This is a genomic window from Kitasatospora sp. NPDC057223 (assembly GCF_042669755.1).
Taxonomy (GTDB): Bacteria; Actinomycetota; Actinomycetes; order Streptomycetales; family Streptomycetaceae; genus Kitasatospora.
In genome coordinates this window covers 53,990-100,220 of sequence record NZ_JBHUWW010000013.1, presented here as the reverse complement: position 1 = coordinate 100,220, position 46,231 = coordinate 53,990, and the positions used below count along the sequence as shown (strand labels likewise).

Sequence of the window (46,231 nt, the reverse complement as noted above, 5' to 3'; positions counted from 1 at the left end):
CTCCCGCCCGGCGCCAGGCGCGCTTCAGCTCGGCACGCGTCGGCGGCAGCGCGCGGAGGTCGTCCCGCAGGTCGTTCGTCACAGCGGTGATCGTAAGGGTCGCCGCGGCGACCGAGCCCCGACGCGCCCGCCGGGCATCGGCATGGCCCGCGGGGCCGCGGGCGATGGCCCGCGCGAGTGGTCCCCGGGCGAGGGGGCAGACCGGGTTCCGTGGGGGCGGACGGGTTGGTTTCTCTCCGGGGGCGTTGTGCACAGGGCGGAGCCCTGCCTGGTCCGTGCCGGAACCCCGCTGAGAAGCCGTGCCCCAACAGCGCCTGCCGGCACGGGGCCCGGTTCCGCTCCGTTGCTTCCGCAGGCAGTACGGCATCCGTCCCCTGCCGGGGCGGTGCCACGGCGAAGGCATGGCGGCCGACCTGCTGGACGGGGATCCCGAGGGCGCGGGCACGGCTGAGGCGGCGGAGCAGCGGTGGCGGCCGGACGACTGCGCCGCTGTGCGGGCCCGGGTCACGGGGCCGATCCGGTGCAGGAGGGGCCGGATACCGGTCCCTGTGAACGTGGCGAGGGCGGGCACCGGACCGGCCGTCATGGTGAGCCCGTCCGGCGACCACGTCACCGTCCAGCCGTGGGCCTCGGCCGTGACCGACAGCTAGCGGGAGTCGGGGCCGACCGGATCTTCGGGAGCGCTCATACCGGCATCGTCGGCCACGAGCGACACCCGCTGCCCACGGCACGCCGAACCGCCGGACGAGCCCGCGTCCCCGGACGGCACCCCACGCCCACCTCCTTCGGACTCGGCCTCGCCGACTACCGTCCCAGAAGGCTGCGCGGTCAGCGCCGGCGGCTGCCGATGCGGCGGTCGTCGGCCAGTGCGGTCAGCGGGCCGAACTCGCAGGCAAGCTGGTTCCATGTCAGAACCTCGCCACAGCGGGCCGGGAACTCCTTCGGGTTGAACTCGGGCATGGTCCAGGTGCCAGTGCCCCGGTCCCGCAGCCACAGGTCCCCGTCACCGTCGACCACAGTCGGCGGGACCGGTACGGGCTCGGCCTGATCGGTGGGCTCCCAGGTGACCCGGCCCGGGTGGGAAACGCGGCGCAGCTCGGTGGTGGCCAGCCGCGCGGCCAAGTCACGGGTGGACTCTTCGGCATCCTTGACCGACGCGAGTCGGAATGCGTCGTCAAGTACGGGCAGGGCTGGATTCTTGCTGCGCTTTGAACTCATACGCTGACTTACCTCCGGTGAGGGGCGTCACATCCGTTGTGGCACCCCGTAGAGGAACACGGTATCCGAGGCGGGAGCCGGGCCTGCTACGACCACTGTCCAGGTGGAGGCGCTGGAACACCGGGAGGTGGGGCCAGGTGGTGAGCTGGTCCCGGACGTGGCGCAACCCGTGGTGGTACCGCTCAGACATGGCGGTCCGGGGCTGAGAAGGCGAGGCTGCCGGGGGCGAGCGGAGTCGGGCCGGGGCGGCTGCGGGCGCGGTCTCGCCGGGCGGCTGGCGTATGTCGGCGCCCTGCTCGACCGGATCGCCGAGATCCGCGAGGCAGCCCGGCTGATGGCCGAGGACGACGAGGCGTTCCTCGCCGCGGCGTCGGAGCTACCGATCCTCCGGGCCCGGCTGCTGCACGGCGAAAACGAGACCCTGATCACCTCCGGCCCGCCCGGCTGCGCCCCGGTGAGCAGGGTGCGACCTGGGCGGATACCCGCTCCCCGCCCCAAGGCGCCGGCGGCGGCCAGGTCGAGGTCGAGGTCGAGGTCGAGGTCGAGGTCGAGGTTGAGGTTGAGAAGGTGAGCGCTTCGAGGGAGGCGAAGGAGTCGGCGGATCCCGGACGGCCGCGTTCGCCTTCGGCCGGGCAGCTGGTGGGAGCCAGGATTCGGCGGTGGGGTGGCTGGTGGGTGGTGTCGTAGACGTGGGAGAGGAAGCGGTTGCCGGTCGCGAGGGCGTGTGGTCCACGATCAGCGACCCGCCCCGGGGGGCGGGCCGCCAGGCGGGCGTCAGCGCTTCCAGACGGTCGCGCGCCAGGTGGTCGGGTTGCCGGCGCCGTCGGTGCCGACGGCGAAGCCGGCGATCAGGCCTGCATCGTTGACCGAGAAGGCGGCGGCGTAGGGGCCGAGCGGCCCCGCCGGGAGGGGGACGGCCGTGCCGTCGGGCTTCCAGAGCAGGGCCTTGTCCAGGGCGGGGTTGCCGGCCGGTGGCCAGGCGTAGCCGACTGCCGTCCCACGGTTGTTGACCCCGAGTACCTCGCCGGCGGCCTCGGCCGGATTGGCGAGCACGGTGCGGGTGCCGTTCGCGTTCCAGCGGGCCGTCTCGCCGTTCGGGTCGTCGTCCAGCGAGGCTCCCACGGCGGTGGCAGACCGGTTCACGTCGTACCCCCGCCCGCGCCCGGCGTCGCGGACGGTGCCGTCCGCCGCCCACACCAGCACGTGGTCGTACTCCGTGCTCCCGGCCGGCCGTCCCTGTCCGAGGATCACGCCGTTGTCGGTGATGCGGCTGGTCCGGGCCCCGACGATCCCCGTCGGGAGGGGTAGGGCGCTCACCGCGCCCGCCGCGTTCCACCGCACCGGACGCGCGGGGCGGTCGGCGGCGGCGTCCTGTTCGGACCAGCCGACGGCCGTGCCGAGGTTGTTGATTGCCGTCGCGGTGCCGCTGGTGTCGCCGGGCAGCAGCGGTAGGTGCGTCCTACGGCCGTCGGGCTGCCAGCGCAGCGGGCGGGGGCGGGAGTCCTCACCGTAGGTGTCGCCGACCGTGACCCCGTGGTCGTTGACGGCCGATGTGTGGCCGCCCTGCGAGCCATCCGGCAGCGCCAATCGGGTCGGGGCGGTTCCACCCGGGGTCCAGCGGACGGGGTGGAGGCTGGGCGTGCTGTCGTAGGAGAGGCCGGCCACCCAACCGGCGTCGCTCAGCGCGGTCGCGGTGCTGAATCGTTCACCGGGCAGCGGCGCCAGCCGGGCGTAATTGGACAGGCCGGGGCGGCCGGGGTGACCGACGTTCCAGCGGATCGCCAACGGCCCGGTTGAGCCCTCCAGGTAGTACTCGCCGACGACCGTGCCGCCGCTGTTCAGCCCCTTGGTGAAGCTGTGGAGAGCGCCCGGCGGGATCGGGAGCAGCCGTGAGGTCAGTGGGGCCTCGGTGGGTGCGGCCGTCGCCACGGGCACCGAGCCCAGGAGGAGCAGGGCAGTTGCCGCTGCGGTGGCAAGGGTGGCAGGACGGGGAACGCGCAAGCGGGTCATCCGAAGGCTCCTGTCTCGTCAGGGACATCGACTTGCGTGTCGACTGTCCGAAGCCGGGAGGGAGCCCGTGATGAAGCTCAAGTCTCCACTTCCCCGGGCCCGTCGGCAGGCAGATCGTCGGAACGGCTGAATTCGTACGCTCGTTCACTTCCCGCACCCCACTGTGTGGCAGGTCCTCCGGCCGACGGAGCGCCACCCGACGACTCTCGGCCACGGGCCCGCCGTCAGGTGTCCGAGGCGGTCCACAGCAGGGTGGCCCGGAGGTCGAGTCGGTGCTCCGGCCCGGGTGCCGTTGGTGGGTGCGATGAACCGGAACGGCGGACTGCTCGCCGCCCGGCACTTGCTGGAGCCGGGCCACCGCTGGATCGCGGTCGTCGACGGCCCGGCCGAGCTGTTCTGCTGCCGGGCCCGCCTCGACGGCTTCCGGGCGGCGGCGATGGACGCCGCCGGGGGGCGTCCACAGCCGGCTCATTCGGCATGCGCCGCTCCGTGTCGAGGGCGGCCGGGCGGAGGGGCGCCACCTGCTGGGACTGTCCGAACCGCCGACGGCTGTGTTCGCCGCCAACGACCTGTAGGCCTTGAGGGTGTACGAGGCCGCGCGTGAGGCCGCGATGCGGATTCCGCAGGACCTGAGCGTGGTGGGCTTCGACGACCTGCTGGTCGCGCAGTGGTCGGTTCTCGCGCTGACGACGGTGCGTCAGCCACTGTCGCAGATGGGTGCAGTGTCGGCAGAGATGGTGCTGGAGCCGGCGGCCGGCCGGCGCCCGCCGCAGGACCGGATCGAGCTTCCGACGACCCTGACTGTCCGTCGAGTACGCCGTGAGGGCCTCGTGGATGTCGGGCGGCAGGTTGTTCAGCCGGCGCTTGCTGCCGAGGCCGCCGCAGTGGTGCGCCTGATGCTCCTGACGTGTTGCTAGCCGATCAGGCGGCGGCGCCAGTCCAGGGGGGTGATGGTGATGGCCTGTCCGGGGTTGTGGTCCCAGTCGGTGCGCAGGCCGGCTGCTTCGAGGGCGGTCACGATCTCGTGGCCAATGGCGACGGTGGTGGTGGGCGAGTCGTCGAAGCCGCCGTAGAGGAGTGTCAGTCCGTGACCGGCGGCGGCGGAGTCCGTGCACTGGGAGTGGAAGTAGACGAAGCCGCGGGCGTCGGGTCCGCCTTCGCCGCCGATGTCGGACTGGCCGCAGGTGCGGCAACAGGTGAAGTTCTCGCGGGCGGTGATCCCCGACTCCTGGAGGGCGGTGAACGCGCGGGTGAGCCGCTCGGGGTCCGTCTCGCCCCGCCAGTGGGCCTGCTCCGCGACGCGCTCCAGCCACATCCGGTCGGCCAGGGCCTGTGCCTGCCCGCGCGAAACGGGCCGGCGCTCCGCGGTGACCAGGTACTCCTCGGCGAGTTCCGCCAGTTCGGCGCGGGTGGCGTAGCCGCCGGCCAGCACCTCGCGGACACGCTGCTCCAGCTCGTCGCGCTCGCCTTCGTCGAGGTCGAGCGGCGGCACCTCGCGGACGGGGCCCATGTCCAGCAGGGACCAGGCCAGGCCGCTGTCCCAGCCGGGCTCCTGCGCGGCCCAGCCGGCCATCGCCGCGATCACGGCCTCGGCGCCGTCGACGGTCACCTCGAAGTGCCGGTCGGCGGCGCCGTCGCGGTGCTCCAGCGTGTAGTGGCCGCCGGCCTTGTGCAGGACCTGGGCGTAGACGTCGGGCAGGTCGGGTATCCGCTGGGCCACCAGGAACTGGTCACCGTCACCGCCGATCCGCCGGACCAGCCCGGCCAGTTCCTCGGCGGACACACCTTCGTGCCGCTCCCGGTTCTCCGTCTGCACCACGATCTTCAGCATCCGCAGACTCTGGCACATCCCCCTGACGGGCGTGCGAGCGGCGTGTGCCGGTCCTGGTGCGGGCTCGGCTTCGCCGGCGCCCCGTTGCGGTTGTTTCGGAGTGGGCGGGGCTCAGTCGACGTTCGGGACCGGCAGGCCGAGTTCGCCGCAGGTCGACAGGGCGTAGTCGTAGTCCTCCGATTCCAGTCCGAGGTGCCCCGGCCACCCGATGCCGTCGACGTTCCGGGTGATGTCTCCCAGCCTGCCGCCGTCCTCCCGCCCTGCGCGGTGGATCTGTTCCATCACCGCCGGCTGGTAGGTCCGGCCGTCCAGGCCCTGCAGGGCCCGGCACACCACCCGGTCCTCGGCCTGCCGGTTCAGGTGCCACGCCGTCCCGCCGGCCGATGCCAGCGCGAGCACCGCCGCCATCACCCCGAACTTCTTCCCCCACGTCACAGCAGGGATCATGGCACAGCGCGGTGGTACGGGTCTCTGCGAATGCCCGGCGGCCGCCGTCAGGGCAGGGGCCCCGTTGTTCCCCCCGGGCACGTAGTCCGCGGCCGCCGCCGTCCGCCAGGCCTGCCCCGCCGCCGGCACCCGACGGACCGTCATCAGGGGCGCACCGGCGGTAGAGTCCGGACGGCCGCCCACGGCGACCAACAGGCAGGGGAACCCGGCATGCTCGGACGACACAGGATGCGCAGCCGGACGGTCGCGACCCTGCTGGCCGTCTCGACCGCCGGCGCCGGGATCTTCGCGTTGCGCCCCGGCTCGCTCTCGCACCACATCGTCAGCGGAACCGTCTTCGCGATGATGCTCCTGAACCTGCTCTCGGTGTACCTGGGCCCCTACCTGGTGCGGCGCGCGGCGAAGACGGGCCGCTTGAAGGGCCGGCACTCCACGATCACGAGCACAGCCCCCACCGATGAGACCGCCACCCCCTGCCCCCCACCGAGCCGGGAAAGTAGAGTGCGGTCATGGCCCAGCAGCACCGGCTCACGTGGTGGTATGTCCTGACCTTCGGGGCACTTCCCGCCCTGGCAGTCCTCGACGTCGCAGTGATCGCCCTGGTCGGCGGGCTGCTGCTCCCGGAGCTCTTCGGGGCCCTCGCGATGGTCGGCGTCGCCCTCCTGATCCTGCTCAGGGTCCGTCCCCGTGGGGACCGCGAGCCGCCCTCCGAGGGCGCCGGCTGACGGGGCGGGCCGGGACTTGCGTGACCCCGGCAGGTTGTCCCAGGCCTGTGTCCTGGGTCATCGGCCTCCCGTTTCCCTGGTGGGGAGGTCGCGCGGCGGCCCTGGGTGGCCCGCGTGGAGATAGTCCTTGGCGGATCCTTCCTGGTTGAGCACGCGCCGTGGGCCGCGGAGCGCAGGGTGCCGGCCGTGGCTCGCTCGGCACCCTGCAAGCGTGGGCCGGGCCGGTCAGCCGGGCCGGTCGGCGGCGAAGTCCGGAGTGGTCAGGTCAATGATGATCGAGTTGCCCAGGTTGTTGGTGAAGGCCGCTGTCGGCCAGTCGACGGAGATCCGGACGAACTCGTTCGAATCGGAGAGGTGCAGTAGCCAGACCAGTCTCCGGTCCGCGTCGAACCGGGCGAGGAGGCCTTCCGACCCGAGTGACCCGCCACCGCCGCACAGGTGTCCCGAGCCGTCTGGCAGTGCGGCCTCGGCGAAGACGCTGACCGAGGTCACCATCTCGGGGTCGTCCGCCATGAGCTCGTCCAGGTCGACCGGCTCACCGAGCGTGAAGTCCTCCACGGCCGGTCCTCCGACGTCGGCGTCCCGGGACCGGCCGTCCGCCCGGAACAGTCCATCCCAGGCCGGCGCCCAGCCTTCGGCCCACATCTCGTCGAGTTGGCTCACCACTTCGCCCCCCACTTCCGCTTCCGACGGAACGCGGTATCCGTTCTCGTCCCGGTTCTCCTTGCTCGTCATCCGCAACTCGGAAACGTCGAGGTGGCCGTCGGCGTCGGGGGAGGGGGATCTCACGGCTCAGGCACCCGCAGCACCGTCTTCGCGGCCGTCTCCAGCACTCGCTGGTCGTGCTCGTCGTCCCGGTCGGCGAGGGCGCGCCCCCACATGGCGGCCGGTAGACGGCCGGGCGGGACAAGGTAGCTGGTCGGGCTGTTCCTGGAGGGCGGGTTGAGTCTCCGCGTCGACGTGGACGACACCGAGCGCCGGTCACGGCGGGTGGTTAGTTCCCCGGATCGATGAGTTCGCCGGCCCCGTGCTCCACACCGCCCGGTGGGACCACTCCGTCGACCTGACCGGGCGCCGGATGGTGCACCACTTCGGCAACGCCGTGCGGCGGTGCGGGCCGCCCCTGCCGGAGCGGCCGCTCGCGCGATAATCTGCTCGCGTGCGCTCGCGGGGATCGGGAGCCTCACCCCGGGCGATGCGCGCGGGGGCCGGGGCGGCGGCGCACACGAATCCTGGAGGCACCGGCGATGAGCGACAGAGAAGCGCGCCACGCACACCCGATCCGCCTGCCCGGCGAAGGCGACGGGCACCAACTGCCCGGCCCCGCCGAGCGCGTGACCGTCACCTTCGAGGGTCTGGACGCGGGCGTCGAGGAGCTGACCTGGGGGCAGTGGTCGATCTGGGAGGCGATGTCGCGCCACGGCTCCTGGATGCCGCTGGGCGGCAGGAAGCCGCTGGAGGCCGGCGTGTCCGTCCGCGACGTCGCGGAGGAACTGCGGTACCTGATGACCCGCTACCCCTCGATGCGCACCCGGCTGCGCTTCGACGCCGGGCCCGATCCCGTGCAGGAGCTGTTCGGATCGGGCGAGGCCTTCATCGAGATCCACGACGTCCCTGACGACGAGGAGCCCGAGGAGACGGCCGCCGCCGTCGAGGCACACTACCGACACGCACCCTTCGCCTTCGCGGACGACTGGCCGGTACGCATGGCCGTCATCCGGCGGCGCGGCGAACTCACACACATGGTCGCCGTCATGTGCCATCTGGTGACCGACGTCGCAGGCGCGCGGGCGATGCTGCAGGAGGTGGCCGCCAGGACCACCACCCCGTCCGTGGGCATGCAGCAACTGGAGCAGGCCCGCTGGCAGCGCTCCGCGGCCGGCCGCCTCCAGGACGACAGGTCGCTGCGCCACCACGAGAAGCTGCTGACCGCGATCACACCGCGCCCCCTGCCCAGCTCGGCGCAGCCGCCCGGTCCTCGGTACTGGAGCGCCGAACTCCGGTCCCTCGCGCTGCGGCCTGCGGCCCAGGCCGTTGCGCAGCGCACCGGCGCGACGCCGTCCACGGTGCTGCTGGCTCTGTACGCGGTCGCTCTCGCACGCGTCACGGCCGTCAACCCGGTGGTGGTGCGGCCCATCGTGGGCAACCGCTTCCGCCCGGGCCTGGCGAACGTGGTGTGCATGCTCTCGCAGCTCGGCCTCTGCGTGCTCGACGTGGCGGACACCACCGTCGACGAGGCAGTGGCCCGCACGCGGCGCGCCACCCTGAGCGCGTACAAGTACGGGTACTACAACCCGCGGCGGCTCGCGGAACTGATCGACCGGGTCTCCCGGGAGCGCGGCCCCGGGTTCGACATCTCGTGCGTGTTCAACGACCGCCGTGACGAGTTCCCCGGCGACGGGGCGCCGGCGGCGCTCACCCTGGAGCAGGCGCGCGCCGCAGGTGACGGCAGTGTGTTCCGCTGGGCGGGAAAGACCGACAGGCCGTCCGAGCGCCTGTTCCTGAACGTCGAGGAGGAACCGGAGGGCATCCTGCTCAGCTTCACCGCGGACACCCGCCACTTTCCCCCCGCGCGGTTCGAGACGCTGCTCCGGAGCGTCGAGGACCTCGCGGTCGGGGCCGCCCTCGACCCCGCGGCGCCCACCGGCGTAGCATCGGCCGACACCCGTTTCAGGCCTGCACGGACGTTGTGACCGGCACCCGCAGTCAGGGCCATCGACGAGAGGCTCCGACTGACGTGAGTGCCCTGCCCCTGCCCGAGATCACCGCAGCCGTCGACCTGTGCCTGCCGAACGGGCGGTTGAACCCCGCGGCCGTCGGCTGGACCCGGCAGCCGCTGCACCGCGCCGGCCTGCGTGGCTGGGGCCGGACCAAGCGCTGGGAGTACTGGGGGATCGTCACTCCCCGGCACATCGTGGGCCTGGTCGTGTCGTCGCTGGACTACGCGGCGGTGAACGGCGTCTACGTCCTGGACCGGGAGACCGGCGTGGAGCTCGCGAAGGACGCCGTGGTGCCGTTCGCCCGCGGGGTGCGGTTGCCGGACGGCAGCGGTGCCGGTACCGCCTCGGCGCGCGGCGGCGGAGTGGACATCGTCGTCGAGCAGCGGTCCGACGGCACGACGATCAGGGCGGCCGCGCCCGCGATCGGCTTCGGGATGGACCTGGAGGTGCCGCTGCCGCAGGGACACGAGTCGCTGGGGGTGGTGGTGCCGTGGTCGGCGAAGCGGTTCCAGTACACGGTCAAGGACGTCGGCCGGCCGGTGTCCGGGGAGCTGCGTCTGGACGGGTCCGGTGAGTTCACGGTCGATGCGGCCGACTCGTTCGCCGTCCTGGACCACGGTCGCGGCAGGTGGCCCTACCGGATCTCGTGGAACTGGGCCGCGGGCGCGGCGCCCGGCCGGGCGATCCAGCTCGGCGGGAGGTGGACCGACGGCACCGGCTCGACGGAGAACGCCCTGTTCGTGGACGGCCGGCTCCACAAGATCCACGAGGAGCTGGCCTGGTCCTACGACCCCGCCGACTGGCTCCGGCCGTGGCGGATCACCGGTCCGCGGGTCGAGGCCGACTTCCACCCCTTCCATCTGCGGGCCACCCGCACGGAACTCGGTCTGCTCGGCAACCGCACCAACCAGTGCTTCGGCAGGTTCACCGGCCGGGCCCGCACCGACGACGGTGAGTGGATCGCCCTGGACGGTCTGACCGGCTGGGCCGAGGAGGTCCACAACCGCTGGTGAACGGGTTCCTGTTCGGCCGCTACTGGGAGGTCGGACCGCAGGTGACCCTGGATGTGCCCGCTCCCTTGCTGGTCCCGGGAGCGAACACCGTCACTGTGGCGGAGCGGGAGCGCGTCGGCGACTGCGTCGAGCCGCGCTCCGGACCGGGACTCGGGCTCTGCGGGGAGTACATCGAGTTGTCCTCCTGAGGACGTCGGCGGGGGATCAGCCACCCGCTGCCGTCCGGGATACCGGGGCCGTCCCCAGCTGTTCCCGGTGCGCCCTGGCCGTGGCCGTCAGCGCGTCGAGTGCGGCTCTGGTCCGTACGAGGTCGGCGATGTGCGCGGAGAGCCGGTCGCGCTCCAGCGCCATCCGCTCCAGCGCGGAGTCGGAGTTGGCCTCGCTGGGCGCGTCGACGCAGGGCAGCAGCTCGACGATGGTTCGGCTGGACAGGCCGGCGGCGTACAGCCGTTGGACGAACGTGACCCGCTCGACGTCACCGTCCGTGTAGTGCCGCTGCCCGCTGGCACTGCGGGTGCTGGCCAGCAGCCCCTGCTCCTCGTAGTAGCGCACGGACCTGACGCTGACTCCGGCCCGTGACGCGAGCTCCCCGATCCGCACAAGGCCCTCCCGGCTGAGTTCTGCGTCACAGACACTTGCCTCTGACGTCAGTGTGAGGTTTTAGCGTAGCTGCTGTGCCCGAGGTTCGGGTGCCGCGGAGCGCGGAGGAGTCCTGACATGATGACCCTTTTCACCAGCTACCCACTTGGCGGCCTGACCTTGCCCAACCGGGTGGTCATGGCTCCGATGAGCCGGGTCCGGGCCGCCGCCGGCGGTCTCGCGACACCGTCGATGGCGACCTACTACGCCCAGCGGTCCACGGCCGGACTGATCGTCAGCGAGGGTGTGCAGCCGAGCGTGGTCGGACAGTCCAACCCGGGTACGCCGGGGCTGCACACCGACGAGCAGGTCGCCGCGTGGCGCCCGGTGACCGCCGCCGTCCACGCCAACGGCGGCCGGATCTTCGCCCAGATCATGCACGGCGGCCGGGTCTCGCATCCCGACACCACCGGCCTGCAGCCGGTCGGGCCCTCGGCCGTCCCGGCCGTCGGCGACGTGTTCACCCCCACCGGGCCCCAGCCCGCCCCGATGCCACGCGCCCTGGAGACGGCCGAAGTACCCGAACACGCCCTGTCGTACGCCCGGGCCGCCAGTCGTGCCGTCGATGCGGGCTTCGACGGCGTGGAGCTGCACGGCGCGAACGGCTACCTGATCTCGCAGTTCCTGTCGTCCAACGCCAACGTGCGAGCCGACCGCTACGGAGGTTCGATCGCCAACCGGATCAGGTTCGCCGTCGAGGCCGTCACCGCCACCGTCGAGGCCGTCGGCGCGAGCAGGACCGGTATCCGGCTCTCGCCGGGCGGGACGTTCTGGGGCGTCGAGGAGAGTGACGTCAGTGCCCTCTACGCCGCGTTGCTGACCGAACTGGCCCCGCTCGGCCTGGCCTACGTGCACCTGGAGGCGACCGCGGACGAGGAGGTGCTCGTCGCGCTGCGCCGGGCCTGGCCGGGCACCCTCGTCGTCAACCCCGTACTTCCGATGGGACCGAAGCAGACCGGCCGGGACGATGCCGACCGCTGGCTCGGCCTGGGTGCCGATCTCATCAGTTTCGGCCGGGCCTTCATCGCCAACCCCGACCTGGTCGAACGGCTGCGGAGCGGGCTTCCGATCGCCCCCGTCGACGAGGCCACGTACTTCCAGGGCGGTGACGCGGGCTATCTGACCTACCCGGCGTACCAGTACGCGGCCTGACGGCGCGTCGCGGCGAACGTGCGGCAGTCGGCCCGGCCGGCCGCGACGTCCGCGGCGCTGCTGCCTGCCGTGGGGTTAGCGGCCGATCTTGTCCAGCTCGGCGAGATCGTCCTCGGAGAGCTGGAGTTCCGCGCCTGCGACGTTCTCTCGCAGGTGTGCCACCGACGAGGTGCCGGGGATCAGCAGGATGTTCGGCGACCGCTGCAACAGCCAGGTCAGGGCGACCGACATCGACGTCGCATCCAGCCGGGTGGCCACGGCCGTGAGTGCGGAGGACTGCAGCGGGCTGAAGCCGCCGAGGGGGAAGAAGGGCACATAGGCGATGTCCTGTTCGGCGAGTTCGTCGATCAGCTCGTCGTCCTGGCGGTGGGCGAGGTTGTACATGTTCTGGACGCACACGATCGGCGCGATCGAGCGTGCCTCCGCGACCTGTGCCGTCGTCGCGTTGCTCACGCCGAGGTGCCGGATCAGTCCCTGCTGCTGGAGTTCGACGAGTGTTTCGAACGCCTCGGCGAGCGAACCGGCCACGGGGCCCTGGGCGTCGCCGAGCCGGAGGTTGACCACATCCAGCGTGTCGAGGCCGAGGTTCTCCAGGTTCTCGGTGACGGCCCTGCGCAGCTCTTCGGGCTTACGTGCCGGGGGCCAGCCGCCCTCCTGGTCCCTGGTCGCGCCGACCTTGGTCACGATGTGCAGCGCGTCGGAGTACGGGTGCAGGGCCTCGCGGATCAGCTGGTTGGTGATGTGCGGCCCGTAGGCGTCGGCGGTGTCGATGTGGGTGATGCCGAGGCCGACGGCCTCGCTCAGGACGGCGAGTGCGCCGTCGCGGTCGGCGGGCGGGCCCATGACCCAGGGGCCCGCGAGCTGCATGGCGCCGTAGCCGAACCGGGTGACGGTCAGGTCGCCCAGGTCCCAGGTGCCGCCGGGCAGCGAAACGGAGAGGGTGCTCATCGTGGGCCTTTCGTGTCGAGCCAGGGGATGGTGCCTGGCGGTTCCTTGCACCACTATTGGTACGTAGCTTCCTGTCGGGAAGTAGGCACTTCCGAGTTCGTAGGGCACCCGCAGGTGAGAGGAACGGTCCATGGCGACGATGACGGCGGCCCAGCGCAGGGCACAGGCCAAGGTGGAGTACGACGCCTTCGTGGCGGCCTGTCCCAGCCGCAAGCTGCTCGACCGGATCTCCGACAAGTGGGTCACGCTGATCCTGGCCGCGCTCGGGAGCGACAGTGCGTATGAGCCCGGCGCCGACTGCGCCGGCGGGCCCCGGGTGATGCGCTACTCGGAGCTGCAGCGCCTGCTGGCCGGCGTCAGTCAGAAGATGCTCACCCAGACGCTGCGCTCCCTGGAGCGCGACGGCCTGGTGTCCCGCACCGTGGTGCCGACCGTGCCGGTCACGGTCTCCTACGAGCTGACCGATCTCGGCCTGTCGCTGTACGGGATGATGCGGGGTCTCAAGGCCTGGGCCGAGGTGCACATGGACGACGTGCTCACCAACCGCCAGGCCTACGACACCCGCGTCGCCTGAACCACAACAGGGTTGCTGACCAGCGGGAACAGTCTGCGCGTGAGAGGCCGGGCAGAGTGGAAGGGGTTCTGAGGCCCGGCCGGCGAGGATTGGACAGTTCTCGGGAACACATTCGGAGGGCACGAGCCCGGAACGCCGCAGCCCTGCAGGTCACGGCAATGCCGTTGGACGCCGATACGCGGAAGCCACAACGGTCCGGACGGTCCCGGCCCGTCACGGGACGGATGCGGTAGAGGTTGTCCGGGAGGGTCGTGCCCGGTGCCCGGTGCCCGGTGCCCGGTGCCCGGTGCCCGGGGCGGGGGCGCCTGCGTCACATGTGCGGGCTGATGCCCCGTACGGTCAGGGCGAGCAGCCTGTTCGCCTCGGCGGCGGGGTCCGGATGGTGCTCCGTGGCGAGGGCGAGGCCGGTGACCAGTGAGATCAGGTCGGCGGTGGTCACCTCGGCCGCCACCGCCCCGGCCCGTGCGGCACGGTGCAGCAGCGGATCGACCGCGCCGCCGAGCCGGGCCGAGCAGACGTTCAGGTGGTCCGCGTCGTCCGTCGCGTCCTGGAGCAGCGCGTCGGCCATGCCGCGGGCGGAGGTCGCGTACGTGGTGAGGGAGCCCAGCCAGTCCAGCAGCGCGGTCCGGGGATCGTCCGCGTCGACGAGATCCGCGGCACGGGCACACAGGGCGTCGATCCGGTTGCTGAACACGGCCTCCAGCAGGGCCCGGCGGTTGGGGAAGTGCCGGCGCACGGTGGCCGATCCGACTCCGGCGGTGCGGGCGATCTGCTCCAGGGAGGCTTCTGCGCCGTGCGCGGCGACCTCCGCCTCGGCCACGGCGAGGATCCGCGCGTAGTTGCGCCGTGCGTCCGCGCGCTGGCCCGTCATGGCGTCATCTCCGTGCTTGCTAAGTGGCGGGGTCCTCCGTATCGTAGCCGACGGTAAACGGCGGGGCCCGCCGTTTATGTCCGGATGTCATCCGAGGAGAAGCATGAGCACAGATTCCGCCCCCGTTCTGGTCGTCGGCGCCACAGGTCGCCAGGGCGGCGCCACCGCCCGCGCCCTGCTCGCGGCAGGTGTTCCCGTCCGGGCGCTGGTCCGCGACCCCGCCACCGCCCGGGCGAGGGCCGTCGAGGCGCTCGGCGGCGAACTGGTCACCGGCGACCTCGACGACCGGGGCTCCGTGAGCCGGGCGGCCGTGGGAGCGCGCGCCGTCTTCTCCGTCCAGATGCCCGACATGGACGGCCGCGGATTCGAGGGCGAGGTCGCACAGGCCGTCAACCTGATCGAAGGCGCGCGTGCCGCCGGCGTCACCCAGTTCGTGCACACCTCCGTCTCCGGCGCAGGACAGCACGTCGACTGGGTTGCCGGCCGCTGGGCCTGGATGGAGCCCTACTACGCCGCCAAGGCCGGGATCCAGGACCGGGTCCGTGAGGCGGGCTTCGCGCACTGGACGCTCATCAAGCCGGGGTTCTTCATGGAGAACTTCCAGCCCTCCGCGCAGATCATGTTCCCCCGTGGGGTCGAGGGCGGCCTGGTGAGCCTGCTGAAGCCCGCGACCCGGCTGTCCCTGATTGCTGTCGACGACATCGGTACGGCCGCCGCGGCGGCCGTCGCTGAGCCGGAGCGGTTCGACCGGGTCGAGCTTGAACTGGCCGGCGACTTCCTGACGATGACGGACATCGCCGCGGTCCTCTCGCACGCCCTGGGCACCGAGCTGGCCGCGCCCGACATGACTGACGAGGAGGCGACCGCCGCCGGGATGCCCGGCATGGGCTTCGCGCAGGCCCGTATCAACGAGTACTCCCAGCCCGCCCGCCCCGGGTTCGCCCGGGACCTCGGACTGCCCCTCACCAGCTTTGGTACCTGGGCGCGGGAGCACCTCACGGGCGCCGGGTGACGCCGGCCCCCCGGAAGGCGGATACCGGGCAATGGCTGACGCCGGAGCACCGCAGGGGGCCGTAGCGGCGGGCCGGCTCGCGGTACGTTCGGATCACGTGAGGGCCGGCTGCCCCAGGGCCGGGGGCAGTCGGCACCGGGAGGTGATCGTGAGTGAGGTGCCCTCCGGAGCGACTCTGGCGGCCAATTCACAAGGACTGCTGCCTCACGGGCGCGGTTGGTGCTGGTGCCGTAGTTCGCGGAGGGTATGACGGACCGCCAGGCAGCCGACGTGGTGCGGGCGAGAGCGGACTGGAAGTACTGTCCCTCAATGGGGTTGGCCGATCCGGGTTTCGACGCCTCCGTGCTCAGCGCGTCTTGATGCTGTTGCGAGGCGCGCTGTGCGCTCTTCGGTGGCGGTTCGGGAGCGGGTCCGGTGACCCGCTCAAGCAGCGGCGGGCAGTTGGGCTCCGGTACCGGTGATCCCGGCGGTGACGTCCCACAGTGTGCGGGCGGTCTGCGGGTCCAGTGCGGCGGGGGAGGGCCTGCGGACTGCGGGATACCCCTTGATGCTGCCGGGGCCGTCGGGGCCGACGTAGGAGCCGCCGGGGATGTCCTGGGTGGCGGCGTACAGCGTCGGGAGTGCGCCTTGCGCGGCGTCGTTCACCATGAAGCGCAGCGCGCGGCCCACAACGCGGGGGATCCCGCCGACGTGGGCGGTGAGGTTGGTGGACGCGATTCCGGGATGGGCCAGGAGCGACCGCACCGGGCTGCCGCCGGCAGTCAGCCGCCGGTTCAGCTCGATGGCGAACAGGGTCGCGTCGAGCTTGGAGTCGCAGTAGGCGGCAGTGCCGTTGTACTTCCGCTTCCTCCAGTTCAGGTCGTCCATGCGCACGTGCCCGCGGCGGTGCAGCTGGGAGGAGACCGTGATGACGCGGTCGGTGATGTGCGGCAGGAGGAGGTTCGTGAGGGCGAACGGGCCGTAGAAGTTGGTCGCCGCCTGGGACTCGAAGCCGTCGGCGGTGTAGGCGAGGGGAACCTGCATGATGCCGGCGTTGTTGACCAGGATGTCGAGGCGGCCCCTCCACGCGTGGGCGAAGGCGCGCACCGACTCAAGGCTCGCTACGTCGAGGTGTCGTACTTCCGTGTCGCCGGGCAGGGTGCGCGCGATCTCCTCGCCCTTGGCAGCATTGCGCACCGCCAGGACGACGTGTGCGCCCGCCCTGGCCAGTTCGCGGGCCGTGATCAGGCCGATGCCTCCCGACGCCCCGGTGACCACCACGGTGCGCCCGGCCATGTCGGGGAGATCTGCAGCGGTCCAGTTGCTCATGGCGGTTCCCACCTGTCTGCGCGAGCACCCACTGTTCGCGCGATCGTCGTCCCGGCCCTGTCCTCAGCCAGCGACACCACTGCACCGCGAATCATGGAAGGTAACAAGGAACCGGCTGTCCATGGACAGCCGATCCCCCTCTGGGCCGTGGGAAGGGGGATCGACAATCCATGGACAGCCGGTTCCTTGCTGGACATTGCGCCACATGTGAGCCTTGGCGCGGCGAACGACTCGCGCGGCCATCGCGCCGGGTCGTCAGCCCGGAGGGTGGCGAGTGATGAAATACCGTGAAGCCGAGGATCGCGCCGACGTCCTCGTCCCCCACGCGTTCCAGGAGCACACCGTCGATCTCGGCGAGGTGCGGCTGAACTACTGCATCGTCAGCGGCGTGTCGTCCGGAGGGGTGATCGCCGCCTCGCTGTCGGCCTTCGCCAATCCCGGCCGGATTCGCGCGGCCGCGTGGGAGGACGCACCCTGTTCGCCGCGGAGGCGACCGCGTCCTGCGGACCTGCGATCCGCCAGTACATGGGCCCGGCGATGGCGCTGTGGAGCAAGCGGTTCGGAATTCACCTACCGGTCGCTCCCGGACGTGCCGCACTCGACGCACGCGTACGAGCCCGAGCTGTACAGACGCACGATGGTCGAGTGGGTCTCGACCTTGGAATGACCGCGACCCTGGGTCCGGCCCGGCCCGGCAAACGGGACCGACCGGCCCGGATGGCGATTCGTGCCCGTGCGACAGTGCAGTAGAGCCTGAGGACGTTCAAGGCCCCCAGGAAAGGCGACATCGATGGATCGAGCGACACTGGCTGACTTCCTGCGCAAGCGCCGCGGGCTGTTGCAGCCCGAGGACGTGGGACTGCCCCGCGGGCCTCGCCGGCGCACTGCGGGGCTGCGACGCGAGGAGGTCGCCACGCTCGTCGGGATGTCCACCGACTACTACAGCCGTCTGGAACGCCAGCGCGGCCCCCAGCCGTCCGAGCAGATGTTGACCCAGATCGCCCGCGGCCTGCACCTCACCCTCGACGAGCGCGACCACCTCTTCCTCCTCGCCGGTCACAACACGCCGCGCCGGGCCATGCGCGGCGACCACGTGAACCCGGGCATGATGCGGGTGCTCGACCGGCTGGGAGACACCCCCGCCCAAGTCATGTCCGGGCTCGGGGAAACGCTCGTGCAGACCCGGCTTGCCGTCGCACTGGTGGGCGACGAGACGCACTACACAGGCCACGCGCGCAGCATGGTCTACCGGTGGTACACCGACCCCGCCTCACGCCGGCTCTACCCCGCGGAGGACCACGACCTGCACGGCCGCGCGTTCACCTCACAACTACGCGCAGCCGTCACCCGCGAGGGACCAGGCTCGCGCGCAGCGGAACTCGCCGACGCGCTCCTGGGACGCAGCGCCGAATTCGCGGCCCGCTGGAACGAGCACGAAGTCGGTGTCCGGCTCACCGACCAGCGCAAGCGCCTGAACCACCCAGAACTGGGCCTGATGGAACTGCACTGCCAGATCCTGCTCGACCCCGAGCAGTCCCAGACCCTGCTCGTCTACACGGCCCCGCCCGGCACCGAGAGCTACGAAAAACTGCAGCTGCTCCACGTCATCGGCGCACAGCGGTTCCCGCCCGGGGTATCCGAGCCGCAGGCCTGATCGAGGACCGCGCCGCACGGTGCTGCGTGGTGGCAACGTCCCGCAGCACGGCGCCTGGACCTGCAGGCCCAACCGGTCGGCGCGGACCGCCGATTGCGGACTGCCGCCGACCGCAGCCCGGACAGGCAGCACCTGCTGCAAGGGGCGGGGGAGCACCGGTTCACCCCGTAGGGCGGGGCGGAACCGGCCCGACCACGTCACCGGCACATTTCCGCAGGGTCGGTAGGAGGTCCAAGGATCTCAAGGTCAGGCATGGGTCACAACAGTCTCGTGACAGGATCCGGACCTCATCCGCAGCCAGTTGTCACACCCACCGTGAAAAGATCGTTTCGACCACAGGAACGAATGTTTCGACCGCAAGCACCTTACGCACCACACCAGTTACGGGGAAGCGCCATGAAGAACCACATCCGCCGCACCAGCGCGTTCGCGGCCCTCGGCGTCGCTGCCGCCCTCTCGCTCACTGCCTGCGCCGGTGACGACTCGGGCAAGGACACCGCCGGCAAGGGAAGCGTCCCGCCCGCCTCCTCCCAGCCCACGGACCCCGCGAAGGCCAGCCCTTCCCCGAGCGGCGGCACTGCGGACAAGGGCAAGACTCAGACCGCGAAGCCGAGTTCCGTCAGTACGACGTCCGGCAGCAGCGGGGACAGTGCACCGCAGGGCGGCCAGAACGTCCAGCCCTGCAAGACCCAGAACCTGACTGTCGAAGCCAAGAACGCCTCGCCCGACGCGAGCACCGGCACCATCGACATCACCATGACCAACCGGGGCACCACCACCTGCTCGGCAACGGGCTTCGCCGGTATCGGCATCACCGACCAGGACAACACCACGAACCCCATCGAGCGTGGCAAGGCCGAACCCCGCATCACCGACCTGAAGCCCGGCGAGGCCGCAATCTTCAATCTCTCGTACGAGATCGACAACAGCGCCAACAGCCTCACCCGCCCGACCGGGATCCAGGTGACGCCCCCGAACCAGACCAGCCACGTGAACGTGAAGTGGCCCGCCGGCGCGGGCAACATCAAGGGGTTCTACACCGACGTCAAGGTCTACCCCACGCACAACAAGTAGCAGCACGCCCGTGGCCGGCTCCGCGGACGTCGATGCCCGGTCGGATCCTCCCGACCCGAACGGGGTGCCCGGACCGGCATCCCGCGGCCCACACGCCCGAGGAGTCGGTGACGTCCGCGGCTGCTACTCGATCGGCGACCACACCCTGCGGGGCATCAGCCGCCACAAGAAGAGTTTGCGACAGCAGGGTTGCACAGTCTGCCTGGCGGCCCCCCGACCTCGAGGACGTGCTGCTCCCACGGGCCGGTGCGCGAGACAGGTCAGAGCCTGTCGGGCAGGACGCGCTGGGAAGCCGTTGTCCTTCCGATGGTGGCGGGTGGGTTTCCGCTGGTCAGGCATAGTGCCGGTGTTTCGGTGGCAGAGACGGGGTGTCGTGTCGTCTCTTCGGTGGAGGTGCCGGATGCCGTCGGTGATGGGGCTGCTTGAGGAGCGCGAGCGTGCTGCTCGGCAGCGGGTGGAGGTTCTGCAGGCCGAGTTGCAGGAGGCTGAGGCCACGTGGGAGCGGTTCGTGATCGACCGTCAGACAGTGGCCGAAGTCCTGGCGAAACCTCCTGTGGGCGAGGAGGTGCCGCAGGCCGGGGTGGCCGTTGAACGGCCTGCGCGGGTGGCCGGGGCGGTGCCCGGCGTGGACCCGGTCCCGTGCGGGGAAGCCCCCGGGCATTGCGCCAGGTGATGCCACCCGCGACCGGATAGCGCATCGCATCGACCGTCTGCCGGTGGCAGTAGCCCTCCGGCTGCCCGCCGCGGCCCTCCAGCCATCTCGGCACCGGCATCGCCTCACGAACGACCGACCACTCCGGGTCCGTCATGTCCGAGGGGTACCTCGGTCGCCTGTGCGGCCGATTCCCGGCGTTCCCGAACCGGTGCCCTTGGAGGTTCACCCGGGTGGGGCGCGAACTGGTCGCGTTGTCGGGCTGACGGGTCTGCGCCTGGTTGGTCAGCTGTGGTTGACGATGACGGAGATGCCCCAGCCGACCGCCGCGAGCACCACCGCGAAGCACAGTCCGGCCAGGGTGTAGCCGACCGGCCCGGCCCTGGGGTGGTCGGCGGCCGGCTCGCCCGCCGGGACGGGCGGGTTGAGCAGGCGCAGGCCGAGGGCGAACAGTGCGGGCAGGCCGCTCCCGGTGAGCAGTCCCACCACGACGATCCTCCACAGTGCGTCGAGGTTGATCCAGGAGTTCACGGGTGCTCCTCGCCTGTGGCGGGCACCGGGACGACCGAACCGGTCCACGCGGCGTTGACGTTCTCCGGCGTCACGGCCGAGTGGCGGGAGGCGACGAGGAAAGCGATCGACGTCAGGACCAGTACGAGGAAGATCACTACGACGCCGGCGGTGCCGCCGATCCCGTTCGCGGCCCAGTAAGCCACCGCGCCGACCGCTGCGGAGGCCGGCAGGGTGAGCAGCCAGGCGGCCGCCATCCGGCGGGCGACGTGCCAGCGCACGACGGCGCCCTTCTTGCCGACCCCGGAGCCCAGGATCGACCCGGTGGCCACGTGGGTGGTGGACAGCGAGTAGCCGAAGTCGGTGGAGGCGAGGATCACGGCGGCCGAGGCGGACTCGCCGGCCATCCCCTGCGGCGACTCGATCTCCACCAGCCCCTTGCCCAGCGTCCGGATCACCCGCCAACCGCCGATGTAGGTGCCCAGGGCGATCGCCAGCGCGCAGGAGGCGATCACCCAGGTCGGGGCGCTCGCCCCGGCCTGCAGGGTGCCGTTGGCGATCAGGGCCAGCGTGATGACGCCCATGGTCTTCTGCGCGTCGTTGGTGCCGTGGGCGAGCGAGACCATGGAGGCCGACCCGATCTGGCCGATCCGGAAACCGTGCTCGCGCGGGCGTTCGGACACACTGCGGGTGATGCGGTAGACCAGGAGGGTGCCGACCACTGCGACGGAGCCGGCGATGAACGGCGACAGGGCGGCGGGCACGATCACCTTGGAGACCAGGCCCTGCCATTTGACGGCCGAGGCGCCGGCTGCCGCCAGGGTCGCCCCGACCACGCCGCCGATCAGCGCGTGCGAGGAACTGGACGGGATGCCGAAGAACCAGGTGGTGAGATTCCACAGGATGCTGCCGGTCAGGCCGGCGCACACCACGGTCAGGGTCACCGCCTGACTGTCGACCAGGCCGCTGGCGATGGTCGCCGCGACAGCGGTCGACAGGAACGCGCCGACCAGGTTCAGCACCGCCGAGAGGGCGACGGCGATGCGCGGGGGAAGGGCTCCGGTGACGATCGAGGTCGCCATCGCGTTGCCGGTGTCGTGGAAGCCGTTCGTGAAGTCGAAGCCCAAGGCGGTGGCGACCACCAGTGCGAGGACCACGTCGTTGCCGGTCACAGCGCCGAACCTAGCCCGTCGGCCGGTCCGTCCCGGGTCGGCCGCGCCCCGGCGCGCAGGGTCGCCGCCGACGGTCATCCGATCGGACCAGCCTGACGACACGGGAACGCGCCGATTCACCATCGGGCAGCCCGTGTGAGCGCACCGTGCCCGGAATCCGCCCCCGCCGCCGCTACGAGATCGGCGTCGACTCGCAGCAGCCCCCGGTGCAGGATTCCGGGAACTGGCCGCGGTCCACGCCGGTGCCGCTCCGCCGAAGGATCTTCCGCCCGCACGACCTCACAGGCAGCACACGCCGTAGGCGGTCTGGCGGTACGGAGGCCCGCAGTACACCGCGTCCCGGCGGTGGCGGTGCCCGAGGGCGAAGCGATTCCCGCACGCCGGGCAGCGCGCGACGTGCTCGGTCTCGACGCCCAGGTGATACCGGAGGCCGATGGCGACGGCCAAAGGCCGGCGGCCAGAGCCGGGGGCACTGTAGCGCGCTGACCAGCAGTTCTCACCGGTCCTGCGCGAGTTTGCACAGTTCGGCGAACAGGCCGGCCGCATCCAGGCCCTGGAGCCGCCCGCGGACGCCGCCCGCGGCACGTGGGACGCCGCAAGCGGCTGAGTCACGCAAGGCCACACGACCGGCAGGGCCGTCACCCTCCGGCCGGATGCGCGACCGACGGCGAGAGGCGCGGCAGGCGGTCGCCGTTCATTACGGTGCCCGCCTGCTTGAGGTGGCGCACGGTGACCGTTACCTCGTGCTGGCGGATAGCGGTGATCGGGGCCAGGCGCTCGGTGATGTAGCGGTACAGGTCGGCGGTGTCGCGGCAGGTGACCGCGACGACGAGGCTGGCCGGGCCGGACACGGCGCCGACGAAGCCGACCTCCGGGTGCAGGGCGATCTCGGTGCCGACCCGGTGGATGTCGGCCGGGGCGACGGTGAGCCAGAGGGTCGCGGCCGCGCGGAACCCGATCAGGGCGTAGGCGACCTCGACGTCGACGAAGAGCATCCCGCGCTCCAGGAGCGCCTCGACCCGCCGGGCGACCGCGCTCTCGTTGCGCCCGGTGGCGGCGGCCAGCGCCGCGTAGGAGATGCGGCCGTCGGCGGCGAGCGGGGCGAGGAGCGCGTCGTCGTCGGGGGTGAGGCCGGGTTCGTCGGCGGTTCGGCGCACGGGGACGTGGCGGCGCGAGCGGGCGCCGAGCGCGGCGATCTCCTGGGCGTCCAGGCGCGCGTCGAAGCCCTGCCACTCCTGCAGGCCGGTCTCGGCGAAGACGTGCAGCAGCGAGGCTGTCGAGACGTCGGTGACCTGGCTCAGGCGCGGGAGGTTCTTCAGGACGAGCTCGTCGCGGTCGCGCGGGTCGTCGGCCCGCAGCGCGCACATCACCTCGGTCCCGGCCGCGGCGAGCGTGACCCACGAGACGTCGGGCCGGCGGGCGAGCGCGCTGCCGATAGGCTCCGCGGCGCCCGGGGCCGTGCGGATGCGGACGAACAGGCTCTCGCGCGACGCGCGCGGGTCGGGGAGGACGACGACGCGCAGGATGCCGGCCTCGCGCAGGCGCCGGTAGCGGCGGGCGACCGTCTGCTCCGAGGAGCCGAGCGCCTGGGCGATGCGCCGGAACGAGGCGCGCCCGTCGAACTGGAGGGCGCTCATGATCCGGCGGTCCAGCGCGTCGGTGGTGATGGTTTCCCTCTCTACAAGCATGATTATGGCGGGATTCTACACGAAACGCCGATTCGCTGGGTCGCGACCGGGGGTGCGCAAGACCATCGGCGCATGACTTCTTCCGCTTCTCCCACCGCTGTCGCGCCCGGGCACGGACGCTGGGCGCCGCTGCTGGCGATCTGCCTGGGCACGTTCATGCTGCTCCTGGACGTCTCGATCGTGAACGTCGCGCTGCCCGACATGGCGACCGCGCTGGACGCCTCATTCACCGGCCTGCAGTGGGTGGTCGACGCCTACGCGCTCGCCCTCGCCGCGCTCCTGCTCCTGGTCGGTTCGATCGCCGACGCCGTCGGTCGTCGCCGCACCTACCTCGTCGGCCTCGCGGTGTTCGTCGCCGCGTCGCTGGTCTGCGGCATCGCGCCGTCCGTCGGGCTGCTGGTCGCCGCGCGGTTCGTGCAGGGCGCGGGCGCCGCGGCGATGCTCGCGACGACCATCGCCCTGCTCAACACGGCCTACCACGGCCGTGATCTCGGCACCGCCTTCGGCATCTGGGGCGCGACCTCGGGTGCCGCGGTCGCCGCCGGCCCGATCATGGGCGGCCTGCTCACCCAGGGCCTCTCCTGGCGCTGGATCTTCTTCGTCAACATCCCGATCGGTCTGGCGACGATCGTCATGGCCCGGCGCACGCTCAGCGAGTCGCGCCTGCCGCAGCGCCCGCGGATCGACTGGGCCGGCGGCGGCGCCTTCACCCTGGCCGCGGCCGCGCTGACCTTCGCTCTGGTGCGGGTCGCCGAGGAGGGCTGGGGCTCCGGGCAGACGCTCGGGGCGCTGGCCGTCTGCGTCGCCGCGCTGGGCGCGTTCGTCGCCATCGAGCGGCGCGTGGCCGAGCCGATGCTCGACCTGGCCATGCTGCGCCGCCGCTCGTTCGTGCTCGTGCTGATCGCCGCGGCGCTGCTCTCGATCTCCGCCTTCGCCGGCCTGATCTACGTGTCGATCTGGCTGCAGACCGTGCTCGACCTCGGCGCGATCTCGGCCGGTCTGGTGACGCTGCCGCTGAGCGGGATCGCCTTCTTCGTGGCCGGCGGCCTGGGTCGCGTGCTGCACGGCGCGTCGCCCCGCTGGACGGTCGGCGGCGGATTGGTGATCATCGGCGTCGGCGATCTGCTCATGCTCGGCCTCGACGGCAGTTCCGGATGGGCCGAGGTCCTGCCCGGGCTGGCCGTGATCGGGGTCGGGTCCGGCATCGCGATCCCGACGGTCGTCGCCGCGGCGATGGCCGCGGTCCCGCGCGAGCGCGGCGGGATGGCAGCCGGCGCGGTGAACACGGGACGTCAGCTCGGGTTCGCGGCGGGAATCGGCATGCTGGGCAGCATCTTCAGCGCCCGGGTCGACGCCCTCCTGCCGGGCGGCGCGGAGATCGCGCACGCCGTGACCAGCGGTGGGTCCGCCGCGGTCCTGGCGGCCGCCCCGGCCGGCTCACGGGCGACCCTCGACGCGGCGATCCACTCGGCCGTCGGCGGCGCGCTGGGCACGACCTTCCTCGTGGCCGGTGTGCTGGGCGTGGTCGGCGGGGCTGTGGTTGCGCTGCTGCTGCGCGAGCCGGCGGCGGAGCGCGTGGCGGAGCCTGCGGGAGAGGAGGTGGGGGCGCGGGCGTAGGCGGGGTGGGGCGGCGGGCGGCTCGGGCGCCGGAGCTGGGTGTGCCGGGAAGGTGGGAGTGCTCGTATCTCAAGGTCAGCGACGTTGGGTCGCGGGGAAGCTCACGGGCAGGGCGTCGGCATGCGGTCATGACCTGCCCCACGAGCCGGGCACCACGGAACTTCGCCCTCTCGCGGCCGGCCTCCGAGCCCCCCGATCGTGCCGCCGACCTGGGCAGCGGGCAAGATCAACGGCTTGGCGTTGACCGCTGTACGGATGTTCTCCATGGCCGATCACAGGGCCGCCAGTCCGAGAGCGGAGGCCCCGTCGCGGTAAATCCGGTATTTACCGCGACAGGGCTTCCGGCTGTCGTTCGGCGGCGGCAGCAAGTTGACCCGCCAGGTCCTTGAGGGCTTGGCGGAGTTCGTCGGGGCTGTGGATGGTGAAGGGCCACTCGAGCGAGGCGAGCAGGTGTGCCATGCCATCAAGGCGTTCCGCCCGTGCCTGCATCAGCACGCCGATGGGTTGGGCGGTGAGTGTGACAGCCGTGCGCGGGAGCCTTCGGGCGATCTCGTCGAGAGGGCCGTGGATCGTCACCTCGACCTGCCAGCGGTAAGGCCCCTGGGCGAGGGTCGTAGTGAGGTGGGCGACCGGGTCGAAGCCATCAGGGGTGGCGAAGGTCTGCGGGCGGGGGGTGACGGAGGCGATGCGGTCGATGCGGAAGGTCCGCAGGTCGTCGCGGAGGTGGTCGTGGCCGACGAGATACCAGCGGCCGGTGTGGAAGACCACGCCATAAGGGTCGATGTCGCGCTCGGTCTGGGCCTGCCGCCAGGACAGGTAGGCAATGCCAACGGTCGTCCTGGCACGTGAGGCCTGTGCCAGAGCCAGCAGGACACCGCTCCCGGGTGCCTGCGCGCTCACAGCGTTGGCGGTGAAGGACAGAGTCTCCCGCATGGCGGCGAGCGGCTCCCGCAGGGCCTGCGGAAGCACCCTCTCGATCTTGGCTCGGGCGCCCGCGCCGGCCAGCACGGTCGTACCCATCCCGAGCCGTTCGGCCGCGAGGAGTCCGAGGACGACGGCGAGGGCCTCGTCATTGGTGAGTACCAGGGGCGGCATCCGGTAGCCGCGGGCCAGCCGGTAGCCGCCGTAGCGGCCGCGCTCGGCCTCCACCGGGATGCCCAGGTCGCGCAGGTGGGCGACGTACCGGCGGACCGTGCGGACGTCGGTGTCCAGCCGGTCGGCGAGCTCCGGCCCGGTGAGCCCGGCGTTCGACTGGAGCAGTTCCAGCAGTGTCAGCACGCGGGTCAGGGGATGCGACATGGATCCTCGACATTTCAGGGCTGATTCTGTCCTGTATTGACTCTACGCTCCCCGCAGCACCTCAATTCAGGGAGATCAGATGGCCACCTTCGTACTCGTTCCCGGCGCCTGGCTCGGCGCGTGGGCCTGGGAAGACACCGCCGACGCGCTGCGGGAGCACGGTCACACCGTGCTTCCGCTGACGCTGACCGGCCTGGCCGAGCGCGCCGGGGAGGGCGGGCCCCAGACGGATCTGGACGCGCACATCGCGGACATCACCGACTTCGTCGAGAAGAACGATCTGCGCGGCGTCACCCTGGTGGCGCACAGCTACGCGGCCGCCCCCGTCACCGGGGCGGCCGGGCGACTAGGCGACCGGCTGGAGCGCGTGGTCTACGTGGACAGCGCCCCGTTCGCCGAGGGCATGCGCATGCTCGACCTCATGCCACCGGAGGTAGCGGACCAGCTGGGCCGGCAGGTCGCGGCCTGTCCTGACGGCTGGCGGCTGGCGATGCCGCCGTTCGAGGTGCTCGGTCTGTCCAGCAGCCTCGACGGGCTGGATGAGGGCCCGCGAGAGGTGCTGAGTGCGCGTGCCACCCCTCAGCCGTTCGGCACCTACACCCAGCGCCTCGCCGGTCCGGTCGAGCCCGGACCCGGTGTGGACCGTGTCCTGATCGCCTGCCACGACTTCACAGGCCTGCTGGATGCCGGGATGCCGATGCTGGCCTTCCTCGACCACGCGCCGTGGCGGCGCTTCGACCTGTCCACCGGGCACTGGCCAATGCTGTCGGCGCCCGCTGAGCTCGCCGGCATCCTCCACACGGCCGTCTCCTGACCGAGGCTGGTCTCCTGACCGAGACTGATGGACAGCCCGTGCTTGACCACGCGAGCGTCCGCGGGCTGCGGGCCCGCGCGCAGGCCTTGGCCGGCGCCGAGCTCGCCCGCCGCTACGTGCGCGCCCGTGCGCCCGTCGGGGTGGACGACTTCGCCACCTGGTCGGGCCTGCCGGTCACCCTGGCCCGCAGCGCCTGGAAGATGCCGACGCGAACGGACTCGATCACCGAGTACGGCGCGCTGACCGTGCCGACCGAGCGCATGGAGGAACTTCGGGACAGCCACTCCGCGCGGCCGAACGCCGTCCGCGTGGCCCTGTGCAGCGGCGTCAGGTCCTGCGCGAGGGGGCGGGCGGACCCGGCGGTGGGGTCGGTCATGTGGGGCGGGCTGTTCGGTGTCGTTCGGCGTGGCGGGTGACGGGGGGCAGGGCGACGGCTGCGGTGGCGAAAGTCGCGGCGAGGGCGCACCAGCCGGCGGTTGCGTGCGGGAGGACCAGGGTGGTGACCGCGATCGGGCCGAGGGCTTGGGTGATGGAGATGCCGGTCTGGAAGACGCCCTGGTAGGCGCCCTGGGCGTGGTCGGGGGCCAGGGCGTAGCCGAGAGTCCAGCTGCCGGCTTGGGAGGTGACCTCGCCGAGGCTGAGGAGCAGGACGGCGGTGAGCAGGATGGCCGCCGCGGTGGCGGGGGCCCGGTCGGTGGCGGTGGTGGCGGTGAGGCAGGCGAGTGCGGTGAGCAGGCCACCGAGGCGGAAGGAGCGGGCGGCGGCGGGCAGGTCGGTGGTGTGGCGGGTGGCGCGGACCTGGAGTGCGATCACCAGGACGGTGTTGAGGAGCAGGAGCGGGCCCACCAGGGTGCGGGGTGCGTCGGTGTGGTTGACCAGCCACAGTGGAAGTGCGACTTCGAGGACGACGTAGAGCATGTTGACGATCGCGTTGAGCACCGTGACGGCGAGGTAGGACCGGTCGCGGAGTGCGCTGCCGGCGCCCGCAGTGCGGCGGGGAGCGTCGACCGGCGACAGCGGTGGTGTGGGTGCGGGTGCGGTGGGGATGGTGCGCAGGGGGATGAGGGCGAGGAGGAAGGTGGCGGCGTCGGCGAGGACCGCGCCCTGGTAGGCGGCGGGGTGGTCGAGGGCGATGACGGCGGTGCCCAGGGCTGCGCCGGCGCCGATGCCGGCGTTGTTGACGGCGCGCAGCAGGCCCAGGGCCGGGGTGCGGGTGGCGGTGGGCAGGGTGTGGGCGTAGAGGGTGGCGCGTACGGCGGCGTTGGCCCGGCTGCCGGCGGTCACGGCGCAGGCCAGCAGGAGGAAGGCGGTGTAGCTGTGGGCTGCGGCGAAGCCGGCCATCGCCGCGGCCTGCAGCAGGTGCAGGGCGGTCAGGACGCGTTTGGCTCCGTGGCGGTCGGCGGCGCGGCCGGCGGGGTAGGCGGTGAGGATGCCGCAGAGTCCGGCGAGGGTGAGTGCGAGGCCGACCCGGGAGGCGGAGTAGCCCAGGCCGTGGGTGAACCAGAGTGTGCTGACGGTCAGGAACAGGCCGTTGCCGGTCGCGTTGACCGCGAGCAGGGCGGCCAGGGACCGTACGGTGCGGTCGGTGGCCGGAGCAGGACGCCGTGCCCGCCCCGTGGGTGGTTCGGGGTTCGGGCGGACGGGGCTCGCGGTGGCCGGGCGGCCGGAGGCCGGTGCGGTGGTCATGTCCGTCAGCCAATCCGCCTCGCGCCCGCCACGGAACGAGTTAAGACTGGGGCTTAATGATCCGCTTCCGACTGGAGCTCGCCGATCTCGCGGCGACGTCCTTCGCGTACTCGCCGCTGCAGGAGACCGTCCTGAGCCTGCGCCTGTGGACGGGGCACGCCACCCGCCTTCCCCACGTACGCGTCCTGGCCGCCGGCATGCGCCCGGCCTTCGAACAGCTCCCCGATCGCGAGCTGCTGACCTCGCTGGTGGCGCGTTCCCGCTACTGGGTGCCCGACCTGCTCACCCCACGCCCCCCCAGCCCACGCACCCGGCATCCGGGCGGAGTTCGCCGCCCTGCGCGCCATCGACCCGGCCCTCCTTCCACCCGACCTGGAGCGGACCTTCCTCCCGCTGGGCGAGCCGCTCCCGCCCCGGCTCGCCGCCGGACTGCAGGACCCGGCCCGCTGCTGGCCGACATCGCCGACGCGCTGGAGGCCTACTGGAACGCCTGCCTGCTGCCCCGGTGGCCACGGATCCGCTCGGCCCTGGAGAGCGACCTCGCCCACCGGGCCCGCACGTTGGCCGAACACGGGGCAGGACACCTGTTCTCCGGCATCAGCGAACGCCTGACCTGGGGCGACGGCGTCCTCAGTATCCAACGAAGCGGCCCCTGGCCCGACGACGCCACCGACATCCCCATCGACGGCCGACGCCTGCTCCTCACGCCCAGCTGCTTCGTCGACGGCGTCTCGACCATGCTCGGCCCTGACGCCCCACCCCACATCGTCTACACCACCCGCGGCCTGGCCGTCCTCGGCGAGAGCGCCGCGCCGCCCGTGCCCCGCACCCTGGAGCTCCTGCTCGGCCGCCCCCGCGCCCAGCTCCTGGCACTGCTGGCGGAGCCCGCCTCCACCACCGAACTCGCCCACCGGCTGAACGTCTCACCCCCGGCCGTCAGCCAGCACCTGTCCGTCCTCGCCGCCGCAGGCCTGCTGGAGCGCACCCGTCACGGACGCCACGTCCACTACCGCCAGAGCTCCCTCGGCGCCGCCCTGCACACCACCAGCTGCCGTTCGGGGCGGCCGAGTACACAGTGATCGAGGGTGACGCCGAGCCGTTCGCCAAGGAAGCGATCGGCCTGCCGTCCCGGTAGGGGACGGCAGGCAGCCTGGCCGCCCGAGGCGTCGTCCGCGCACTCGGGCGGCCAGGGCCGTCTCTCGGCGCCCGCCAAGGGCGGGCTGTCGGCTACGGCGTGGTACTGGCCCGGTGCGCCGGGTCGAGAGCGCATTTTGGCGAGCCTCGCCTTTGCCGACAGTGGTGCGCCTGCGCCTTTGTCGTACCGGCCCGGCCGGTACGACAACCGCATGCCACTGTCTGCCCCGCCCGCTGAAGTCACCCCATGGAGTCAATCGATCACGAAAAGCCATGGAAGTGAGGTAAGCAAACGGACGTCCCGGACTCATCTCTCAGCGAGCCGGTCACCGACCGGCCCCTTGGCCGCGCACCACAGCGGCGCCCGCTGACGCAAGGAGACCGTCCGCCATGACCGTCGTACCACTCGACCCCGCCTCACCCGCCTCCCATGCGGTAGGCATCGACTTCGACCAGACCCTGGTCGCACACGACGACGGCTGGCAGGACGGGCGTATCTACGGCCAGCCGATCCCGGGGGCGATCGAGTCGCTGCACGCACTGAAGAAGGTGCGCTCGGTGTTCATCGTCACCGCCCGCCCACGCCGCTTCCACCCCCAGGTCGCGAGCTGGCTGAGCCGGCACACGGGACTGGAGACCATCGTGGACGACGACCCGGACCGCGCCTACTGGCAGGGCGACCGCCTGCTGGTGACGAACAAGAAGCTCGGCGCCGCCGTCTACATCGACGACCGCGCCCTACGCTTCACCGGCGACTGGACGACCACCCTCGCCGAGGCCCGCCACGCGATCGGCCTGCGCCTCGACGGTTCAATCCGCCCGGGGGAACGGTGATGGTGACCAGCATTCACCGGAGCGTCCGCGCGGCCGGGGACTCGTAGAACCCCTCCGTTGCCACCGGACGTGAGCCGGAGCCGCTAGCCGGACGCACCGCCGCAGAGCCGATCACCGCCCCCGCAAACTGTGTGCCGGTCCGCACGGGAGGACCCGCCGAGCAGCACCGGATCACGGATCGCCTCCCAGGAGGAAGCGGTTCGGCCGCGTGTGGGCTCCTTGTGGGTGAGGAGATACTCATGGGAGAACCGAAGAGCGATCGGGACGAGGAGTTCCAGGCGTTCGTCGTGGAACTCCGGCCACGGCTGCTGCGGACGGCATACCTGCTGACGGGGGAGCAGTACGCGGCGGAGGATCTGGCGCAGTCCGCGGCCGGCAGCCTGACTGCGCAGCCCCGTCGGGGCGGGCAGTCACGGCTGCTGCGGCCTGCGGGGTGGCGCGCTGTCGAGGCTGGCTGCCGGGGGTGCCGGGGTCGCCGGTGATGCGGTGCGGCGTGGCCAGGTCCAGGCGGAGCGCAGGATGAAGGCCAGGAGCAGCACCTCGAGTCCGATGGAGAGGCCGTAGAAGTAGGAGTAGCTCCATGACTCCCCTACCGCGTTGAACATCGAGACGGGGACGTAGAGCGTTGCTACGACGAGGTTGACAGTGCGGTTGACACGGGCGGGCAGTGTCACGGAGAGCAGGATCATGAGGATCGGGATGGCCATGAGCGTGAGCGCCATGGCGACAAAGGTTGGACCGGTGTCGAACTCGTGGACGATGCCGGCCCGGATGTCGTCGACGAAGCCGGGCTTGTACAGGGCGAGGTAGTCGACGTAGATGTAGAGGAACATGAAGCTGGTCCATGCTGCTGCGAGCTTGGCCCGCACGGGCATGCGCAGGTCTTCCAGGGCGCTCCGGGACGGCGGACTCTTCAGTGCGGTACGGGATTGAGGCGCTCTCATCACAATGCTCCCCGGCTTGATTGGGTGGGTGCTTCCACCTTCACGGATGCCGGCGGCGGGCACATCAGCCGCGGAGCCTGATCCGACCTGGCCGTTGGTACAGCCGAGCTCTTGTACTTTCGGCGGATACACCGAGCACATGGGCCGCCTAGGCTGATCAGATGGCCACCAACGCACTCCGCTCACTGTGGGCCGAACCTCGACCCACGAATGCCCCGGACCGGAGGCCGCGGGACTGGGCCCTGGTCGCAGTACTGATCTGCTGGTCCCTGCTGGAAGTGGTGCTCCGCCAGGACCTGGCGCCACGCCCGCTGCTGCTACTCGCGGTGCCCGCGGTCCTCGGCCCCCTGCTGTGGCGACGCACGCACCCGCTCGTCGCGGTTGCGGTCTCCTTCGGCGCGTTGACGATCGTCGACATCGTCAGAATCCTCACCGGGTCGCAAGGCGCCCTGCTGAACAGCATCTCCGCGGCGCTGATCCTGGCCTACGCCCTGTTCCGGTGGGGCTCCGGCCGGGAAGCCGCAAGCGGCCTCGGCCTCATCCTGTTCTGGCTCGCCATCACCAACGTCGCCGACACCACCAGCCTGACGGACTCCGTCGCAACCTACGGGTTCTTCCTGTTCGCCGCCGCGCTCGGCGCCGCGATCCGCTATCACACGAAGATCCTCATCCGCGACATCGACCAAGCCAAGGCACGCGAACGCGAACAGCTCGCTCGTGAACTCCACGACACCGTCGCCCACCACGTCTCGGGCATCACCATCCAGGCCCAAGCAGGACGTGCCATCGCGGCCTCCCACCCCGAGCGTGCCATCGCGACCCTGGCCACCATCGAGGACGCAGCCACCCGCACCCTCACCGAGCTGCGCGCCATCGTCGGCGTGCTCCGCGCCACGCAGGACACCGGGTTCGCGCCACAGCCCGGCTTGGCCGAGGTCGAGCAGCTCGCCACCGATGGCCAGACGCGTCCCTGCGTCGAGGTGACGCTGTTCGGCGAGTTCGACGACCTCAGCCCGGCGGTCGGGGCCGCGATCTACCGCCTGGCCCAGGAGTCCATCACCAACGCACGACGGCACGCCCGCCACGCGACCCAGGTCACCGTCGCCGTCACAGGCGACGCCGACCAGGTACGGCTGACCATCGACGACGACGGCTCCGCCACTGGCGGCCGCGCCCCGGCAGGCTACGGCCTGGTGGGCATGCGGGAACGCGCCTCACTGCTCGGCGGCACCTTCCACGCAGGCCCCGCCGCCGAGCGGGGCTGGCGGGTGGAGGCGGTCCTGCCCCGAACCGGGACGCCACGATGAGCATCAGGGTCCTCATCGCCGACGACCAGCCCATCGTGCGCACCGGGCTGACGATGCTGCTCGACGCCCAACCCGACATCGAAGTGGTCGGCGCGGCCGCCGACGGGCGCGAGGCAGTCCGCCTGGCGCTCCAGCTGCGCCCCGACGTCGGCCTGTTCGACATCCGAATGCCGCTGATGGACGGCATCGAAGCCACCCGACGCCTCGCCGGCCCGGACGTCACCGATCCCCTGCCGATCGTGGTCATCACCACCTTCGATCTCGACGAGTATGTCCACGGGGCGCTCAAAGCCGGCGCCCGCGGGTTCCTGCTCAAGGACGCCGGACCCGCCCTGCTGACCCAGGCCATCCACGCCGCCGCCGCCGGAGACGCACTGATCGCACCCAGCGTGACTGTCCGACTGCTCAAAGCGTTCGCCCACGCACGGACCCCACCGCCGAGGCAGCCGGTCGAACCGCTCACCGCCCGCGAGGAGGAAGTCCTCGTGCCCGTAGCCCAAGGCCGCACCAACAACGAGATCGCCGACGAGCTCCACATCACCCCGAGCACCGTCAAAGCCCACCTCGCCAGCCTCATGCGAAAGCTCGGCGCCCGAAACCGCGTCGAGGTCGCCATGTGGGCCCACGAGACCGGCCGCATCTGAGACTCTGTTGGGCATTTCGGCCGGGGCTGTGCGGTGAGTTGGTAGGCGAGGCGGGACAGTCGGCTTGTCCGGGGCTTGTCCGGGGCTTGCGGGGTTGATCGGGTTGTCGGCTGGTCCAGTGGGCGTCGAGTCGGATGATGTTGATCGCGGTGGCGGAGAAGGCGGGTACCAGCCGGTGCTGGCGCGGCCTTCGATGCAGGTGACCTGGCGGGTGTTCCGGTCGACGCGGAACGCGGCCCGCGGCCCGCAGGAACTCCGGAGCTGCTGTGGCTCATGCGGCGGAACCGCTGAGCCCAAGAGCTTGGTGAGGACTCTTGACAGTCGGGTGGTCCAGACCGCCAGTATTGGTCCAGGCCGGAGTGCTTCAGGTCGCCGAAGTCCCCCACCTTCGAAGGGAGCGCGGTCCATGGCCGGACCCGTTCGCGCACCACTCCGAGCCCTGCTCGCCGGATCCGTCACCGCTGCCGCCTTCGCCGCCGTGGCGCTCACCGGCACCGTCCACGCGGCGGGCACCCCGCTACCCGCCCAGGTCCTCGCCCCGTACGTCGAGGCCCAGGCCGACGACAGCCTGTCCAAGCTCGCTTCGCAGTCGGGCGACGAGTACCCGACGATGGCCTTCCTCCAAGCCGCCACCGCCTCCTCCTCCCCGTCGCCGTCCGCGTCGAGCGTCCAGGTGCCCGCCATCCAGGTGCAGGTCAGCCCGTCTTCGGGCACGGTGACCGCCGGCTCGTCGACCACCGCGACCGTGAGCACGGCCATCATCAACAACGGCTCGAACACGTCCATCGCGATGACGGTCAGCGGCGTTCCTGTGGGGGTCACCGCCTCGGTCAGCCCGTCCTCGGCCAACGGGAGCTCCAGCGCCGCCCTGTCGGTGTCGACCGTGTCCACGGTCGTCCCCGGCACCTACACGCTGACGGTCAAGGGCACGCTGACCGGCACCTCGGCCACGTCCTCCGCGACCTACACGCTCACCGTGACCGCCACCGCCCCGGCGTGCTCCACCGCCTCCTGGGGCGGCACACAGGTCTACACCGGTGGCAACACCGTCTCGTGGAAGGGCCACCAGTGGAGCGCCAAGTGGTGGACGCTGGGCGAGGAGCCCGGCACCACCGGTCAGTGGGGCGTCTGGCAGGACCTCGGTACCTGCTGATCTGCACGCGTCTCTGTCGCTCATTTCGCTGTGGGGTGTTGGGCGGGTTCGGGATGATCACTCTGTGGGCTGCCTGGCGGTGGTGCGGCCCGGGAGGGTGGTGCGGAGTGTCGATGCGGCCACAGGGGCCGCCGGAGATTCCGGCGATGACGGCGCGCTCGGGTGGGAGCTGACCGACACCGGTTTCGACTGCACGGTCCTGGCGAGGTTCCGGGCCAGGCTGGTCGAGCACGGCATGGAACGCCTGGCCTTCGACCGGCTGCCGGACGCCTGCCGCGAGAAGGGGCTGGTCAGCGCGGGCGGGAAACAGCGTACGGACTCCACGCATGTGATCAGCGCGGCGCGGGAGAGCGCGCACCCAGCTGGCTGCGCGAGACGGAGCCGGTGGAGCTGCTGCGGCGGATCTTCGTGCGGACCTACCACGTCACCTGCGGCGCCCGGGGGCGGGAGGTGGTCAGGCAGCGGGAGTCCGACAGCGATGGCGTCCCGCCCGGCCAACTACGGCTCGCCTCCCATGACGACCGCGACGTCCGCTGTTCCGCCAAGGGAGGCGAGCTGTTCTGGCTGGGCTGCAAGGTCCACCTCACCGAGACCTGCAACACCGGCACGGACGGTACTCGCGGTGGCGGTCCCGCTGCGGCCGGGCCCCGAACCTGATCACGGACGTGGCCACCACCGTCTCGACCGCGCCGGACGTGACCGCCACCGCCGGCATCCAGCAACGCCTGACCGAGTACCAGGTCAAGCCCGGCGAGCACTACCTGGACTCCGGCTAGCCCTCCGCCGACCTCGTCACCGCCGCCGCCCGGCAGGGCATCACCATGATCACCCCGCTCCTGGCCGACCATTCCCGCCAGGCCCGCGCCGCAGAGGGCTTCGACAGGGCCGCGTTCCGCGTCGACCGGAACACCCGCCAGGTCACCTGCCCCGAAGGCCGCACCGGCACCGGCTGGTACCCCGTCACCCAGCACGGCCACGACGCCATCGTGATCGCCCTCGCCGGTACCGACTGCCGCCCCTGCCGGCCACATCCAGGCATGTGCCGCCGATGCCGGTGACGAGTTCGGACGCCGGTGCGGCGGCCGGCCCGAGGGGCGGGTTGTTCGCGTGGGTCAGGGTCTCCCACGCCACGAACAGGTAGTTCGTGCCTGCCGGCGGTTGTTCTCGGTGAGCGCCTGGGAGTTGGCCATCGCGACGCCGAACCGGTTGTGCAGGGCGTTGAAGCCGACCTCGGTGACTGGCCCGAGGCCGAGGTGGCTGCCGCACAGCCAGGACGGCACCGAGGCACCGAGCTGGTACGTGGCCTGGAAGCCGAGCGCCTGCGGCAGCCGCTCACCGACCGCCGGGTAAGAGGTTCTGGCCCTGGATCGCCGTGGCGTAGGAGGCCTTGGCGTCGAGGAAGACGGAGATCCCGACGGCGGCCTCAGCGCGGCTGGAAGGTGGTGCGCAGGCGGTACCGTTCGCCGCTGTACTCGACCACGGTCAGTAGGGCCGGGCGCTGGTCGCGGGTGTAGATGGTCTGGTCGAGGACCAGAACCGGGGCTCCGGGGGCGATCTGCAGGTGTCCGGCCAGGGTCTCGTCGGCACTGCGGGCCTCGACGGTCGCCACCGAGCGGTCCAGTTCGACGCCGTGTCGGCGCAGTTCCTCGAACAGCGAGGCGGTGGTGAAGTCCGCCGCGTCCAGCCCGTCGGCGAGGTCCTCCGGCACGGCGGTGCGGTCCACGGCGATGCGGACATCGTTGAGCAGGCGGACCCGGTCCAGCCGTAGGAGCGGCGTCCCGGCCGGGACGCCAAGCCGTTCGGCCTCGTCGAGCGACGCGGCCTGAAGTTCGTTGCGCAACACGATCGAACTGGGCCGCATGTGCTTGCGGTGCGCGGTGGCGCTGAAGGATTCGAGGTTGTTGGGCCACTCCCGGGCCGGGGCCGCCGCGGCCACGAACCAGCCCCGGCCGTGCGAGGAGGTGACCACGCCCTGTTCGACCAGGTGCAGCAGTGCTTTGCGCAGAGTCACCCGGGAGATGTCCAGGGTCGCGCACAGTTCGCGCTCGGCCGGCAGTTTGCCCCCGGCGGACAGGCCCAGCCGTTCGATCTCGTCGACGATCAGGTCGGCGGTCTGCGCCCACAGGGGGGCGGGGCCGCTGTTGCGTTGGGGCGCGCGGGACGCAGGTGTGGGCGTGCTCATGTGGGTGGTCCTCCCGTGGTCCGATGGACTGTACCACTGACTACCACTTGTGGCCCGCAGCGTTGTGCAGCTCCGCCGGTGGGGTCCGCTGCCTGGATGGACACCAGAGAAAACCAGTGAAGATGACTGTTGACCAACTGAATACCACTGCGTACCTTTGCGGACACCGCGCCAGGGCCGACCGAACCCGAAGCGCTGACATTTCCCCGTTCGTCTCCGCCGCGAAGCCGTCGGGGACCGGAAGCAGGAGGACCGCTGATGCATCGCTTTGGCAAGCTCGGACTGGGTGTCGTCGGTACCGTCGCACTGACTCTGACCGCCGGATGCTCGGGCGGCGGCACGTCGTCCGGCGCGGGCGAGGACACGATCGTGCTGCAGACCAATTGGACCACTGGAGGCCAGGAGAGCGCGCCGCTGAAGGCCGCGCTGAAGGGCTTCACCGCCAAGACCGGCGTCAAGGTCAAGGTGCTGGAGAACGGCGACGACCTGAACCAGGTCTACGAGACATCGGTCCTGGCCGGTGACGAGGCGGACGTGCTGCTGGTCGGCCTGCTGGAGAAGCAGCTGGACTGGGTCAGGAGCGGCGCGGTCGTCCCGGCCGAGGACTACGTGTCCCAGTGGGGACTGGCCGACAAGATCCCGGCCGATGCCCTGGCCGACTGGAAGGACGCACAGGGGCACCTGCGCGGACTGCCCTACGCCGGCTTCACCTGGCCCTGGTGGTACAACAAGGCGGTCTTCGACAAGTACGGCATCGCCCTGCCGACCACGGTGGACCAGTTGATCGCCGCAGCCGGGCAACTGCGGGCCCACGGCGTCGGCCCGGTCGCCGTCGGCGGGAACGACTGGTCCGGGCAGAAGATCTTCCTGCAGATCATGGAGAGCTTCATGCCCGCCGACGAGGCCAAGAAGGTCTTCGCGCAGGGCGGCACCTGTGGCAACGCCAATGCCATGAGAGGCATCGAGCTGTTCACCGAGCTCCGCGATGCGGGCGTGTTCGTCGACAGCGCCGAGGGCCTGACGGCTGATCAGGCCTCGGCGATGTACTTCAACGGAACCGCGGCGATAGCCCCGATCGGCTCCTGGTCCTACCTGTCCGCCGACGCGTCGGTGGCCGGCAGCACAGTCCTCGGCGGCCTGCCCACGGCCCCGGGCGGCGCCTACACCAAGCCCACCGCCTACTCCGGTTCCACCTCCGCCGGCTGGTGGATCAGCCCCAACGGCAAGAAGAAGCTGTCGAGCGTCGAGAAGCTGGTGCAGTACATGTACCAGCCCGAGGTCCTGCGCAGCATGGTCACCGACGGCGGTGTGGTGCCTCCGGTCGGGACCGCGGTGGACACCAGCGCAGTCGCCTCGCCGCTGCTGAAGCAGTCCATCGCCGACCTGCCGGCCGACGTCGACTTCGCGGTGATGCCCGACCTCTACGTCCCGGGCAACGTCGGCAACCCCATGTACCGGGCCACCTCGATCGCCTACACCAAGGGCAACGACGCGCAGAAGATCTGTTCGACCGTCGACGCGGTCTACCAGTCGGCGAAGTAGCGCGGAAAGGCAGCTCCGGTGTCCACGACAACCCCCACCCCGACCCCCACATCCATCCCGGCCCCCGCGCCTGCCGCCGGCCGGCCGGCGAACCCGACCGGCGCCCGGCGGCGCCTGGCCTCGGTCGCCCCACTCGGCTTCACCCTGCCCGCGCTGCTCTGGTTCCTGCTGTTCACCGCGGGCCCGCTGGTCAGCCTGTTCTACTACTCGCTGACCGACTGGCCCGGACTGATCGCCACGCGCACCTTCGTCGGCACGGACAACTTCCGCAAGCTGATCTCCGACCCGGTCTTCCACCAGGCCGTGGTCAACACCCTGGTCCAGCTCGTGCTCACGGTCCCGGTGGTTGTCGCCGGCGCGTTCATGATGGCCTACTACCTGGCACTGCAGCCCCGCGGCCACCGCTTCATCAAGGCCGTCCTGTTCACCCCCGTGCTGCTGTCGGCACCGGCCCTCGCCATGGTGTTCGTCGGCGTCTTCGCACCCCAGGGCCTGGTCAACGGCTTTCTGCAGACCTTCGGGCTCGGTTCGCAGACCCGACCCTGGCTGGCCGACCCCTCCACCGCCGGGATCGCGATCATGGCAGTCATCGTGTGGTCCTCGATATCGGTGTCCGCCGTCATGCTCGCCTCGCGGATGAACTCGGTCCCCACCGAGCTGTTCGAGGCCGCCGAACTGGACGGCTGCGGCCACTGGCGCCGGATGTGGAGCATCGCCTGGCCGGTGTGCCGCGAGTTCGTCGGGGTGGTGACCATGCTGCAGTACCTGTGGACCCTGTTCTCCTCCGCCGCGGTGGTCCTCCTGCTCACCCGCGGCGGGCCGGGCAACGCCACCGTCAACCTCTCCTTCCTCGTCTACGACTACGCGTTCAACCAGTCCAAGGTCGGCTACAGCCAGGCCATCGCCGTCCTGCTGTTCGTGGTGGGCGTGCTCGGCCTGGTCGGCATCCGGCGCCTGTTCCGGCAGAACTACTGAAAGGGGGCCCCGCCATGACCCGCACCGCAATCCGCACCGCAACCCGCACCGCAGGCCCGCTGGGCCGAACCGGGCCGCTCAAGTACCTGGCCCACACCGGGGTCTGGCTCTACACCGCGCTGCTCCTGGTTCCGCTCTACTACCTGGTCATCTCCTCGCTGAAGAGCAACGTCGGCATCCTGACCGCCCCCTTCTCCCCGTTCACCGGAGTGCAGCTGGGCAACTTCGGCAAAGCCATGAACCAGGCCACGCTCGGACCGGCACTGCTCAACCAGGCCTACATCACCCTCGCGGCCAGCGCGCTGACCGTAGTGCTGGCCGTGCCGGCGGCCTTCGCACTGGCCCGCGCCGAGGGGCGGATCGCCACCGCGATCGAACGGATCTTCGCCCTGGGCTTCCTGATACCCGGATTCGCCGCTCTGGTGCCCACCGTGCTGCTGGCGATCTCGCTCAACCTGTTCCACACCCGCGAGTTCCTGATCCTCTTCCTGCCCGCAAGCGCCATGCCGCTGTCGGTGATCCTGCTCGCCCAGGCCATGCGCACCATCCCCAAGGAACTGGAGGAATCCGCCGTCCTGGACGGCGCGGGCAGCTGGCGGCTGCTGCGCTCGGTCTACTTCCCCCTCTCGCTGCCCACGCTCACGGTGGTACTCATCCTCAACTTCCTCTCGTTCTGGAACGAGTACTTCTTCGCCCTGGTCATCACCGGCCCGGACACCGCCGTCCGAACCGCCCAGGTGGCGCTGCCCACCCTCTCCCAGGCCAACGCCTCGCAGTACGGCGTCCTCGCCGCAGGCATCGTGATCACCCTGATCCCGGTGTACGTCCTCTACGCGTTCTTCGCAGACAAGATGGAAGGGGCGGTGCTCGCCGGTGCCCTCAAGGGATGACATCCACCTGCTGACCGGCCACCTCGGTGGCAACCCGGACGGGTCAGGCGCCGCCGTGGCCGTCCTGCCCGACGGACGCGCACCGCAGCGGGTCGAGCTGCTGGCCCACGACGGCACCGTGCTCCACGAGCTCGCGGCCGGGCCCGTCGAGGCGGTGCCGGGCTGGCACACACCGCCGTTCGCCCGGATCGCCCTGCCGTCCGGACTCGCACCGGGCCGCTACACCGTCAGGGCCCTTGCAGCGGACGGCCGGGAGAGCCGCTCGCATGCGTTCGAGATCGGTCCCGACCGGCTCCAGCGGCAGACCATGTCCGACGTGCTCGCGTACTTCAAGGCGATGCGCTCCAGCGGGGAGATCGACCGCAAGGACCGCGCGGCCGCGCTCTGGGGCGACCGCACCGGACGTACCGTCGACGCGCGCGGAGGCTGGCTCGACGCCAGCGGCGACACCAGCAAGTTCCTCAGCCACCTCACCTACACCCGCACCATGAGCCCGCAGCAGACCCCGCTCTGCGCCTGGGCGATGATGGCCGCCCGCGACGCCCTCACCGAACGCCACCCGGCGCTGCTCCGCTCCCTGTCCGCCCGCCTGCGCGACGAAGCGCTCTGGGGCGCGGACTTCCTGGTCAGGTTTCGCGCACCCGAGGGGTACTTCTACACCGGCATCTTCGACGCGCTCACCAAACGCCTCGACGAACGCGTGGTCACCGCCCCGCTGGCCGAGTGCGTGCGCACCGACCGCTACCAGGCCGCCTACCGACAGGGCGGCGGCCTGGCGATCGCGGCACTGGCCCGCGCCTCCACCCTGGACGACGACGGCGAGTTCACCCGCGCGGAGTACCTCGCGGCCGCCCGGCAGGGCTTCGACCATCTGGAGGCCCACAACCTGGAATACCTCGACGACGGCACCGAGACCGTCATCGACGACTACGCGGCCCTGCTCGCCGCCGCCGAACTCGCCGCCGCCGACCCGGGAAACCGGGCAGCGCGCCAGGCAGCCGGGCACCGGGCCCGGATGCTGCTCTCCCGCTACGTCCGCCCCGCCGACGGCACACCGGGCTGGTTCACCGGCGACGCCGAAGGCCGGCCGTTCTTCCACGCCGCTGAGGCCGGACTGCCGATGCTGGCACTGCTCCGCTTCGCCCGGCTGCTCCCGCAGGCCGAGGAAGCCGGCCCGGCCCGGGCGCTCGCCGTCGAAGCCCTCCTGGACACCCTCGCCAGGAGCAGGGCGGTACCCAACCCCTTCGGCTACCCGCGCCAGCGGGCGCAACCCGCGGACGGCGATCCGCAGGACTCCTTCTTCTTCCCGCACGCCAACGAGACCGGCTACTGGTGGCAGGGGGAGAACGCCACCATCGCCTCACTCGCCGCGGCCGCCTCCGCCTGCGCGGCACTCGGTGAGGCCGACGGGCCGAGCGCCGCCGACCGCGAGCGACTGGACGCCTTCGCGGACGACCAGCTCGCCTGGATCACCGGCCGCAACCCCTTCGACAGCTGCATGATCCAGGGGCGGGGCCGCAACAACGTCGACTACGCGTCCGACTTCCCCAACATCCCCGGCGGCATCGTCAACGGCATCACCTCCGGCTGGAGCGACGAGCAGGACATCGCCTTCCTGCCGGCCGAGGCACCGCCGGGGGAGTCCTGGCGCTGGGCCGAGCAGTGGATCCCGCACACCGGGTGGTTCCTGCTCGCCGTCGCCTCCGCCCGCTGACCACAACGCGACACCGCACCACACAGACCCGGAAAGGTTCTCTCACCACCCATGTCCGCCACCCGAATCACCTTCCTCGAAGGACAGGACGAGCAGCCGCAGGCACTGGAGCGCATCGCCGCCCGCGTCCGCCGGCAACTCGCCCACAGCGCCCTCCCCCCGCTGCGCACCGCCCGACGACCGCTGCTCACCGGTATCGGAGCCTCGCACGCGGCCCTGGCCGTCCCGGTGGACCTGCTGCGAACCGCCGGGGTCAGCGCCCAGCGCGTGCTCGCCGACGAGATCGCCGACAAACCCCGCGGGTTCGACGCCGACGTACTGATCGGCGTCTCCCAGGGCGGCCGCAGCACCGAGACCATCGCCGCGTTCCAGGCGATGAGCGGGGTGCACCGGGTCGCCGTCCTCAATGTCGCCCGGTCGCCGCTGGGCGACCTCGCGGACCTGGTGCTCGACCTCGGCAACGAACCCGACTCCTACGCGTCCACCATCGGCTTCACCGGCACGATCGTCGCCCTGGACCTGCTCGCGGCCGCCATCGGCGGTCGATCCGGCGACGACCCCTGGCTCGGCATCGGTGCAGCCGTCGAGCAGGTACGGCTGCGGGCGGCCGACGCGGTCGCCGGCCTGCCGGCCGGGGCGAGTCGCTGCACGGCCGTCGACGTGGTCGCCTCCGGAGCGTCCCGCGCCGCCGCCGAGGAAGGCGCGCTGCTGCTGCGCGAGGTGCCGCGGATCCCCTCGGCGGCGTCCGCGACCAGGAACTACCTGCACGGCGAGATGGAGTCGGCCGGCGGGACGCTGCACCTGCTGCTCGGCGACGGCCGCGAGGTCGAGGCGGCCCGCACACTGGCCGGAGCCGGGCACCCCACCCTGCTGGTGACCACCCGCGCGGTCGAACCGGCGCCCGCGCTGTCCGTGGTCCGACTGCCCGCATCGCCGCCCGGTCCCAGGGTGGTCCTGGAGACGGTCGTGATCCAGGAACTGGCCGCGGCCCTCGCCCAGCAGCGCGGGGTGCCGATCGAGTCGTTCGTCTTCGCCAACGACGACACCAAGCAAGGCGGCGTGGACCCCGGTGACTTCGCGATCAGCTCCCCGACGCTCACCGGAGACAACTGATGCCGCGCTCCTCCGCCCCCCGTGACCTGGTGGCCGGCCTCGACATCGGCGGCACCAAGACCCATCTGCGGATTGTCGACCGGCACCGCACCGTGCTCCACGACCACGTGTTCCCCTCGGACGGCTGGTCGGCCACCCCGGTCGGACCGGCGGCGCGATGGGTGCGCCACCACCTCGACGAAGCGCTGGCGGGTCTGGAGGGCCGGCTCTCCGCCGTGGCGGTCGGCGCCCAGGGCTGCGAGCAGCCCGCGCACTGCGAGGAACTGCGCGCCGCCCTGGAAGCCGGCCTGCGGGTGCCGGCGACCGTGGTCAACGACGCGGAGCTGCTGCTTCCGGCAGCCGGTCTCGACCACGGAATCACCGTCATCGTCGGCACCGGCTCCATCGCCGTCACCACCGACACCGACGGCACGATGCTCCGGGCCGGAGGCTGGGGCTGGGTCCTCTCCGACGACGGCAGCGCCTCCGCGCTGGTCCGCGACGCCGCCCGCGCCGTCCTCGACGGCGCGGACCGAGGTGAGCCGCTCGGCACGCTCGGCGAACTGCTGCTGGCATCCGTCTCGGTGCCCGATGTCGCGGCCCTGGCCCACACCCTGAGCTGGGGGAACGGACCGGAGCACTGGGGCCGGCACGCTCCCGCCGTGGTCGCTGCGGCCGAGCGGGGCTCCCCGGCGGCCCAACGCGTCCTGGCCGACGGAGCCCGCTCGGTGGCCGCCCTGGTACGGACGCTCGGCCGACGCGGCGTCGACGTCCACGACGTCGTCTTCGCAGGCGGCCTGGTCACCAACGTCCCCGCCTACTGGTCAGCCATCCGCACCCGTCTGGAGGCCGCGCACCCCGACTGCAGACCCCTCCTCCTCGACCGCCCCCCGGTCACCGGAGCGGTGGCACTCGCCCTGCGCGCCCGGCCCGAACGGGGCCCGGGAGCAGCCGCTGCAGGGCGTACCGAACAGCCTGAGGACGAACAGCGGCGGCACGGGGCAGGGGCGCAGTAGAAGTAGGTGGCCTCGGCAGCCGTCGCCCGCGAAGTCTTCCGGCGTCGCTCCCGAAGCCAGTTGGCACCCTCGACGACAGCCTTGATCCAGTTGCCTCGCCGCGGATGCGCTGCCAACCTTTCGACGGTGCTGCCCCGGGTGCTGCTGCCTTTTGGGGACCGCCTCGGGGACGTCAGCCAGCTGGAGTTCGCCCGCGTCGACGCCTTCAAGACGGCCGTGCGCAACGGCCGTGCGCAACGGCCGTGCCCGACACGGTCAGAGGCCCGGTGGGGGGTGGCGTCCCGGCACGCTCCCGATCCGATCAGCACCGCTGCCGCACTCGCGTGCGCCCACCGACCGCTCAGGGCGAGTCCGCCGTTGCGACGCCGCCTCCGGTGTGGGTCGATGATCGGCCTTGAACAGGGAGCGCCATGGCGATGGGGCCTGCGGCGCCTCGTCACCCGTACAAGGGGATGAGCGGGCACAGCACTTCACCGTGGATGACGGGCGTGTCCCGTTCCAGGAGCACGATGTCGTAACCCGTGGCTGCCAGGTGCTGCAGGGCCGTCTCCCCGTCATGGACAGTGTCCGCGGGGACGGCCGCCGGACGCAGCCCCTCCTGGACGGCCGCCGCAAGATGGAGCTCGTCTTCGACGATCAGTACACGCATGCCACTCCCCGGGTCGGCCGCGCGGGGTCACAGCACTCGGTCGGGGCCGGGCTGATAGGGGCAGCCCGGCCTGGTGCAGAGGTCGGTGACGGTGGCCTGTTCGGCGAATCGGGCGAGCAGTCGTCGCAGGACGCTGTCGTTGCACCCGGTCGGGGGACGCCGCCCGGCAGCATGGGCGGGGCGGAGACTACTTTCCCATCGGACACCGAAAAATCTGTGCTCACTGAAGTAGACATCACCCGGTGTCGTGGTTAGTGTTTCTCTCGTAGCAAGCAGTCGAGAGGTACCCGCCAGACACGAACTGGCGGGGGAGTTGTGGAAGTTCGCAGGTCGGCACGGTTGTGGGGTTCCGAAGCCAGAGTTGGTGCAGTTCGGCGACGGGACCGGCGGCCGGGCCGGGCGGCCCGCAGTGATCAGGGGCCGCCACCGAGCGGTACCGCAGCAGGATGCAGGTGCAGTACGAGCAGCGCGAATGAGCGGTATCAGCAGTGGCAGGACCGAGGTACCCCAGTGAAGGCGCCGGGCTGCGGGCGCGCGTGCTGGGAAGTCCGGGCAGTGGGGTTCCAAGCCGAGCAGGTGAGCAGGACGGGCGACGGGGCTGGCTGCCGGAGCAGGTGCACGAAGTTCAGCAGTACCGAGCAGTTGGCACGACCCGCAGTTGGCAGGCAGTACCCACAGAGGATGAACGGAGGGGACAGAGCGCCATCAGGATCGCCCGGCCCGTGAGGTTGTTGTCCGGGCGGACACCGCAGACCCCATCAGCTACGAAGGACGGTGGTTTCCGGTCACGCATACGCGATCCCCGCAGGCCCCTTCCCCCGGGGCAGTGCGGAACTGAAAAGGCCGGCCCCGAGGCCGGCAGATGGTGATGTATCCCTTCGGGGCCCCGGAGCCGCCACGGCGCCGGGGCCCCTCCACGCGTCCCCGACCCCACCCAGAAGAGGTGCAGTGACCACGGCAACCATCCGGCCCCACAACCCAGCCCCCAACACCGGCACCAACACCGGATCCGACTCCTTCGACGACGACGACTACCCCGCCTACACCATGGGCCGCGCCGCCGAGATGACCAGCACCACCGCCGGCTTCCTGCGCGCACTCGACGAACAGGGCCTCATCACCCCACTGCGCTCCGAGGGCGGCCACCGCCGCTTCTCCCGCTACCAGCTGCGGATCGCGATGCGCGCCCGCGACCTCGTCGACCAGGGCACCGCCATCGACGCCGCCTGCCGCATCATCATCCTCGAGGACCAACTCGAGGAAGCCCTGCGCCTCAACGAAGAACTCCGCCGGCCTGCCGGCGGCCCGACGCCGACCGCGGACACCTGACCCCGCACCGCGAGACCGGTCCGGGGTGAGCGACAGTCGCTCGCCGCCGGGCCTTTTCGCGTGTTCGGAGTCATCACCCGGGGACCGGTCCCGTCCCCGCCGACACCGGGGGCAGCTCGCCACGAGCATGCTGCTGCCGGGCGCACCGGGCGCACCGGGCGCACCGGGCGCACCGGGCGGCTCGACGTCGCC

Annotated in this window: 47 protein-coding genes and 1 pseudogene; 30 read left to right on the top strand and 18 right to left on the bottom strand. The window is 71.5% G+C overall.

Annotation, left to right across the window (positions count from 1 at the left end; genetic code table 11):
- Positions 1–828: 828 nt before the first annotated feature.
- Together ACFUK0_RS08170 and ACFUK0_RS08165 are read right to left on the bottom strand one after the other, a co-directional pair.
- The gene (locus ACFUK0_RS08170; protein ID WP_380247429.1) at positions 829–1,218 is read right to left on the bottom strand and encodes a hypothetical protein; all 390 of its coding nucleotides are present in this window, start codon (positions 1,216–1,218) and stop codon (positions 829–831) included.
- A gap of 774 nt (positions 1,219–1,992) precedes the next feature.
- Positions 1,993–3,228 carry a hypothetical protein gene (locus ACFUK0_RS08165; protein ID WP_380247427.1) on the bottom strand — a complete coding sequence of 412 codons (1,236 nt, stop codon included), beginning with the start codon at positions 3,226–3,228 and terminating at the stop codon, positions 1,993–1,995.
- A gap of 584 nt (positions 3,229–3,812) precedes the next feature.
- Here ACFUK0_RS08165 and ACFUK0_RS08160 point away from each other — a divergent pair.
- Positions 3,813–4,145, top strand: a complete 333-nt coding sequence (locus ACFUK0_RS08160) for a substrate-binding domain-containing protein (protein WP_380247425.1) — start codon at positions 3,813–3,815, stop codon at positions 4,143–4,145.
- Here the strand turns inward: ACFUK0_RS08160 and ACFUK0_RS08155 are convergent.
- Entirely contained in the window at positions 4,142–5,059 is a 918-nt protein-coding gene (locus ACFUK0_RS08155; protein ID WP_380247423.1) for a DUF6891 domain-containing protein, read from the bottom strand. The two genes, ACFUK0_RS08160 and ACFUK0_RS08155, sit on opposite strands and share 4 nt — an antisense overlap.
- A gap of 111 nt (positions 5,060–5,170) precedes the next feature.
- Entirely contained in the window at positions 5,171–5,494 is a 324-nt protein-coding gene (locus tag ACFUK0_RS08150) for a hypothetical protein (RefSeq protein ID WP_380247421.1), read from the bottom strand.
- 222 nt (positions 5,495–5,716) lie between these two features.
- On the opposite strand from ACFUK0_RS08150, the gene ACFUK0_RS08145 reads away from it, so the two are divergent.
- Complete coding sequence (locus tag ACFUK0_RS08145; protein WP_380247420.1) at positions 5,717–6,055, top strand: hypothetical protein; 339 nt, start codon at positions 5,717–5,719, stop codon at positions 6,053–6,055.
- The gene (locus ACFUK0_RS08140) at positions 6,016–6,231 is read left to right on the top strand and encodes a hypothetical protein (RefSeq protein WP_380247418.1); all 216 of its coding nucleotides are present in this window, start codon (positions 6,016–6,018) and stop codon (positions 6,229–6,231) included. Before ACFUK0_RS08145 ends, ACFUK0_RS08140 begins: the two co-directional genes overlap by 40 nt.
- A 225-nt stretch (positions 6,232–6,456) precedes the next feature.
- Here ACFUK0_RS08140 and ACFUK0_RS08135 read toward each other — a convergent pair whose 3' ends face one another.
- A complete protein-coding gene (locus ACFUK0_RS08135; RefSeq protein ID WP_380247416.1) occupies positions 6,457–7,020 on the bottom strand; it encodes a hypothetical protein in 564 nt (187 codons plus the stop codon).
- 458 nt (positions 7,021–7,478) lie between these two features.
- Here ACFUK0_RS08135 and ACFUK0_RS08130 point away from each other — a divergent pair, with 458 nt between their 5' ends.
- The 3 genes from ACFUK0_RS08130 to ACFUK0_RS08120 are packed head-to-tail and all read left to right on the top strand — an operon-like array spanning position 7,479 to position 10,152.
- Positions 7,479–8,924 carry a condensation domain-containing protein gene (locus ACFUK0_RS08130; RefSeq protein ID WP_380247414.1) on the top strand — a complete coding sequence of 482 codons (1,446 nt, stop codon included), beginning with the start codon at positions 7,479–7,481 and terminating at the stop codon, positions 8,922–8,924.
- Positions 8,925–8,968: 44 nt separating this feature from the next.
- Positions 8,969–9,964, top strand: coding sequence for a DUF2804 domain-containing protein (locus tag ACFUK0_RS08125; protein ID WP_380247413.1), 996 nt, complete (start codon positions 8,969–8,971; stop codon positions 9,962–9,964).
- Positions 9,961–10,152, top strand: a complete 192-nt coding sequence (locus tag ACFUK0_RS08120; RefSeq protein WP_380247411.1) for a hypothetical protein — start codon at positions 9,961–9,963, stop codon at positions 10,150–10,152. The genes ACFUK0_RS08125 and ACFUK0_RS08120 overlap by 4 nt, the downstream gene beginning before the upstream one ends.
- Positions 10,153–10,168: 16 nt before the next feature.
- On the opposite strand, the gene ACFUK0_RS08115 is transcribed toward ACFUK0_RS08120, so the two are convergent.
- Entirely contained in the window at positions 10,169–10,564 is a 396-nt protein-coding gene (locus ACFUK0_RS08115) for a MerR family transcriptional regulator (protein ID WP_380247409.1), read from the bottom strand.
- 117 nt (positions 10,565–10,681) lie between these two features.
- On the opposite strand from ACFUK0_RS08115, the gene ACFUK0_RS08110 reads away from it, so the two are divergent.
- Positions 10,682–11,755 (top strand): alkene reductase, encoded by a 1,074-nt coding sequence (locus ACFUK0_RS08110; RefSeq protein WP_380247407.1) that lies wholly within the window; start codon positions 10,682–10,684, stop codon positions 11,753–11,755.
- Between the two features lie 75 nt (positions 11,756–11,830).
- Here ACFUK0_RS08110 and ACFUK0_RS08105 read toward each other — a convergent pair whose 3' ends face one another.
- Complete coding sequence (locus ACFUK0_RS08105; RefSeq protein ID WP_380247406.1) at positions 11,831–12,703, bottom strand: aldo/keto reductase family oxidoreductase; 873 nt, start codon at positions 12,701–12,703, stop codon at positions 11,831–11,833.
- Positions 12,704–12,833: 130 nt separating this feature from the next.
- Between ACFUK0_RS08105 and ACFUK0_RS08100 the strand changes: the two genes are divergently transcribed.
- Entirely contained in the window at positions 12,834–13,277 is a 444-nt protein-coding gene (locus ACFUK0_RS08100; protein ID WP_380247404.1) for a winged helix-turn-helix transcriptional regulator, read from the top strand.
- Positions 13,278–13,587: 310 nt separating this feature from the next.
- Here ACFUK0_RS08100 and ACFUK0_RS08095 read toward each other — a convergent pair whose 3' ends face one another.
- Positions 13,588–14,148: a TetR/AcrR family transcriptional regulator gene (locus ACFUK0_RS08095; RefSeq protein WP_380247402.1), complete on the bottom strand. Its 561-nt coding sequence runs from the start codon at positions 14,146–14,148 to the stop codon at positions 13,588–13,590.
- 103 nt (positions 14,149–14,251) lie between these two features.
- Here ACFUK0_RS08095 and ACFUK0_RS08090 point away from each other — a divergent pair, with 103 nt between their 5' ends.
- Complete coding sequence (locus ACFUK0_RS08090) at positions 14,252–15,160, top strand: NmrA family NAD(P)-binding protein (RefSeq protein ID WP_380247401.1); 909 nt, start codon at positions 14,252–14,254, stop codon at positions 15,158–15,160.
- A gap of 423 nt (positions 15,161–15,583) precedes the next feature.
- Here the strand turns inward: ACFUK0_RS08090 and ACFUK0_RS08085 are convergent, their stop codons facing one another.
- Entirely contained in the window at positions 15,584–16,468 is an 885-nt protein-coding gene (locus ACFUK0_RS08085) for an oxidoreductase (RefSeq protein WP_380247399.1), read from the bottom strand.
- Between the two features lie 277 nt (positions 16,469–16,745).
- Here ACFUK0_RS08085 and ACFUK0_RS08080 point away from each other — a divergent pair, with 277 nt between their 5' ends.
- The 4 genes from ACFUK0_RS08080 (at position 16,746) to ACFUK0_RS08065 (ending at position 19,869) form a co-directional block, all read left to right on the top strand.
- The gene (locus tag ACFUK0_RS08080) at positions 16,746–17,135 is read left to right on the top strand and encodes a hypothetical protein (protein ID WP_380247397.1); all 390 of its coding nucleotides are present in this window, start codon (positions 16,746–16,748) and stop codon (positions 17,133–17,135) included.
- A gap of 123 nt (positions 17,136–17,258) precedes the next feature.
- Entirely contained in the window at positions 17,259–18,122 is an 864-nt protein-coding gene (locus ACFUK0_RS08075) for a helix-turn-helix transcriptional regulator (RefSeq protein ID WP_380247395.1), read from the top strand.
- 396 nt (positions 18,123–18,518) lie between these two features.
- A complete protein-coding gene (locus ACFUK0_RS08070) occupies positions 18,519–19,196 on the top strand; it encodes a DUF4232 domain-containing protein (protein WP_380247394.1) in 678 nt (225 codons plus the stop codon).
- Positions 19,197–19,596: 400 nt separating this feature from the next.
- Positions 19,597–19,869, top strand: coding sequence for a hypothetical protein (locus tag ACFUK0_RS08065; protein WP_380247392.1), 273 nt, complete (start codon positions 19,597–19,599; stop codon positions 19,867–19,869).
- A 264-nt stretch (positions 19,870–20,133) separates the two neighbouring features.
- On the opposite strand, the gene ACFUK0_RS08060 is transcribed toward ACFUK0_RS08065, so the two are convergent.
- The 3 genes from ACFUK0_RS08060 to ACFUK0_RS08050 form a co-directional block, all read right to left on the bottom strand.
- Positions 20,134–20,379 (bottom strand): hypothetical protein, encoded by a 246-nt coding sequence (locus tag ACFUK0_RS08060; protein WP_380247390.1) that lies wholly within the window; start codon positions 20,377–20,379, stop codon positions 20,134–20,136.
- Positions 20,376–21,530 (bottom strand): anion permease, encoded by a 1,155-nt coding sequence (locus ACFUK0_RS08055; protein ID WP_380247388.1) that lies wholly within the window; start codon positions 21,528–21,530, stop codon positions 20,376–20,378. The genes ACFUK0_RS08060 and ACFUK0_RS08055 overlap by 4 nt, the downstream gene beginning before the upstream one ends.
- 638 nt (positions 21,531–22,168) lie before the next feature.
- Positions 22,169–23,218 carry an Lrp/AsnC family transcriptional regulator gene (locus tag ACFUK0_RS08050; protein ID WP_380247386.1) on the bottom strand — a complete coding sequence of 350 codons (1,050 nt, stop codon included), beginning with the start codon at positions 23,216–23,218 and terminating at the stop codon, positions 22,169–22,171.
- 72 nt (positions 23,219–23,290) lie between these two features.
- Between ACFUK0_RS08050 and ACFUK0_RS08045 the strand changes: the two genes are divergently transcribed.
- Positions 23,291–24,835 (top strand): MFS transporter, encoded by a 1,545-nt coding sequence (locus tag ACFUK0_RS08045; RefSeq protein ID WP_380247384.1) that lies wholly within the window; start codon positions 23,291–23,293, stop codon positions 24,833–24,835.
- A 324-nt stretch (positions 24,836–25,159) separates the two neighbouring features.
- Here ACFUK0_RS08045 and ACFUK0_RS08040 read toward each other — a convergent pair whose 3' ends face one another.
- Complete coding sequence (locus ACFUK0_RS08040; RefSeq protein WP_380247382.1) at positions 25,160–26,134, bottom strand: helix-turn-helix transcriptional regulator; 975 nt, start codon at positions 26,132–26,134, stop codon at positions 25,160–25,162.
- Positions 26,135–26,213: 79 nt separating this feature from the next.
- Between ACFUK0_RS08040 and ACFUK0_RS08035 the strand changes: the two genes are divergently transcribed.
- On the top strand, positions 26,214–26,948 hold the full coding sequence (locus ACFUK0_RS08035) for an alpha/beta fold hydrolase (protein ID WP_380247380.1): 735 nt from the start codon (positions 26,214–26,216) through the stop codon (positions 26,946–26,948).
- 38 nt (positions 26,949–26,986) lie between these two features.
- Positions 26,987–27,364: a DNA glycosylase AlkZ-like family protein gene (locus ACFUK0_RS08030; RefSeq protein WP_380247378.1), complete on the top strand. Its 378-nt coding sequence runs from the start codon at positions 26,987–26,989 to the stop codon at positions 27,362–27,364.
- Here the strand turns inward: ACFUK0_RS08030 and ACFUK0_RS08025 are convergent.
- Positions 27,321–28,634 carry an MFS transporter gene (locus ACFUK0_RS08025; protein ID WP_380247376.1) on the bottom strand — a complete coding sequence of 438 codons (1,314 nt, stop codon included), beginning with the start codon at positions 28,632–28,634 and terminating at the stop codon, positions 27,321–27,323. The genes ACFUK0_RS08030 and ACFUK0_RS08025 overlap by 44 nt on opposite strands.
- Before the next feature lie 56 nt (positions 28,635–28,690).
- Here ACFUK0_RS08025 and ACFUK0_RS08020 point away from each other — a divergent pair, with 56 nt between their 5' ends.
- Together ACFUK0_RS08020 and ACFUK0_RS08015 are read left to right on the top strand one after the other, a co-directional pair.
- Positions 28,691–29,713: an ArsR/SmtB family transcription factor gene (locus ACFUK0_RS08020; protein WP_380247374.1), complete on the top strand. Its 1,023-nt coding sequence runs from the start codon at positions 28,691–28,693 to the stop codon at positions 29,711–29,713.
- Between the two features lie 445 nt (positions 29,714–30,158).
- The gene (locus tag ACFUK0_RS08015; RefSeq protein WP_380247372.1) at positions 30,159–30,602 is read left to right on the top strand and encodes a hypothetical protein; all 444 of its coding nucleotides are present in this window, start codon (positions 30,159–30,161) and stop codon (positions 30,600–30,602) included.
- A 410-nt stretch (positions 30,603–31,012) separates the two neighbouring features.
- On the opposite strand, the gene ACFUK0_RS08010 is transcribed toward ACFUK0_RS08015, so the two are convergent.
- Positions 31,013–31,546: a DUF6326 family protein gene (locus ACFUK0_RS08010; protein ID WP_380247371.1), complete on the bottom strand. Its 534-nt coding sequence runs from the start codon at positions 31,544–31,546 to the stop codon at positions 31,013–31,015.
- Between the two features lie 161 nt (positions 31,547–31,707).
- On the opposite strand from ACFUK0_RS08010, the gene ACFUK0_RS08005 reads away from it, so the two are divergent.
- The 5 genes from ACFUK0_RS08005 (at position 31,708) to ACFUK0_RS07985 (ending at position 35,708) form a co-directional block, all read left to right on the top strand.
- Entirely contained in the window at positions 31,708–32,853 is a 1,146-nt protein-coding gene (locus ACFUK0_RS08005; RefSeq protein ID WP_380247369.1) for a sensor histidine kinase, read from the top strand.
- Complete coding sequence (locus ACFUK0_RS08000; RefSeq protein WP_380247367.1) at positions 32,850–33,497, top strand: response regulator; 648 nt, start codon at positions 32,850–32,852, stop codon at positions 33,495–33,497. Before ACFUK0_RS08005 ends, ACFUK0_RS08000 begins: the two co-directional genes overlap by 4 nt.
- Before the next feature lie 406 nt (positions 33,498–33,903).
- Positions 33,904–34,650 carry a hypothetical protein gene (locus ACFUK0_RS07995; protein WP_380247365.1) on the top strand — a complete coding sequence of 249 codons (747 nt, stop codon included), beginning with the start codon at positions 33,904–33,906 and terminating at the stop codon, positions 34,648–34,650.
- 384 nt (positions 34,651–35,034) lie between these two features.
- On the top strand, positions 35,035–35,307 hold the full coding sequence (locus ACFUK0_RS07990) for a hypothetical protein (RefSeq protein WP_380247363.1): 273 nt from the start codon (positions 35,035–35,037) through the stop codon (positions 35,305–35,307).
- 164 nt (positions 35,308–35,471) lie between these two features.
- Positions 35,472–35,708, top strand: a complete 237-nt coding sequence (locus ACFUK0_RS07985) for a hypothetical protein (RefSeq protein WP_380247362.1) — start codon at positions 35,472–35,474, stop codon at positions 35,706–35,708.
- Between the two features lie 37 nt (positions 35,709–35,745).
- Here the strand turns inward: ACFUK0_RS07985 and ACFUK0_RS07980 are convergent.
- Together ACFUK0_RS07980 and ACFUK0_RS07975 are read right to left on the bottom strand one after the other, a co-directional pair.
- Positions 35,746–36,018: pseudogene (locus ACFUK0_RS07980) on the bottom strand (hypothetical protein); the annotation flags it as partial.
- A gap of 55 nt (positions 36,019–36,073) precedes the next feature.
- The gene (locus ACFUK0_RS07975; protein ID WP_380247360.1) at positions 36,074–36,832 is read right to left on the bottom strand and encodes a GntR family transcriptional regulator; all 759 of its coding nucleotides are present in this window, start codon (positions 36,830–36,832) and stop codon (positions 36,074–36,076) included.
- Between the two features lie 258 nt (positions 36,833–37,090).
- Between ACFUK0_RS07975 and ACFUK0_RS07970 the strand changes: the two genes are divergently transcribed.
- The 6 genes from ACFUK0_RS07970 to ACFUK0_RS07945 are packed head-to-tail and all read left to right on the top strand — an operon-like array spanning position 37,091 to position 44,061.
- A complete protein-coding gene (locus ACFUK0_RS07970) occupies positions 37,091–38,374 on the top strand; it encodes an ABC transporter substrate-binding protein (protein ID WP_380247358.1) in 1,284 nt (427 codons plus the stop codon).
- An 18-nt stretch (positions 38,375–38,392) separates the two neighbouring features.
- Entirely contained in the window at positions 38,393–39,349 is a 957-nt protein-coding gene (locus ACFUK0_RS07965) for a carbohydrate ABC transporter permease (RefSeq protein ID WP_380247356.1), read from the top strand.
- 14 nt (positions 39,350–39,363) lie between these two features.
- Positions 39,364–40,239, top strand: coding sequence for a carbohydrate ABC transporter permease (locus ACFUK0_RS07960; protein WP_380247354.1), 876 nt, complete (start codon positions 39,364–39,366; stop codon positions 40,237–40,239).
- Positions 40,223–41,953, top strand: coding sequence for a glycoside hydrolase family 9 protein (locus tag ACFUK0_RS07955; protein WP_380247352.1), 1,731 nt, complete (start codon positions 40,223–40,225; stop codon positions 41,951–41,953). Before ACFUK0_RS07960 ends, ACFUK0_RS07955 begins: the two co-directional genes overlap by 17 nt.
- A 51-nt stretch (positions 41,954–42,004) precedes the next feature.
- The gene (locus tag ACFUK0_RS07950) at positions 42,005–43,066 is read left to right on the top strand and encodes an SIS domain-containing protein (RefSeq protein WP_380247350.1); all 1,062 of its coding nucleotides are present in this window, start codon (positions 42,005–42,007) and stop codon (positions 43,064–43,066) included.
- On the top strand, positions 43,066–44,061 hold the full coding sequence (locus ACFUK0_RS07945; RefSeq protein WP_380247348.1) for an N-acetylglucosamine kinase: 996 nt from the start codon (positions 43,066–43,068) through the stop codon (positions 44,059–44,061). Before ACFUK0_RS07950 ends, ACFUK0_RS07945 begins: the two co-directional genes overlap by 1 nt.
- 436 nt (positions 44,062–44,497) lie before the next feature.
- Here the strand turns inward: ACFUK0_RS07945 and ACFUK0_RS07940 are convergent, their stop codons facing one another.
- Complete coding sequence (locus ACFUK0_RS07940) at positions 44,498–44,710, bottom strand: hypothetical protein (protein WP_380247346.1); 213 nt, start codon at positions 44,708–44,710, stop codon at positions 44,498–44,500.
- Positions 44,711–45,757: 1,047 nt separating this feature from the next.
- Here ACFUK0_RS07940 and ACFUK0_RS07935 point away from each other — a divergent pair.
- Positions 45,758–46,039 (top strand): MerR family transcriptional regulator, encoded by a 282-nt coding sequence (locus ACFUK0_RS07935; RefSeq protein WP_380247437.1) that lies wholly within the window; start codon positions 45,758–45,760, stop codon positions 46,037–46,039.
- Positions 46,040–46,231 lie beyond the last annotated feature (192 nt).

Coding starts and splice junctions, on each gene's coding strand:
- ACFUK0_RS08000 (WP_380247367.1), top strand. CDS start 32,850: ATGAGCATCAGGGTCCTCATCGCCGACGACCAGCCCATCGTGCGCACC.
- ACFUK0_RS08095 (WP_380247402.1), bottom strand. CDS start 14,148: ATGACGGGCCAGCGCGCGGACGCACGGCGCAACTACGCGCGGATCCTC.
- ACFUK0_RS08040 (WP_380247382.1), bottom strand. CDS start 26,134: ATGTCGCATCCCCTGACCCGCGTGCTGACACTGCTGGAACTGCTCCAG.
- ACFUK0_RS07985 (WP_380247362.1), top strand. CDS start 35,472: ATGATCACCCCGCTCCTGGCCGACCATTCCCGCCAGGCCCGCGCCGCA.
- ACFUK0_RS07975 (WP_380247360.1), bottom strand. CDS start 36,832: ATGAGCACGCCCACACCTGCGTCCCGCGCGCCCCAACGCAACAGCGGC.
- ACFUK0_RS08075 (WP_380247395.1), top strand. CDS start 17,259: ATGGATCGAGCGACACTGGCTGACTTCCTGCGCAAGCGCCGCGGGCTG.
- ACFUK0_RS07940 (WP_380247346.1), bottom strand. CDS start 44,710: ATGCGTGTACTGATCGTCGAAGACGAGCTCCATCTTGCGGCGGCCGTC.
- ACFUK0_RS08130 (WP_380247414.1), top strand. CDS start 7,479: ATGAGCGACAGAGAAGCGCGCCACGCACACCCGATCCGCCTGCCCGGC.
- ACFUK0_RS08025 (WP_380247376.1), bottom strand. CDS start 28,634: ATGACCACCGCACCGGCCTCCGGCCGCCCGGCCACCGCGAGCCCCGTC.
- ACFUK0_RS08165 (WP_380247427.1), bottom strand. CDS start 3,228: ATGACCCGCTTGCGCGTTCCCCGTCCTGCCACCCTTGCCACCGCAGCG.
- ACFUK0_RS08050 (WP_380247386.1), bottom strand. CDS start 23,218: ATGCTTGTAGAGAGGGAAACCATCACCACCGACGCGCTGGACCGCCGG.
- ACFUK0_RS07950 (WP_380247350.1), top strand. CDS start 42,005: ATGTCCGCCACCCGAATCACCTTCCTCGAAGGACAGGACGAGCAGCCG.
- ACFUK0_RS08045 (WP_380247384.1), top strand. CDS start 23,291: ATGACTTCTTCCGCTTCTCCCACCGCTGTCGCGCCCGGGCACGGACGC.
- ACFUK0_RS08080 (WP_380247397.1), top strand. CDS start 16,746: ATGAAATACCGTGAAGCCGAGGATCGCGCCGACGTCCTCGTCCCCCAC.
- ACFUK0_RS07945 (WP_380247348.1), top strand. CDS start 43,066: ATGCCGCGCTCCTCCGCCCCCCGTGACCTGGTGGCCGGCCTCGACATC.
- ACFUK0_RS07995 (WP_380247365.1), top strand. CDS start 33,904: ATGGCCGGACCCGTTCGCGCACCACTCCGAGCCCTGCTCGCCGGATCC.
- ACFUK0_RS08090 (WP_380247401.1), top strand. CDS start 14,252: ATGAGCACAGATTCCGCCCCCGTTCTGGTCGTCGGCGCCACAGGTCGC.
- ACFUK0_RS08015 (WP_380247372.1), top strand. CDS start 30,159: ATGACCGTCGTACCACTCGACCCCGCCTCACCCGCCTCCCATGCGGTA.
- ACFUK0_RS08065 (WP_380247392.1), top strand. CDS start 19,597: ATGCCGTCGGTGATGGGGCTGCTTGAGGAGCGCGAGCGTGCTGCTCGG.
- ACFUK0_RS07970 (WP_380247358.1), top strand. CDS start 37,091: ATGCATCGCTTTGGCAAGCTCGGACTGGGTGTCGTCGGTACCGTCGCA.
- ACFUK0_RS08070 (WP_380247394.1), top strand. CDS start 18,519: ATGAAGAACCACATCCGCCGCACCAGCGCGTTCGCGGCCCTCGGCGTC.
- ACFUK0_RS08155 (WP_380247423.1), bottom strand. CDS start 5,059: ATGCTGAAGATCGTGGTGCAGACGGAGAACCGGGAGCGGCACGAAGGT.
- ACFUK0_RS07960 (WP_380247354.1), top strand. CDS start 39,364: ATGACCCGCACCGCAATCCGCACCGCAACCCGCACCGCAGGCCCGCTG.
- ACFUK0_RS08085 (WP_380247399.1), bottom strand. CDS start 16,468: ATGAGCAACTGGACCGCTGCAGATCTCCCCGACATGGCCGGGCGCACC.
- ACFUK0_RS08140 (WP_380247418.1), top strand. CDS start 6,016: ATGGCCCAGCAGCACCGGCTCACGTGGTGGTATGTCCTGACCTTCGGG.
- ACFUK0_RS08010 (WP_380247371.1), bottom strand. CDS start 31,546: ATGAGAGCGCCTCAATCCCGTACCGCACTGAAGAGTCCGCCGTCCCGG.
- ACFUK0_RS08035 (WP_380247380.1), top strand. CDS start 26,214: ATGGCCACCTTCGTACTCGTTCCCGGCGCCTGGCTCGGCGCGTGGGCC.
- ACFUK0_RS08170 (WP_380247429.1), bottom strand. CDS start 1,218: ATGAGTTCAAAGCGCAGCAAGAATCCAGCCCTGCCCGTACTTGACGAC.
- ACFUK0_RS08145 (WP_380247420.1), top strand. CDS start 5,717: ATGCTCGGACGACACAGGATGCGCAGCCGGACGGTCGCGACCCTGCTG.
- ACFUK0_RS07935 (WP_380247437.1), top strand. CDS start 45,758: ATGGGCCGCGCCGCCGAGATGACCAGCACCACCGCCGGCTTCCTGCGC.
- ACFUK0_RS08005 (WP_380247369.1), top strand. CDS start 31,708: ATGGCCACCAACGCACTCCGCTCACTGTGGGCCGAACCTCGACCCACG.
- ACFUK0_RS08110 (WP_380247407.1), top strand. CDS start 10,682: ATGATGACCCTTTTCACCAGCTACCCACTTGGCGGCCTGACCTTGCCC.
- ACFUK0_RS08105 (WP_380247406.1), bottom strand. CDS start 12,703: ATGAGCACCCTCTCCGTTTCGCTGCCCGGCGGCACCTGGGACCTGGGC.
- ACFUK0_RS08020 (WP_380247374.1), top strand. CDS start 28,691: ATGATCCGCTTCCGACTGGAGCTCGCCGATCTCGCGGCGACGTCCTTC.
- ACFUK0_RS08100 (WP_380247404.1), top strand. CDS start 12,834: ATGGCGACGATGACGGCGGCCCAGCGCAGGGCACAGGCCAAGGTGGAG.